This window comes from Limnobacter sp. UBA3528, from assembly GCF_002377005.1.
GTDB lineage: Bacteria > Pseudomonadota > Gammaproteobacteria > Burkholderiales > Burkholderiaceae_B > Limnobacter.
The window spans coordinates 55625-110727 of sequence record NZ_DFOZ01000030.1 but is presented as its reverse complement, the minus strand read 5'-3'; the positions used below and the strand labels follow the sequence as shown (position 1 = coordinate 110727).

At 53.2% G+C, this 55103-nt stretch carries 48 protein-coding genes and 2 pseudogenes (1 of these 50 cut by a window edge); 23 read left to right on the top strand and 27 right to left on the bottom strand.

All coding sequences use genetic code 11. From position 1 onward, the window contains the following. Together B4N58_RS08670 and B4N58_RS08665 are read right to left on the bottom strand one after the other, a co-directional pair. Nucleotides 1–1910 (bottom strand): Mu transposase C-terminal domain-containing protein (locus B4N58_RS08670; RefSeq protein ID WP_291748218.1); only part of this gene is annotated, 1910 nt, incomplete at its 3' end. 1 nt (nt 1911) lies between these two features. Then, nucleotides 1912–2577, bottom strand: coding sequence for a TnsA endonuclease N-terminal domain-containing protein (locus tag B4N58_RS08665; RefSeq protein WP_291748215.1), 666 nt, complete (start codon nt 2575–2577; stop codon nt 1912–1914). Between the two features lie 102 nt (nt 2578–2679). Here B4N58_RS08665 and B4N58_RS08660 point away from each other — a divergent pair. Together B4N58_RS08660 and B4N58_RS08655 are read left to right on the top strand one after the other, a co-directional pair. Then, nucleotides 2680–3024: pseudogene (locus tag B4N58_RS08660) on the top strand (ATP-binding protein); the annotation flags it as partial. Next, on the top strand, nt 3019–3402 hold the full coding sequence (locus B4N58_RS08655; RefSeq protein ID WP_291748227.1) for a hypothetical protein: 384 nt from the start codon (nt 3019–3021) through the stop codon (nt 3400–3402). The pseudogene B4N58_RS08660 and the gene B4N58_RS08655, both read left to right, overlap by 6 nt. Nucleotide 3403: 1 nt before the next feature. Here B4N58_RS08655 and B4N58_RS08650 read toward each other — a convergent pair whose 3' ends face one another. The 3 genes from B4N58_RS08650 to B4N58_RS08640 are packed head-to-tail and all read right to left on the bottom strand — an operon-like array spanning nt 3404 to nt 6635. Continuing rightward, nucleotides 3404–4780, bottom strand: coding sequence for a heterodisulfide reductase-related iron-sulfur binding cluster (locus tag B4N58_RS08650; RefSeq protein WP_291748213.1), 1377 nt, complete (start codon nt 4778–4780; stop codon nt 3404–3406). Between the two features lie 2 nt (nt 4781–4782). Then, on the bottom strand, nt 4783–6093 hold the full coding sequence (locus B4N58_RS08645; RefSeq protein WP_008248265.1) for an MFS transporter: 1311 nt from the start codon (nt 6091–6093) through the stop codon (nt 4783–4785). Next, entirely contained in the window at nt 6093–6635 is a 543-nt protein-coding gene (locus B4N58_RS08640) for a hypothetical protein (protein ID WP_291748208.1), read from the bottom strand. Before B4N58_RS08640 ends, B4N58_RS08645 begins: the two co-directional genes overlap by 1 nt. A gap of 99 nt (nt 6636–6734) precedes the next feature. Here B4N58_RS08640 and B4N58_RS08635 point away from each other — a divergent pair, with 99 nt between their 5' ends. Further along, complete coding sequence (locus tag B4N58_RS08635) at nt 6735–7058, top strand: DUF1840 domain-containing protein (protein ID WP_291748206.1); 324 nt, start codon at nt 6735–6737, stop codon at nt 7056–7058. 28 nt (nt 7059–7086) lie between these two features. Here the strand turns inward: B4N58_RS08635 and B4N58_RS08630 are convergent, their stop codons facing one another. Beyond that, a complete protein-coding gene (locus B4N58_RS08630) occupies nt 7087–7608 on the bottom strand; it encodes a DUF962 domain-containing protein (RefSeq protein ID WP_291748204.1) in 522 nt (173 codons plus the stop codon). 142 nt (nt 7609–7750) lie between these two features. On the opposite strand from B4N58_RS08630, the gene B4N58_RS08625 reads away from it, so the two are divergent. Together B4N58_RS08625 and B4N58_RS08620 are read left to right on the top strand one after the other, a co-directional pair. After that, entirely contained in the window at nt 7751–8461 is a 711-nt protein-coding gene (locus B4N58_RS08625) for a Crp/Fnr family transcriptional regulator (RefSeq protein WP_291748202.1), read from the top strand. Nucleotides 8462–8549: 88 nt separating this feature from the next. Continuing rightward, nucleotides 8550–10334 (top strand): DUF4394 domain-containing protein, encoded by a 1785-nt coding sequence (locus tag B4N58_RS08620; protein WP_291748199.1) that lies wholly within the window; start codon nt 8550–8552, stop codon nt 10332–10334. A gap of 65 nt (nt 10335–10399) precedes the next feature. On the opposite strand, the gene B4N58_RS08615 is transcribed toward B4N58_RS08620, so the two are convergent. The 4 genes from B4N58_RS08615 to B4N58_RS08600 all read right to left on the bottom strand — a co-directional run bounded on the left by B4N58_RS08615 (nt 10400) and on the right by B4N58_RS08600 (nt 13408). Further along, nucleotides 10400–11119: an anti-sigma factor gene (locus tag B4N58_RS08615; protein ID WP_291748196.1), complete on the bottom strand. Its 720-nt coding sequence runs from the start codon at nt 11117–11119 to the stop codon at nt 10400–10402. After that, nucleotides 11116–11664: a sigma-70 family RNA polymerase sigma factor gene (locus tag B4N58_RS08610; protein WP_008248275.1), complete on the bottom strand. Its 549-nt coding sequence runs from the start codon at nt 11662–11664 to the stop codon at nt 11116–11118. The genes B4N58_RS08615 and B4N58_RS08610 overlap by 4 nt, the downstream gene beginning before the upstream one ends. 91 nt (nt 11665–11755) lie before the next feature. Beyond that, nucleotides 11756–12259 carry a Dps family protein gene (locus B4N58_RS08605; RefSeq protein ID WP_008248276.1) on the bottom strand — a complete coding sequence of 168 codons (504 nt, stop codon included), beginning with the start codon at nt 12257–12259 and terminating at the stop codon, nt 11756–11758. Between the two features lie 15 nt (nt 12260–12274). Continuing rightward, the gene (locus tag B4N58_RS08600) at nt 12275–13408 is read right to left on the bottom strand and encodes an SMP-30/gluconolactonase/LRE family protein (RefSeq protein ID WP_291748189.1); all 1134 of its coding nucleotides are present in this window, start codon (nt 13406–13408) and stop codon (nt 12275–12277) included. An 84-nt stretch (nt 13409–13492) separates the two neighbouring features. Between B4N58_RS08600 and B4N58_RS08595 the strand changes: the two genes are divergently transcribed. From B4N58_RS08595 to B4N58_RS08585, 3 genes are read left to right on the top strand one after another with little or no spacing between them, the layout of a single operon-like run. Continuing rightward, on the top strand, nt 13493–14722 hold the full coding sequence (locus tag B4N58_RS08595) for an acyl-CoA dehydrogenase family protein (RefSeq protein ID WP_008248278.1): 1230 nt from the start codon (nt 13493–13495) through the stop codon (nt 14720–14722). Continuing rightward, complete coding sequence (locus B4N58_RS08590; RefSeq protein ID WP_291748185.1) at nt 14722–15798, top strand: phosphotransferase family protein; 1077 nt, start codon at nt 14722–14724, stop codon at nt 15796–15798. The genes B4N58_RS08595 and B4N58_RS08590 overlap by 1 nt, the downstream gene beginning before the upstream one ends. Nucleotides 15799–15804: 6 nt before the next feature. Beyond that, nucleotides 15805–16569, top strand: a complete 765-nt coding sequence (locus B4N58_RS08585) for a histidine phosphatase family protein (protein ID WP_008248282.1) — start codon at nt 15805–15807, stop codon at nt 16567–16569. An 11-nt stretch (nt 16570–16580) separates the two neighbouring features. On the opposite strand, the gene B4N58_RS08580 is transcribed toward B4N58_RS08585, so the two are convergent. The 7 genes from B4N58_RS08580 to B4N58_RS08550 all read right to left on the bottom strand — a co-directional run bounded on the left by B4N58_RS08580 (nt 16581) and on the right by B4N58_RS08550 (nt 23826). After that, on the bottom strand, nt 16581–16952 hold the full coding sequence (locus tag B4N58_RS08580; RefSeq protein ID WP_008248283.1) for a copper-binding protein: 372 nt from the start codon (nt 16950–16952) through the stop codon (nt 16581–16583). Nucleotides 16953–16974: 22 nt separating this feature from the next. Next, on the bottom strand, nt 16975–18402 hold the full coding sequence (locus B4N58_RS08575; protein ID WP_291748178.1) for a multicopper oxidase family protein: 1428 nt from the start codon (nt 18400–18402) through the stop codon (nt 16975–16977). A gap of 17 nt (nt 18403–18419) precedes the next feature. Next, nucleotides 18420–19844, bottom strand: a complete 1425-nt coding sequence (locus B4N58_RS08570; RefSeq protein ID WP_291748175.1) for a TolC family protein — start codon at nt 19842–19844, stop codon at nt 18420–18422. Next, nucleotides 19841–20125, bottom strand: coding sequence for a hypothetical protein (locus tag B4N58_RS08565; protein ID WP_008248286.1), 285 nt, complete (start codon nt 20123–20125; stop codon nt 19841–19843). Before B4N58_RS08565 ends, B4N58_RS08570 begins: the two co-directional genes overlap by 4 nt. 63 nt (nt 20126–20188) lie before the next feature. After that, the gene (locus B4N58_RS08560) at nt 20189–20575 is read right to left on the bottom strand and encodes a hypothetical protein (RefSeq protein WP_291748171.1); all 387 of its coding nucleotides are present in this window, start codon (nt 20573–20575) and stop codon (nt 20189–20191) included. A 92-nt stretch (nt 20576–20667) separates the two neighbouring features. After that, the gene (locus tag B4N58_RS08555) at nt 20668–22848 is read right to left on the bottom strand and encodes an acetyl-CoA hydrolase/transferase C-terminal domain-containing protein (protein ID WP_291748167.1); all 2181 of its coding nucleotides are present in this window, start codon (nt 22846–22848) and stop codon (nt 20668–20670) included. 15 nt (nt 22849–22863) lie between these two features. Further along, the gene (locus B4N58_RS08550) at nt 22864–23826 is read right to left on the bottom strand and encodes a metal-dependent hydrolase (protein WP_291748164.1); all 963 of its coding nucleotides are present in this window, start codon (nt 23824–23826) and stop codon (nt 22864–22866) included. 127 nt (nt 23827–23953) lie between these two features. On the opposite strand from B4N58_RS08550, the gene B4N58_RS08545 reads away from it, so the two are divergent. Together B4N58_RS08545 and B4N58_RS08540 are read left to right on the top strand one after the other, a co-directional pair. Further along, a complete protein-coding gene (locus tag B4N58_RS08545; protein WP_291748223.1) occupies nt 23954–24385 on the top strand; it encodes a putative toxin-antitoxin system toxin component, PIN family in 432 nt (143 codons plus the stop codon). Beyond that, complete coding sequence (locus B4N58_RS08540) at nt 24386–24655, top strand: toxin-antitoxin system HicB family antitoxin (RefSeq protein ID WP_291748161.1); 270 nt, start codon at nt 24386–24388, stop codon at nt 24653–24655. Between the two features lie 59 nt (nt 24656–24714). Here B4N58_RS08540 and B4N58_RS08535 read toward each other — a convergent pair whose 3' ends face one another. From B4N58_RS08535 to B4N58_RS08520, 4 genes are all read right to left on the bottom strand, one after another. Continuing rightward, a complete protein-coding gene (locus tag B4N58_RS08535) occupies nt 24715–25050 on the bottom strand; it encodes a YegP family protein (RefSeq protein ID WP_008248293.1) in 336 nt (111 codons plus the stop codon). 145 nt (nt 25051–25195) lie between these two features. Further along, entirely contained in the window at nt 25196–26641 is a 1446-nt protein-coding gene (locus tag B4N58_RS08530) for an efflux transporter outer membrane subunit (protein WP_291748157.1), read from the bottom strand. Then, nucleotides 26634–29798, bottom strand: a complete 3165-nt coding sequence (locus B4N58_RS08525) for an efflux RND transporter permease subunit (RefSeq protein ID WP_291748154.1) — start codon at nt 29796–29798, stop codon at nt 26634–26636. The genes B4N58_RS08530 and B4N58_RS08525 overlap by 8 nt, the downstream gene beginning before the upstream one ends. A 10-nt stretch (nt 29799–29808) precedes the next feature. Continuing rightward, on the bottom strand, nt 29809–31071 hold the full coding sequence (locus B4N58_RS08520; protein ID WP_008248296.1) for an efflux RND transporter periplasmic adaptor subunit: 1263 nt from the start codon (nt 31069–31071) through the stop codon (nt 29809–29811). A gap of 121 nt (nt 31072–31192) precedes the next feature. On the opposite strand from B4N58_RS08520, the gene B4N58_RS08515 reads away from it, so the two are divergent. Further along, on the top strand, nt 31193–31813 hold the full coding sequence (locus tag B4N58_RS08515; protein ID WP_008248298.1) for a TetR family transcriptional regulator: 621 nt from the start codon (nt 31193–31195) through the stop codon (nt 31811–31813). Nucleotides 31814–31823: 10 nt separating this feature from the next. On the opposite strand, the gene B4N58_RS08510 is transcribed toward B4N58_RS08515, so the two are convergent. Further along, nucleotides 31824–32513 carry an SDR family NAD(P)-dependent oxidoreductase gene (locus B4N58_RS08510; protein WP_291748147.1) on the bottom strand — a complete coding sequence of 230 codons (690 nt, stop codon included), beginning with the start codon at nt 32511–32513 and terminating at the stop codon, nt 31824–31826. A 172-nt stretch (nt 32514–32685) separates the two neighbouring features. Here B4N58_RS08510 and B4N58_RS08505 point away from each other — a divergent pair, with 172 nt between their 5' ends. The 8 genes from B4N58_RS08505 (at nt 32686) to B4N58_RS08470 (ending at nt 43627) form a co-directional block, all read left to right on the top strand. Beyond that, the gene (locus tag B4N58_RS08505; protein WP_291748145.1) at nt 32686–33315 is read left to right on the top strand and encodes a hypothetical protein; all 630 of its coding nucleotides are present in this window, start codon (nt 32686–32688) and stop codon (nt 33313–33315) included. Between the two features lie 106 nt (nt 33316–33421). Then, the gene (locus tag B4N58_RS08500; RefSeq protein WP_040512328.1) at nt 33422–34330 is read left to right on the top strand and encodes an SDR family oxidoreductase; all 909 of its coding nucleotides are present in this window, start codon (nt 33422–33424) and stop codon (nt 34328–34330) included. A 101-nt stretch (nt 34331–34431) separates the two neighbouring features. Continuing rightward, on the top strand, nt 34432–36060 hold the full coding sequence (locus B4N58_RS08495; protein ID WP_008248305.1) for an acyl-CoA carboxylase subunit beta: 1629 nt from the start codon (nt 34432–34434) through the stop codon (nt 36058–36060). Between the two features lie 33 nt (nt 36061–36093). Beyond that, a complete protein-coding gene (locus tag B4N58_RS08490; protein WP_291748140.1) occupies nt 36094–37257 on the top strand; it encodes an acyl-CoA dehydrogenase family protein in 1164 nt (387 codons plus the stop codon). Further along, complete coding sequence (locus tag B4N58_RS08485; RefSeq protein ID WP_291748138.1) at nt 37250–39238, top strand: acetyl/propionyl/methylcrotonyl-CoA carboxylase subunit alpha; 1989 nt, start codon at nt 37250–37252, stop codon at nt 39236–39238. Before B4N58_RS08490 ends, B4N58_RS08485 begins: the two co-directional genes overlap by 8 nt. 41 nt (nt 39239–39279) lie before the next feature. After that, complete coding sequence (locus B4N58_RS08480) at nt 39280–40410, top strand: acyl-CoA dehydrogenase family protein (protein WP_291748135.1); 1131 nt, start codon at nt 39280–39282, stop codon at nt 40408–40410. A gap of 252 nt (nt 40411–40662) precedes the next feature. Next, the gene (locus tag B4N58_RS08475; protein WP_291748132.1) at nt 40663–42348 is read left to right on the top strand and encodes a hypothetical protein; all 1686 of its coding nucleotides are present in this window, start codon (nt 40663–40665) and stop codon (nt 42346–42348) included. 565 nt (nt 42349–42913) lie between these two features. Next, nucleotides 42914–43627 (top strand): hypothetical protein, encoded by a 714-nt coding sequence (locus tag B4N58_RS08470; protein WP_291748129.1) that lies wholly within the window; start codon nt 42914–42916, stop codon nt 43625–43627. Here the strand turns inward: B4N58_RS08470 and B4N58_RS08465 are convergent. From B4N58_RS08465 to B4N58_RS08450, 4 genes and pseudogenes are all read right to left on the bottom strand, one after another. Next, nucleotides 43541–43951, bottom strand: coding sequence for an FHIPEP family type III secretion protein (locus B4N58_RS08465; RefSeq protein WP_291748126.1), 411 nt, complete (start codon nt 43949–43951; stop codon nt 43541–43543). The two genes, B4N58_RS08470 and B4N58_RS08465, sit on opposite strands and share 87 nt — an antisense overlap. Nucleotides 43952–43970: 19 nt before the next feature. Then, nucleotides 43971–44768: pseudogene (locus B4N58_RS08460) on the bottom strand (FHIPEP family type III secretion protein); the annotation flags it as partial. A gap of 157 nt (nt 44769–44925) precedes the next feature. Continuing rightward, entirely contained in the window at nt 44926–48720 is a 3795-nt protein-coding gene (metH, locus tag B4N58_RS08455) for a methionine synthase (protein ID WP_291748119.1), read from the bottom strand. Between the two features lie 95 nt (nt 48721–48815). Beyond that, complete coding sequence (locus B4N58_RS08450) at nt 48816–49340, bottom strand: YgjV family protein (protein WP_291748117.1); 525 nt, start codon at nt 49338–49340, stop codon at nt 48816–48818. A gap of 197 nt (nt 49341–49537) precedes the next feature. On the opposite strand from B4N58_RS08450, the gene B4N58_RS08445 reads away from it, so the two are divergent. From B4N58_RS08445 to B4N58_RS08430, 4 genes are all read left to right on the top strand, one after another. Then, nucleotides 49538–52609, top strand: a complete 3072-nt coding sequence (locus tag B4N58_RS08445; RefSeq protein WP_291748114.1) for an ATP-binding protein — start codon at nt 49538–49540, stop codon at nt 52607–52609. Between the two features lie 80 nt (nt 52610–52689). Continuing rightward, nucleotides 52690–53442: a TerC family protein gene (locus B4N58_RS08440; RefSeq protein WP_291748111.1), complete on the top strand. Its 753-nt coding sequence runs from the start codon at nt 52690–52692 to the stop codon at nt 53440–53442. Nucleotides 53443–53692: 250 nt separating this feature from the next. Continuing rightward, nucleotides 53693–54142, top strand: a complete 450-nt coding sequence (locus B4N58_RS08435; RefSeq protein WP_291748109.1) for a histidine phosphatase family protein — start codon at nt 53693–53695, stop codon at nt 54140–54142. Between the two features lie 146 nt (nt 54143–54288). Continuing rightward, the gene (locus B4N58_RS08430) at nt 54289–54855 is read left to right on the top strand and encodes a fasciclin domain-containing protein (protein WP_008248366.1); all 567 of its coding nucleotides are present in this window, start codon (nt 54289–54291) and stop codon (nt 54853–54855) included. A 103-nt stretch (nt 54856–54958) separates the two neighbouring features. Here B4N58_RS08430 and B4N58_RS08425 read toward each other — a convergent pair whose 3' ends face one another. Further along, nucleotides 54959–55103, bottom strand: partial view of a DMT family transporter gene (locus tag B4N58_RS08425; protein ID WP_291748105.1) — the end only. It continues 731 nt past the right edge of the window; 145 of the gene's 876 nt are visible here — the last part of the coding sequence; its start codon lies beyond the right edge, outside the window; its stop codon occupies nt 54959–54961.

The window sequence follows — 55103 nt, the reverse complement described above, 5'->3', positions numbered from 1 at the left end:
AAGACTTTAATGGTGTTACTGACAGGGTCATCGTCACTGGCAACAGAACTCGACTCGATCATGGGGAAACTTGTCGGTTTTAAAGCTGAGGTGTCGTTGGCACTTCCTGAACCTGGCCTGGCACCGTTCACAGAGGGGTTTCTTGTCGCTTGACGGCGAGCAGCTTTAGTCTTGTGTTTCGCTTCTTCAATTCGAGAACGCATTCGCCCCAGTGCCTCAAAAATCATGGCTTCGTCGACATCTTCCTTCCCTTGAGTTTTAAGTAATTGCTGAACTTCTTTTAGCTCCCATGCGCTCATCGCCGGTTGGCCAACATTTCGATAAGGGATGACAACATACCTGTTGTCAGCAGGATCGAAAAAATAGATCTTGCTAATGTCCCGTGGGTCTCGGCGGACAACAAAGGTTTTCTTCTCACGCTTGTTCTCTGGATCAACTGAGTTGATGTAGGGATCTAGAATGTGATCGTAATAACTGAGGCAATCGATTTTGATCCCATACTGTTGAACAGTCCGTTCAAAAAATGGCATGAAATCCAACCGTACTCTAAGCGGATCCTCAGGAATTGGCATGATCCCGGTTCCTGTCAGATGCTCGTCCCCCATCACACCCAATTCCCATTTTCGTCGGGGCGACATTCCCAGTTGCGAGTGAACGCGCTGGTGATAAACGTTGACTATGAAATCCACTAGATAACGCTCAAATTCCTTAAGTGTCATCGCTGCATGTTTTTCAGAGTTGTAACCTTTGCGTTTCGTCGGGTTTGAGAAAGTTGCACCGGGCAGTTTGCGAATCTCATTGGCCATCGTGCCCATCAGGCGCTCAATGTGACCGCCGTAATGCGGCAGCAGTACAGGCCTCCACTGCAGATCGATGTTGTATTCAACACAAGCCCTATCAAGAACCACTCCGCGAAACTCTTTTGCATTGTCCGTGTGAACAACACTCATAACACCCCAAACACTCCAGTCACCCTCGATTCCAAGCTCGGCGAGGTACTCGCGTTTAGGACAAATTGCGTGAGCAATACACATACCTACAGATGCGGCACTGGGTTTTTCGTAGGTGATGTAAAGACCCGCAACCGTTCTAGTACATACGTCAATGGCCAAAGTCATCCAGGGTCTACCTATCGGTTTTCGATGAACTTCATCCACTAAAATGATGTCAGCTTCCGTGTGATCGATTTGTACCACCGCGAGTGGATAATCGGCGCCAGGGAATTGCCCAAGAATAGGGGCGTATTTGTTACGAGCTGCCTCCTGAAATCCCCTCCGTCGCATCGTAGCTGCAGGGTCAAGTAGATTGAGCCTGTGCCGCACAGTGTTTGAGTGAGGGGCAGCAATTTTCGCTAAGCGACATCGTCTATTGACCTCTTCAATCACATCCTGGGGCTTGTGACGCTGCTTGCTCAGATAAATATCTTCAATCACGCTCTCGACGATTTTTTCTTGCTCCTGAGCCAACAACTTACTTCCATACTTTCGGCCTCGTTTTGATGGAACCAGAGCAGATACATGTCCAGCCTCTTGATAGTTCTTCAGCCAACGGTACAATGTTGCTACATGAACTCCACTGCTATCAGCAATTTTTTCAGCATCGGTTCTGGAGCGAATAGGGTTCTCGAGCAGTGGCTTGATCACCAAAAATCTGCGCTGAGCTTCGGCCCATTCCTCCTCGCTGTAGAGTGTTAGGTCGATATGACCTACAACACTTGTGTCCTTTAAACCATCATCATTTGCTACGAGCTTAATCCCATCGATGCGAAGACGCTCGCTCTCGAGTGTTCGTAAGTTCAGCGCTAAAACACTTTCCACGGAGATCAGATGAGTGATTTTGAATTGTTCCTCTTTGTAAGCCACCAATTGACCAACTTCCACCTTGAAGAATGCTTTTGATATCCCTGGCATATCAAGCTCCGGCCAACCAAATGGTGCTGTTCATAGTCAATTTTTCATTCAGAAATACACCAATCTGTCCACAAGCCACTAGCCTCCATAGTTCTGGAATAGCTTTCAATCTGGTATCTTGGTACAAATACGATGCAGCCAACAGGGCTTGTGGCGTGGTTGGTCCTAGAGCTTTAAGAGTGTAGAGAAGCTGATCACCAATTAACGTTTGAGGATCAAGGGCTCTGTAGCGTCTAAGAAACTGGGCATTCTTCAAGTAAGGGGTTCTGATCTCGCGCTCGGTCACAATTTTGAATTTCCAACCTCTCGAACGGCAATATCGAACTGCAGCCTTGAATCGCGGGCGGTAGTTTTTCCAATTAGCTCGCAATTCGTCAATCGGCTTTACCTCATACACGATTGTTTTTACATGGCCGTGAGGCGTTGACCACTCAGCCAAAACGTCTGGCGTGTAACGCCTTTTAACCCCCTCAAGATCGTAGTACAGGGAGAAAGGTTGTTCACGGATGCTTTTAACCGCAGGGTGAAAGTCCAGCACTGCAATCCAATCCCTTTCTAAAGAAGACTCAAAATTCGCGCTTTCTCCACCTGTCGAAACACGGCCAGTCAGACACCTTCGACTAGTTTTGAGCGGTCGGACAGGGCGCTTAGAATCCAGTTGCGTCATTAATTATGATTTCCTATCCAGTCGCATTTAAAAGTGTAATTTGGTCGCATTATTTAACCAATATAATGCGTTTAAACTCTTGATTTTACAAGACACACAGTCGCATTATTAAATGGAATTAACAGCGGAAACCCACCCTCACCAGGTGAAATTACACTGGCCCATCAAGGCATTTTGTTCACCGATGAAGTGTTGGAATTCGATCGACGTTGCCTGGAGTCGTTGCGTGAACCGCTTGAAACCGGGCGTGTGAATATTTCCAGATCGGGCCATCAAGCCAGTTTTCCCGCTAGGTTTTTGTGGGTATGTGCCCACAACCCATGCCCCTGCGGCTGGTTGGGCCACCCTGCAAAAGAATGTCGATGTACGCCAGACCAAGTGAGAAAATATCAAAACAAACTGTCTGGTCCGTTGGCCGACCGGCTGGATATTTCAGTTGAAGTGCAAGCCATTGACCACGGCACCTTGCTAACGGGGGAAACGCAACACTCTGAGTTCGGCAGCAGCGCTGGGCTGCGCAGGCAAGTTGAACAGGCCCGAACCATTCAACTTGAACGCCAGGGCTGCCTGAATGGTGAAATGAGCGCGGGCCAAATCAACAAATATTGCAAACCTGCCAGCGGCGCTGAAAAACTGTTGTTGGCCTATGCACAAAAAAACCATCTTTCAGCGCGTGCACTGCACCGAATTTGCAGGGTTGCACGCACCTTGGCTGATCTCGACACTGCAGACCGCATTGACAAGAAGCACATTGCCACAGCGATTCAATACAGAAAGGCGCTAAGTGGCGAGGCGGGCAACCACTCGCCTGTGCTTACCAGCTAAATCACAACCCGTAAGCCATTCGCAGCAAGCTCAGTGGATGCACCAGTTCCGGTTTTTTATCGGGGGTTTGTGAAAGGCCAAGGCTTTCAATACCCCAGGCAATTTGCCTCCCCGTCAATTGACAGTCTGTCGACAAATAATCGGGGGCCTGGTCGGCCATTTGCCGCACTACCTGCCGCCCTATTTTCATGGCCATAGGAAAGTGCTCACGCCGACTACCCCAGTCACCACCAAAGCCAGGGCTGCCCTTGACAACGTTTACCTCAGTGTCTGGTATTAAGGCCAACAAAGCCTCGGTGTGCCTGGCAATACCCAAATGAGCACCGCCCAAGAAAGGTTCGTGATAGTTCACTTTGCCCAAAGAATGGACGAAATCAGTTTTCAAGGCATCTTCGCCGTGCAGGGCAATCAGGTATTCCGTAGGCGCCCAAAACGCTTCCTTCACTTGCTGAATTTCGGCATTGGCCGGGAAAAGAGCAGGCAAGTTGTGAGTAAATATTCGCGCACAGCGTGGGCTTGGGGACACCAGTGCATACCCCTGCTGGGCCAAGGCCAACAAGCGAGGAATGTTGATTCGCGCCAATTCAGCAAAACCGGAAAGATCGCCCATGTTCAGTTTGGCTTGACCGCAACATGCCTCAAGATTAACCACCACGGACTCAATGTCATTGTGTTGCAGCACCTGAATCAAATCCTGACCAATTTCAGGTTCGTGCAAATTCACGTAGCAGCTGGCCAATATGGCCACCTGTCGGGGCACTCTGACATGGTCTGCCACCACAGGGGGCTGCGCTGGGCTGGCCAACATCAAACTGCTTTCCCGAGCAAGAAAGGTTCGAGTCGCCAGTTTGGGTAACCAGGCTTGTGCATCAACACCCGTGCCGCGTTCAATCCACTTGCGCACGGCACTGCTACCCGCGGCGGTGTTGACCAGCGCGGCAACCACCGGAATACCTGCCAAATGGGAGAACGGATTGTGCCGCTCAAACGCAGCACCGAAATTAGTACCGCCCTTGGCAAATTTCACGGCTTTGGCCCGCAACATGATGGCTGGAAAGTTGATTTGCTGTGGATGGGGTTCGCTATATGGGCAGTGGCCCACATGGCATTGGTCGCACAGGTGACAGTGATTGGCCAAATCAAGATAGTGCGATTTTGGTACGCTGCCAAGCTCTGAGTCTTCAGACTCATCAATCAGGTCGAACAAAGCGGGAAATGTGCTGCACTGGGACAAACAACGCCGGCAGGTGGCGCACACGTCGAACACTCGCTCCATGCTGGTCAGGCATTGCTGCTCATCGAGGTAATCAGGGCTGGTCCAAGCGGTTCCAAGCTCCGGTGCTTCGTGACTACTGCCATCCTCAAGAGCCTGAGCCATGCTCACCCCCGATGTTGTTGTTCTGCCCCAAACGGAATTAGGTGACTTACTTTGCGTCCAGGTCGAGCATACCAAATCCAACTGAACAATTGCAGAGTCCACAAAATGGCCAGCGAAAGCCGCATGGCGTCGGTACTCTCCAACCCCAATGCCACAAAGGTATCAATGCCTATGCCAATGCCCCATTGAATACTGAAGGCACCAATAAAAATCAGAAGGTTCAAGGCCGTACTGGACCGACCCGTGAGTTTTTTGGGAAAAGGCTTGTTGCAGGTGGCGTAGGTCATGATGCCGGAGGAAATCAGGAAAGCATGGATCAACCAACCCCACAGGCTTGATTGCGCGCCCTGAACAATTTGAACGGCAAACACCAACAAAGACAGGCCCATGCCGATCATCATGATTTGATCTTCATCGCCCCCCGCCTTGGACACCCTGCGAGTCAGGAAACCGAGGGCCAGATAGCCCAACATCAGCACCGCAGAAATCCAGAACATGTTTTGCGCCGCCTGGGCATTGCTGACCCCAATCACATTGGTGAACCAAGGGCCTACCCACAAACCATGGAATGCCATGAACCCCCCTTGCGTGATCATCGCCAAGGGGGCAACACGCCAAAAATGAGGGTGCGCATAAATGGCCCGGTAACCTTGGGCCATGTCGGCCACTGACTGGGTTTTTTGGGGTTTGAACAACGCTGGCAAAGCAAACCACAAAGCAAAACCAGCCAGTACACACAGCACCGCGGCCACACCAAACACACCTCGCCACCCTAGGGCAGGCAGCGCCGCCTCCACGGGCGTGGTCACGGTGAGCGCTCCCAACGACCCGGCCACCAGCATCCACGACGACAAGCTAGCCTGCATGTGCGGCCTGAAATACAGCGAGTAGGCCTTTACAGCCGCCATCAAGCATGCCGACACACCCACACCAATCAGGGCGCGGCCCAGCCACAACACCAAATAAGAATCAGCAACGGCAAACAACAAGGCACCCAGCGCTGCAAAACCGATCAATACCGCCTCAACACGCCTGGGGCCGTAACGATCCAGCATGACGCCAACAGGCAATTGCATGATGGCAAAGGACAGAAAATAGGCCGAGGCCAAAAAGCCCAGCTGCCCGGCAGTCAGTCCGAGTTCTTGAACCAAAGGCTGGGCAATGACTGCATTGATGGCCCTGAATGCATAGGACATGATGTACGCAGCCGCAAAGATCACAAACATGCGCATGGCAAGGCTGCCGTTGACATACATGTGTTCTACCCCATCGGGCCCAATTTCACGCGATACATTTTGGGGCTTGTATTGCATTACTGCCCCAGCAGGGAAAAGCCACCAAACCAGGAGGTGGCTGAATCGGGATTGGCTGCTTCACCAGTGCCCATCATCAACACCTCATAAAGTACGCCTTGGTGCTCGAAAAAACGGGCCTGCGCAAAAGCGGCTTCACCGGAAGACAACTTGCCTGTGATCGACAGTTCATGCACGGTTTTACCCAACCATTGAACAGGCTTTACTTCTGCTTGACCAGCGGCAATATTGTTGGCAATCGCCTGGGCCAAAGCATCCCGCAAGGCGGGGCCCTGTAAAGCAAGGTCGCCCTGCAAAGGCACGGTGCCCACTGCAAAATATAAACCTTCAATTTGAGCTGCCTGCAAAGTCAGCGGCACTTGAAGCCCGATCAAATCCATGGTTCGGGTGGCCTGCGCCGGCTTGTCAGGAAATGTAGCCATGTAGCCAATATCGGTGTTGGGTACCACCCGCCAGTTGAACTGGGGCGAACACGCGACCAAGGCGCATAATGCGAGCAGGGAAACGAAAATTGCACGGCTTTGAGCAAAGGCTGTTTTCATGAGGCGCTTTGAGGCGAAAATTAGGCAGGTGCTCCATTGTAGGGGCTCTTGATACAGATCAATAGCAGTGATAACCAGAGTGTGAACAGAATGGGTATTGTGAAATTCAAATCAAAAGCAGCCGGCGACATTGTGATGTTCAAATCCAATGCAGACCAACTGTTTCGAATCATGGGTATTGAACCCAGCGAGCGGGGTGTGATTGAGCCTCGCGACTTGGCCCATGCGCATGCACAACTGGTGGCCGCGGTAAATGCCGAACGCATGGCTCGCGCCGAGAACCCGATTGATGAGGATGAGCTAAGCGCAGAAGAAAAAATTGCCCTGAAAAACCATGTGGGACTTGAACAAAGGGCTTACCCTTTGTTGAAGATGCTGGAAGAAGCGGCGAAAAAAGAAGTGGATGTGCATTGGGGGTTCTGATGAACCCCCTTCACTGGCTGGCGTGTAATTAGGCGTTTGCTGTTTCGCGGCGGCGCACCGGGCCTGCAATTGCTTCCACTTGTGCTTGCGTTTTCTTGCCCAAGCCAATTAAAAAACCCAGTTCAGCCACCACAAACAGTGGGCCTATCGCCAAGCCAATCAGGTCATCAACAAAAGCAGGCTTGCGGCCTTCGTAGTAATGGCCCACAAACTGGATAATCCAGCCCACCACAAAAATACCCACGCCAGCACCCAGCCAGGCTGCTGTGCTCAAGGTTGCAAAATGCCCGGCAGTCAGCAGTAGTACGCCGTGAATGACAAACATGGCCAGGCCATAGGTGAGGCTCAGCTTGAGATAAAACAGGCTGGACAGCAAAAAAACCAACAAGGCGGGTGTAACCGCGATACCGGCCACATCCACCGACACGCGCGACAACAGAATTAACACCGACAACACAATAATGGGAACGCCCACAAAGTGGGTGGCAATGTTGCGTGGGTCACGGTGATACGTGGCATAGGTTGCCAGTTGGTCGACCAACGTTCTCATGGCTTGTTCTCCTTGAAGCGGCAAATGTTCTAAATGTTTGATTTTGAGCTTGTATGGTTACAAATCAAGGCTGAAAGGTCTGTCAATTGCCTGACATTTGATGCTAATTTAGTAGAACAGGTGGAGACATAACAAAAAAACAATGCAGACACACAACATTCAACAAATATTGAACCGCGGAAAATGGTTTGCCAATTTGCCCGGCAACCTGCAACAGGCTTTGTTAAAGCATGGCGTTTTGCGTCAGTTCCAGAACGGGCAGCGCCTTTTCTCCAGAGGCGATTGTGCCGACGGTTTGTATGCTGTACTCAGCGGGTCGGTACAAATTGTGGGGGCCAGCAAACATGGCGCAGAGGACAAGCATGTAATCCTGACCCTGATTGACCCACCGGACTGGTTTGGAGAAATTTGCCTGTTTGACCGTCAACCCAGAACCCACGACGCGCTGGCTGATGGACCTGCCACCGTGTTTCACGTGCGGCAAGCGCTGCTGGATCAACTGATTTCAGAGAACCCCAATTACTGGCGTGAATTTGGCTTGCTGTTAACCCAGAAGGTTCGCCTTATTTTTGGAGCCATTGAAGACGCGGCCCTGTTACCCACCCCCACCCGCCTTGCCCGCCGTTTGCTGCAAATGGCTGAGGGCTACGGCATACGATCGGACAGCAGCACCGTAAGCGCGCGCACCCTGCATGTGTCGCAAGAAAAGCTCTCAGCCATGCTGTCAATTTCGCGGCAAACAGTGAACCAAATGCTGAAGGAGCTGGAGCATGAAGGCCTGTTGTTGTTGGGACGAGGAAATATTGAAATTCTGGATCTTGATGGCTTGAAGCAAAAAGGCCAAATCAACTAGCTGCATCCAAAACACGCCACGCTGTGTTCCCTCTGTGTCGACTTGTGGTTTGACACCTGTTTTAGGCATTAACGACAGAGGGATTCAAATGAAATTCAAGAAAAAATTTGTGGCACTGGCTTTGTCCAGTTTGGTGTTGGGTGGTTGTTTTTCAGACGATGACACCCCAGCGATGAGCGCAGGTGATGTGTTCCTGCTGACCGATGCAAACCAGTTGGCTTCTCTAAACCGGGATAATCCAACACAGTTAAGAACCAGCACCCAATTGAACGGTTTCATGACCAACGGCGAAGTCGCAATTGGTATGGATTTCCGCCCTTTTAATGGCAACCTGTATGTAGTGACCAAAGATGCAAGTGATGTAGGGCGTGTTTACACTGCCAACACCACCACTGGCGCGCTCACTTTTATTGCCACCTTGGTGGCCGACCCCGCAGATGACTCACCCGGAAACGCCGCTTATGCCACTTTGCTAGGCGACAATTTTGGCGTGGATTTTAACCCGGCAGCTGACGCGCTGCGTGTAGTTAGCGATGCAGGCCAGAACCTGCGTATCTTCCTCGACAACGATCGCCGTGCTACCAAAACAGCAGGACAAACAATCACCGACCTGGAAATCAACGGTGGCCCAGCCAACGCAGAGACAACAGGCGCGGCTTACACCAACTCGTTTGATGGCACCAGCGGCACCCGACTTTTTGACATCGACACTATCAACAATCGCTTGGTACTACAAAGCGCAAACCCGGGCACGTTGACAGATATTGCTCCATTGGGAGTAACAGCAACAGCTGTCAATGGTTTTGACATCGACCCTGAAACCAATGTGGGCTATGCGCTACTCACAGTGGGGAGCAGCAAAGGCTTGTACACAGTGCGTATTCCTGACCCAGCCGAAACATTTCCTCTCACAACCAATGCAGCAGCATTGCTGGGCAACGTCAACATCAGCGGTAACGTGATTGGTCTTGCTGTTGAATTGAACGAAAACCCAACGGTTGTTGGCTTGAACGGCACACTGACTGCGCCAACCCTGTTCAGCTTCTCGTTGCGCACTCCGAACACGATTAGCAGCCCAGTCGCAGTGACAGGGTTGGCCATGGGCGATCAGCTGTTGGGCATTGATGTGCGCCCGGCAACAGGAGAACTATACGGCTTCGTGCGCAATGGCACGAGCGGCAAGCTGTACACCATCAACCCCGATACTGGCGCAGCCACGCTGGAATCCAGCTTGAGCAATGCCAATACGGCCGGTGGCGCTTTGGTATTTGACGCAGGCAAAAATTACAGCATCGACTTCAACCCAGCAGCAGACCGCCTGCGAGTTGTTAGCTCAGGCATTGGTGACGGCGAAAACTACCGTATCAACGTAGACACGGGTGCCACTATTGTGGAACGTGACCGGTTGGCTGCACCCGGCGGCGATGCGGCTGGTGGTGACTTGCAAGCTGATGCCGCTGCACCAACGCCAGCTGCTGCAGACTTCAGCGTGACTCAAATTGCCTACACCCGCAATTTCTCATCGACCATCCGTCCGAGTCCAGCCACAAAAATGTTCGACATTGATTCCACCAATTCGACTTTGCTGCAACAACTGCCCCCCAACACGGGCTTGTTGAGGCAAATCGGTGCGATCGGTGGCACCTTGGACAACTTCGCCGGCTTTGATGTAGTGGGCGGTGACGATGGCGCGCGAGTGATTGCTGGGCGCGTTGGTTTGACCGGCCCATACAGCCTGTTTGACATTAACCTGGGAACTGGTGCAGCGACCGCTGCTGGGGCACTGATCGGCACAGGCGCCACCAACCAAATTGGTGGCGCCACCGGCCCAGCCGACCTTCGCGATTTGGCGATTATCTACAACCAACAGTAATCAAGTTGTAGAAGCAAAAAGCCCCGGTCTGTTAGACCGGGGCTTTTTTATTCACACCATCGAATTCACTTCAACGCCACCGCGGTACCAATGAACATGATTTCACCGGAAGGGCGGTTGCCCAAAGGCGATCCGCCTGCTGGTTCGAGCGTGACTTCGAACAACTGCTGCTCAACCAGTTTGGGGAGCATGTCGGCGGGCAGTTCCAGCGGCTTGCCCAATTCCATCAAACCCAATGAGGTTGGGCCAGCATCGGTGGGTGCTTTGGTCCACAGCTGCAAGCTTTTGCCCATGTTGGCGGGGTTGCCTTCAATGGGCAAACCACCAATTTGATACACGCGAATGGTGTCGTTCGGGCGCGCTTCCACCAGCCATTCGGTGGTTTTATCGGGGCTTTTCATCACTGCGACGTAGCGGGGCCCATCATTGAGTTGTTGACTGGTACCAAACAACTGCACGCCCAGCACTACCACTGCAGCGCTGGCTGCTACAGCCCACCCTTTCCACAACCAAGCAAAAGGCGCGGCCACTGCTGAAGCAGTTTTTTCGCCAGCCATGGCAATAGAACGGTCCACTTTGGCCCACACCTTGGCACTCACAGGTTCTTGCTCAAACTTCCTGGACATGGCGGCGAAGTGTTCAGTCCAGCTGCTCACTTCTTTGGCCAACTCGGGATCCTGGTTCAAGCGTCGCTCGAAATCCTGTCGCTCAGCGTCTGTCATTACGCCGAGCACGTACTCGCCAGCCTCAACAATCTTGGCTTCTGTCTGCGTCGTCTCTGTCATGACAAACACTCCTTCAATTTCAACAATCCCCGGCGTATCCAGCTTTTGACACTGCCGAGGGGCGAATTCAATCGTTCTGCAATTTGCTCATGGGTGTACCCATCTACAAAGGCCAATACAATGGCGTTGCGTTTGGTTTCGTCCAGTTTTCCCAAACACGCGCTGAGCTTTTCGGCTTCTTGGGCCAACTCTTGATTGTCGTTGGTCGACAATTCCGGCACGTCGTGCTCTTCGGAAGACACTTCCATCAAGCGCTTGCGCACTGTATTTAACGCTTGGTTGCGCACCACCGTGTACACCCAACCGCGCGCAGATCCCAAGGCGGGAGAGTATAACCGAGATCGATTCCAAACCTTGACCATGGCATCGTGCAGAACCTCTTCGGCCAGTTCACGCCGTTTCACGATTCGATAGGCCACCGAAAATAACCAGCGGCTGTCACGCGCATAAATGGCCTGCAATGCAAACTTTTCACCACGCGCACAGGCCAAAAGTGCCGCCTCGTAGTCAAAGTCGCTTGGGTCAGTAGAATATTTGTCGGTCACGTTAACACTACTCGCTGCAAGGTGAAACAGATGCAAAAGGGAGGGCAAAAACAAGGTGGCCCCCCGCTTGGGTTAAAACAAACAAGCTGAATTAATCCTCCAGCAAGGCACGCAACATCCAGGCAGTTTTCTCGTGAATGTCCATGCGCTGTGTCAGCAAATCAGCAGAGGGCTGGTCATCGCCGTCTTCAATGATAGGAAAAATTTCGCGAGCGGTGCGTGCAATCGCCTCGTGACCTTTGGCAAGAATTTCCACCATTTCCATGGCCTTGGGTGGCTTGGCAGGCGCATCTTTCAAAGTGCTTAACTTCGAGAATTCGGCATAGGAGCCTGGTGCATGAAAACCAAGCGCCCGGATACGTTCGGCAATCGGGTCCACTGCATTCCACATTTCGGTGTACTGCCCCATGAACATGGTGTGCAGGGTATTGAACATTTTACCGGTCACATTCCAGTGGAAGTTGTGCGTGGTCAGGTACAAGGTGTAGGTTTCGGCCAGCAGGCGGCTTAGGGCCTGGGCAATCGCGGCACGCTTGGCATCGGGGATACCGATGTTAATGGAGGGCATGTCAGGTTTCTTTGCTGCTTTGGCCATTTTCTCTCTCCTGTTCTATTCGATGGGTGACTGACCCAGTGGATTGGAAATAGTTGCAACCCCGTTGATATGTACTGATCCGAAATACAGTTTGCCATCAAAGGGCGTCACCTGCGTCACGTAATAATAGTAAGCACCAGCCTTCTCAGCTTGCAGGTTGGCAATCACGGTGCCTTGCGGGTTAATTGCCAGCGCCATGGCCTTGGGTTTGATCGGGAATTGAACGTAGTTCAATAATTTTGCCATCGCTTTGCGAACAGCAGGTTTGTCGGCGAGCGAATCCAGCAGCGGGTCACGTAAACTGGGTACAGCAACCCAATAGTTTCCATCGGCGTCCGTGCGAATATTGTCCGGGAAACCGGGCAGGCCATCGATCAATACATCGCTGGTTCCAGCCTTTTCGCCTTGTAACCAATAGCGCAGAATGCGGTATTCGCCGGTTTCGTTGACCAGCACATAATCGCCTGCTTTTGAAATTGTGACGCCGTTGGCAAACTGCAAGCCACTCAGTAACGTTTTGGTTTCACCTGTTTGAAAATCATATTGAAGCAATCGTCCGTTGGGGCCATGTTCAAGAACATCGAGCACGTAGCTGTTCAAGTCAAACTTGCTGGAAGCGTCCGAGAAATAGGCAAAACGACCATCTGCACTCACAGCCACATCGTCTACAAACTTGAATGGCACGCCTTCGGACTCAGTCGACAGTACCGTGACTTCGCCTTGCATGGTGACTTTCAACAAACCTTTGATTGCATCGGCAACCACCAAATAACCTTCGGGATGAAACACCAAACCCAGGGGGCGGCCTTTGGTGTTGCCAATCAGGTCAAAAGGAGTTGTTTGGGGGCTTTCAGGCACCTGCAGTTTGGCCGGGTCGAAACGCACAATTTCACCGGTGTTCATACCTGTGTATAGCAATCCGTCTGGACCAGGTGCAATGGACTCTGGCTGCAGCAGGTTGTAGGTACCAAACACTTGTGCATCTTGCAGCAAACTGTTGCTGGCATAGGGGCCTGAACTCAGGCTGGGCATGGGCGCTGGCTTCCAAGCCACTGGCTCCACAGGCGTAGAACCAAACACCACGACACCACCAATAACGACCACCGGCAGCAATACCACTGCAATCAAAACTTTGCCCAAAGCACGCATGTTGTTGACACCTTGAAATTTCCGTTAGCATGGATGATATCGGAGGAAACAAGCCGAACACCAAGAAACACCAGGAGACACGTTGTGAATTTTGAGCCCAGCGCCAAGGCGCAAGACTTTGTAAAGCGCGTCCGCGCCTTCATGAAAAACGAAATTGCCCCGCTAGAGGCCGCTTACTGGGACAAAATTGAGGCCCAGTGCAATGGTCGCGAGTGGGTCAACTGGCGCATTCCCCCTGAAATGGAGGCCCTGAAAAGCAAGGCGCGCGAGGCAGGCCTGTGGAATATGTTTTTGCCCGACGACAAACTGGGTGCGGGCCTGAGCACCATGGAGTATGCGCTGGTGGCTGAAGAAACAGGCCGCAGTCTGATGGCACCTGAAGTGTTCAACTGCAATGCGCCCGACACCGGCAACATGGAAGTGCTGTGGAAATACGGCAATGCCGAGCAGAAAAAAGAATGGCTGGAGCCCCTGCTGGCTGGTGAAATCCGGTCTGTGTTTTGCATGACTGAACCCGATGTGGCCAGCAGCGACGCCACCAATATGCAAGCCACCGCCACCCTGGAAGGCGACGAAGTGGTGATCAACGGCACCAAGTGGTGGAGCAGTGGTATTGGCGACCCGCGTGCAAAAATAGCCATTGTGATGGCGCGCACAGAAAATCCTGACCTGGACCGCCATCACCAACACACCATGGTGCTGGTGCCTTTGAATACGCCGGGCGTTTCCATCAAACGCATGTTGCCGGTGTTCGGGACTTACGATGAACCCCACGGCCACGGCGAGGTGGAATTCAACAATGTGCGCGTGCCCCAAGGCAACGTGATTGCTGGCTTGGGCAAAGGTTTCGAAATTGCACAAGGCAGACTGGGCCCTGGCCGCATTCACCATTGCATGCGTTGCATTGGCGCCGCCGAGGAATCGCTGGACCTGATGATCAAGCGTGGTATCTCACGCGTGGCCTTTGGCAAACCATTGATTAATTTGGGCGGCAACCGCGAACGTGTGGCCGAGGCTCGCCTGGCAATCGACCAGGCACGCCTGTTGACCCTGTACGCAGCCTGGAAACTGGACCAGGTCGGTGCGCTACAGGCCATGACCGAGATTGCAGCCATTAAAGTGGTGGCGCCCAATGTGCTGGAACAGGTGGTCGACATGGCCATTCAAATGCACGGCGGCGCAGGTGTTAGCCGCGACACACCGCTTTCCGGCTTTTACATTCAAGCACGTAGCCTGCGCCTGGCCGATGGCCCCGATGAAGTTCACAAAGGCGTGATTGCCCGCATTGAAATGATGAAGCGGGGTTTCAAATAATGACTGGTTCAGCGAAATCGGTATTGGATGTAGGCACTGCAGTTCGACCAGGCGAAGAATTAAACACCGACGTGGTGACCGGCTGGCTGCGTACGCAGGGTTTGACGCTAAGCGACAAACCGGAGTTGACTCAGTATTCGGGTGGGGCCTCGAACTGGACCTATCGGCTGAAGTACCCGGAGGCTGATTTGATACTGCGCCGCCCACCCAAAGGCACCAAGGCCAAAGGTGCGCACGACATGGGCCGCGAGTTTCGCATTCAAAGCCTGCTGAAGCCGGTGTACCCCTATGTGCCAAACATGGTGGGGCACTGTGCGGATGAGTCGCTGATTGGCAGCGAGTTTTATGTGATGCACCGAATCGAAGGCATTATTCCGCGCAAGCACATGCCCCGCGGTGTACAGCTGGACCGGGAACAGGCCCGGCAACTAAGCATCAACTTTCTGGATCGATTAATTGAGCTACACCAGATCGATATTCACGACAGCGGCTTGAATGCCCTGAGCAAAGGCAGCGGCTACACTCGCCGCCAGCTGGATGGCTGGAATCAACGCTACGAAAAAGCCCGCACCTGGAATGTGAGTTCATTCAACAAGGTACGCCGCTGGCTTGATTTGAACTGCCCCGAAGATGTGAAACTGTGCATGATTCACAATGACTGGCGGCTTGACAATGTGGTACTGAACCCGGAAAAGCCCACTGAAATTATCGGCACGCTGGACTGGGAATTGGCCACCGTGGGCGACCCACTGATGGACCTGGGCAGTGTGATTACTTATTGGGTACAAGGCGACGACAACTTCTTGATGAAGATGCTGCAACGGCAACCTTCCAACCTTCCCGGCATGATGACGCGCCAGGAAATGGTGGACTACTACATGCAGAAAACCGGCATACACACCAACAACTGGACCTTCTACGAGGTATTTGGCTTGTTCCGGATCGCCGTGATCGCCCAACAAATTTATTACCGCTACCACCACAAGCAAACCCGCAACCCGGCATTCAAAAACTTCTGGATCATGGTGAATTATTTTGATTGGCGTTGCAAATCGCTGATCAGAAAACTGGGCTGAACACGCATGGGAACCATCTATTTAATCCGCCACGGGCAAGCCAGCTTTGACAGTGCTGATTACGACAATTTGTCGGATCTTGGACAACTACAAGCAGCACAGCTAGGCGCCTGGTTCAAGGCCCGGAAAATTCGATTGCATGGCTTTTTTAGTGGCAGCATGAACAGGCATTTGCAAACCGCCCAGGCTTTTGCAAGCACCTACGGTGTGTTTCAAGAACCGGTGCAGCATGCGGGTTTGAATGAGTACGACCACGAGGCCATATTGCAGGCGTTGATTGGTCAGTACGACGACCCCGATGCCTTCGAGCAACAAGTAATGCAGAACGCAGACCCCCGCAAAGCATTTCAACAGATTTTTGAAAAAGCGATTGCGCGCTGGGTGAGCGGTGAACACGATTCTGATTACCCCGAAAGTTGGCGAACTTTCAAAACCCGGGTGATGAGTGGATTGGGTGCAGTAACAGCGCAAGCCATGCAACTGAAACAAGGCACGGGCTCAGCCAATGTGGCGGTATTCACTTCCGGCGGGCCGATTACTGCGGTTACGCAAAACCTGTTGCAACTGCCCGATGCAAATGCGTTTAACCTGAACTGGATGATCACCAATTGCAGTGTCAGCAAACTGTTGTTTGGTCAACGGGGAATCAGCCTGGCCAGCTTCAATGAGCAGGCCCATTTCGAAGGTGAAATTGCAGGCGTGTTGGCAGATCAAGCCAATGGGTTGGAGGCATTTGCTGCCAAACCCAATGGCCTGATTTCCTATCGGTAAACCTTGGTCGGTTACTGCGCTTTCTTGATCTCGGTTACGGTGTAGTTCGAACCTTCCTGCTTCACGTTGAACTTCACCTTGTCACCTTCTTTCAAGCCTTCCAGCATGGCTTTGTCAGCCACACCAAACACCATGGTCATGGGTGGCATTTCAACGCTTTTGATTTCACCGTGCTTTACAGTGATCTTGCCGGTGTTCTTGTTGATTTTGCGAATTTCGCCATCGGCCATTTCAGATTGAGCTGCGGCTTTCGCCTTGGCCTTTGCCTCGGCTTCCATGCGTTGTTGATTTTCAATCACATGCACCGTGTGGTCGGCTGCGTAGGCTGCACCTGCGCTCAAAATAGCCACAGCAATTGCACTCAGTTTCAATGTATTTTTCATGGTTTTACTCCTTTAAAAACAATCAATGGCCAGCGTGGCCTGTGGGTTTACGCACCTGCAATTCAATGTGCGGCTGATTCTTCTGTGCCAACTTCATGCTGGGCTGCCCGGCACTGCTGCTGCGTTTGGGCTTGGCCAATTCACCCGTAAACTCATACGCAATCGTGCCTTCGGGGTGCTTGTACCAGCCAGGGTCTGAATAATCACCTGGCTTTTGATCTTTTCGCACCTTCAACATGCTGAACATGCCGCCCATTTCCACCGAACCAAAAGGACCTTCACCGGTCATCATGGGAATGGTGTTATCCGGCAGAGGCATTTGCATCTCAGCCATGTCGGCCATGCCGCGCTCACCCATCGCCATGTAGTCTGGAATCAGATTGGTGATTTTCTTGGTCATGCCGCGGTGATCCACGCCGATCATGGTGGGTACATCGTGCCCCATCGCATTCATGGTGTGGTGGCTTTTGTGGCAATGGAATGCCCAGTCACCTTCCTCGTTGGCAATGAATTCCATTTGCCGCATTTGGCCCACCGCAACATCTACGGTCACTTCAGGCCAGCGCGAATTCTTCGGAGTCGGGCCGCCGTCGGTGCCAGTCACCTCAAACTCATGACCATGAATATGAATGGGGTGATTGGTCATCGTGAGGTTGCCCACACGAATTCGCACGCGGTCATTTTTGCGCGCCACGAGTGGTGAAATACCCGGAAACAGGCGACTGTTCCAGGTCCACAGGTTGAAGTCGAGCATGGTCATGATTTTCGGTGTGTAAGCACCGGGATCAATGTCATAGGCGTTCAGCAAGAAGCAGTAATCGCGGTCCACTTCGCTGATCAACGGATTCTTGTTCTTGGGGTGTGTGACCCAGAAGCCCATCATCCCCATGGCCATTTGCACCATTTCATCTGCATGCGGGTGGTACATAAAGGTTCCGGGCCTGCGTGCTTCAAATTCATACACAAAGGTTTTCCCGGCCGGAATGCCGGGCTGGTTCAGCCCTGTAACCCCATCCATACCATTGGGCAATCGCTGGCCGTGCCAGTGAATACTGGTGTGTTCGGGCAGTTTGTTGGTTACGAATATCCGCACGCGGTCGCCCTCCACCACCTCAATGGTTGGGCCTGGGCTTTGCCCGTTGTAGCCCCACAGGTGGGCCGTCATGCCTGGGGCCATTTCCCGCAACACAGGCTCAGCCACCAAATGGAATTCCTTCACACCATTGTTCATGCGCCAGGGCAATGTCCAGCCATTCAAGGTGACCACCGGGTTGTAGGGCCGCCCGCGGTTGGGCACCAAAGGGGGCATGGTGTCGGGCGAGGTTTGCAAAATGGGTTCAGGCAAAGCGCTCATGGCCACTTTGCTGACGCTGGCCGCAGCCACCGCGCCGCCTGTCAGTGCAGCGGCCTTAAAAAACTCTCGCCTTGAAAATTCACGTCTGGAAGTCATGTTTAGAATCCTTTGATTTAATGGCCACCGCCAGCGTCGCCGCCAGCACTTGCCGCCGCGCCACTGACCGACACCATCATGGGTTTGCCCACCACGGTGGCTTGTAAAGCGGCATCGGCCCGCCAGAAATCGGCCTGGGCATTGATGGCTTGCACCACAACGTTCACTTGGTCGCGGCTGTCTGCCAACAGCTCGAACACCCCGATAAACATGCCGTTGTAACGCAGTACGTTTTCATCGGCGATGGTTTGGCGCAGTGGGATAATTTCATCGCGATAGTGACGTGCAATGTCATAGGTGGTGCGGTAAGCGGAATAGCTTTCCCGCAGTGTGGATTGCGCGCTGCGCAAGGTGGCCTCAAGCCGATTGGCGGCAGCCAGGGTATTGGCGTTCATGGCATCACGCTTCATGCCACCCCAATCAAAAATTGGCAGGGCCAATTCAAGCTCATACCCTTTTTTGTTGTTGCGCTCGCCAGTGTCGTTTTCAAAAACCGTGTCGTAGCGAATACCGGCCTCAATGTCCAGAAAACTGGCCACATTGCCCAAGCCTTGCGCTTTTGCACTGGCATCAAAGCCCTGTTTGGCCATGCGCACATCCAATCGGTTTTCACCTTGTTTGGCCACCTCCGAAGGGGCTTTCGGGGCCAGGGGCAAATCGGGCAAACGATCGGGCAACTTCAGTTGTGCAGCCTGCTCGGTAGTCAAACCCAACATACGCACCAGTGCCTCACGCGTAGCCGTGGCTTTGTGCCGGGTGGCCGCAAGGTTAAGCGCTGCATCTGCATAAAAGCTTTGCTGGCGCGCGCGCTGCAAACGGGTGAAGTTACCCACTTCCTGCATGCGGCGGGCCAATTCAGCGCTGGTCTGTGCGCTTTCAAACACTTGTTGGGCATAGGTGTAAGCCTGTTGTGCCGCAACCGCATCCACCCAGGCTTGACGAACCTGGGTCACTTGGTCCACTACACTGCTGGTCAACTGTAGCTGCGCCCGGTCAAGTTGCGTGCGGGCAATGCCTTGCCGGGCTGGCAAGCTGAGTAAATCGAGCAGGCCAAAACTCAGCAAACGCCCCAATTCCAGCTCATCTTTGATCCGCAAACGCTCAAACGCAAACACCGGATTGTGAATTCGGCCACTTTGCGCGGCTTGCGCAGCCTGGGCCCAATTCTCGGCCAACACGGTTTGAAACTGCGGGCTGTGGGTCAGCATCAACTCCACCGCCGCAGGCTGGCTCAAAGGCTCTTTCAATATTTCGCTGGCCTTAGAAGCCATGGCCTGGCGTTGTTCATCGGTCTGAACAAGGCTCAAATTACCGTTGGTGAAACCATTCAATTCCTGATTGGTTTGGTCCACCGATTCATTAATATTCACCGACGCACAACCCGCCAACACCAGCACGGCCAATGAAATAGCTGTTTTTTTCAATAAATGGGGCGTGTTCATTGGGCACCCCCGTGTTTGTGAACATGGGGTTGGGTAGCCTGTTTGGATTCTGCCGGTTCATCCTTGGTCTTGTCCTCGTAAGGCTCGCGTGCGTACACGCGCCAACCACCGATTTCATCAACCAGTTGATTCGCCTTGGGCCAGTTTTGTATTTCAGAATCAGAATAGGCTTGATAGCCTTCAAATGCCGATTGGTATTCAAGTTCTTGCACAGCCTGTTCGGCATTCGCGGGCAAAGCGAATGCCAGCAACAAGGGTGCGAATAAGAAATAGGACTTCATAGATCCTCGCAATCATTCAATACACATGGCATGCAGGCGCGTTCAGCCTGACATGCCCACGAATTAAATGGCGAGGGTTTTGGGCGGTCGGTCTATTCGCCGAGTATCGGCGGAGTAAGGCAGTTGTGGCTCAGAAACAGGGTGCGTTGCATCCTGCTGAATGGCACTGAAGCTGGCCTGTGCCACGGGCAACAGCACCACTGCACAGGTGGGTGCGCAGTTACAGCAACCGTGCAGCGACTTCATCAGTTTTTTGGAAGAATCAGGATCGGCTTGCCCATCCATTTTATGCATGCTGTGATCCATGCTGTCGTGGCTCCTCGCGCCATGGTCCATGGAGCTGTGGTCGATCGCTTGACCAGCACTGGTCGAATTACCATTCAAATGACAGGCAAACATGCTGGCCTGCGCCATGCCTTGGAAAGGCAACGCAAGCAACATCAGCCACATAAAAGGGTTCGAACCATTTTTGTCATAACCGGCAACATACCACTCTGGTTGAGACAGGGCAAGCTAGGGAAAGTTGCAACCCTGGCGAGGATTTACCCCAAGACTTTCAATCGCTTCAATTGTTCGACCAACAACATGCGCACCACTTTGTCTTGTAATTTTTGCGGATGGGTCAACTTCATTCTTTCAAGGTAAGGCAGGGCCGACTCGGGCGATGGATCAGCCAGGCAGGTTTTCAAAAGCAACTTCCATTTGGGTGTTGTTGCGGCTTGGGCTTTTACCCCTTTCAGCGCTTGGGCCAACACCCATTCCTGTTCGGTAAAATCGCAACCCAATGGAAAAGGAGGTAGTACATTCTCTTTAACCAATGCCCCCAAGCGGCGAGCCAGGTTCTCGGGCGTATTACCCAGAAAATCTTCGGGAATTTGATAGTTTTCCTCAATTTTTTTGGCAGCCTTGGCCTGCTTGAGCAAGTCGCCTTGAAACCGCGAATCGGCAATATTGATCAAGGCTTTGGCCACCTCAGAATCGGATTTTGCACGCAAATCGGCAATGCCATATTCAGTGACCACAATGTCGCGAAGATGTCGGGGTATCGTGCAATGCCCGTAGCTGAACACAATATTGCTGCTGGCCTCGCCGTTCTGTTCATTCTCACGCACAGCCCGAATCATCAAAACACTTCGCCCAGTGGGCAATTTGTGCGCCATGGACACAAAGTTATATTGCCCACCTACGCCGGAAATAACCCGCCCATCCGCCAAACCATCCGACACCACCGCACCGCTGAGGGTGGCCATAATGCCGGTGTTTACAAACCGCGCGTGTTCACGCTGGGCACTGTACAAAGGGCGGTTCAAATCCAGCTGATTGACGTGCTCTACACCCAACATATGGATTGAATTGCGTTCGGCAAGCGGCATGTTTTTAAGGGCGTTGTACATTGCCGATGGCCCCAGAAAAAAGCCTGCGTGCAGCACGGTACCATTCACAAGTGAAGCACCCAGACCACTGCTCGCCAAGGCTGTGCGTGTGGCCTTGTCGGCCAGGTTGGCCAACACACGCTGCCCATTGGGCAACACGAGGTGAATACCATCGAGCAAAACGCGCTCGACCAACAGGCCATGCCGCTTGAGCACCTCAAAATCGCGGGGCGTAATTTCACGCACACCCAATTCAAACAAATCGTCCAGAATCGATGCGCTGAGCTGATCGGGATTGCACTTGCCCAAATTGATCAAGCGCTGCAACGCCCAGTGCTCATACACCTTGCGCTTTAACACACCCTTTTGCATCAAATGCAAAAAGCCGTCCACAAACATTTCCGTGGCGCCATACAAGCCGGTTTTAAAGGGTTCTTTGCCACCAATCCGCTCTACAAGCGCACCACTTTCCTCCGGCCAATTCATCGCCCCCAATACCCGGCAGTAATTCGCGTTGTCGGTGTGCCGCAGGCCAAGCGCATGCACCACGGCATCACCCAATGCACCAATGCCCACCTGCAATGTGCCGCCATCTTTAATCAGCGCGCTGGCATAAAAGCCCAAAGCGTAATCGGCAATGTCCACGGGCAACTTGGGCGTCGAGAACAGCGTGGTCGTGTAACGCGGGTGGTCAACCACCAGGTCAAATTCTTCGCTCGGCACCACAGCACTGTGCGCCATGTAGGGCAAGTTCTGGTTCACCAAACCCACCAACAGGTGCGGCCTTTCTCCTTCTCGCAACAAACGCACCAGTTCAAGCGATGTGTCCGGGTTGCAACTCAGGGAATATTCAAGAGCCTCACCGTCGTCAGGTTTGCATACGGCTTGCATGGCCAGGTTACAACCTTGTTCATAGATATCTCGAGCCGCGGTGGTGTAGTTGGTGCTGACATAATTTTGCTGGGCATTCGCGTTGTCCATGCGGCTGCCTGGTTTGAAGAAAAACTCGTGCAGTTTGACATTGACAGGCAATTTGCCCTGCGTGGCATCGACCGCATAGAGCAGGTCGGGGCAGTCGCCCCACACGCGCTCTACAAAAGGTTTCAGAAAAGCGGCCTCAATTTCCGAGCTTGCCACTGGTCTTTCCAGAGACAGCGCAGTGAGTATTGTCAAATGAATGGATGAATCCGCTTTAGCGCGCAGGTACAGGGCGTTGATCAGCTCGGGGGGTTTGCCCAAGCCCAGTGGCAAGCCCACCTTGATGTGATTGCCCAGGCGCTCAAGAATTTGGTCCACACACTGCTCAACATTGTCCAGAATCAGGGGTTTTGTTGTGCGGTGTGTGGGCATGAATTCTCGCAAAAGTTAAGCAGGCACCTTCATATTCGCTGCAATCGCGCCGGCGGCCATGGCAGCCGGGGACTGACTCAAATAGGCCTGTGCCAATTCCGTCGAACCTTCTTTGGAAGGATCGTACCATGGGCTGAAATAAGGCAACTGCTGCATCACCAGCCAAAGCGGGTTGGGCAATAACTGCTTGCGCGACGCCTTGAACCATTCAACCCACATCCACGGCTTGTAAACCGCGGGTTTTCTCTTGGCAAAACGGGGATCTTGCCCGGCAATATTGGCCGCACCGTCCACCCACAAGCCAATAATCATGGGCACTACAACGGCCGCCAGGTAATAGCGCGACAAATAATCGCCACCCAAATGCTTGTACAAATCAAATGCCACACTGCGGTGCTCCACTTCTTCAGCACCGTGCCAGCGAATCAGGTCCAGCAACACCTGGTCCGAATTCAGCTCGTCCCATTTTTTATTTTCAAGCACATACATGCCCAATACGCAGGTCATATGTTCAATGGTGGCCACCAAGCCCAGGCGCGCCAGCAACCAACGGCGCTCCAACCACGCAGGTACTTTTTTGCCGAAAGGTGTGTCTTCAAGCACCACATCAAACAACCATTTCATCAACAGCTGATTGCGCTCGGTCTTGATGCCGCGCGCTGCCAGGTATTCCTCGGTGGCCGAGCTGTGCCCACGCGCATGCATGGCCTCCTGCTTGATAAAACCACGCACATCTTCTTTCAGCTTTTCATCGGTGATCCAGGGCAAGGCCTTGTTATAAAGACGGCAAAACCAGAATTCGCCAGCAGGCAAAATCAGGTTGATCTCGTTGATGAAATAACTGGCGTAGGGCTCATTCGGAATCCAGTCAATCGGCGTTTCCGACCAATCAAATTTCACATTGCGTTGTTTCAAAGGCACGTCAGTATTTGACGCAGGACGGGCGGCTTTTCTTCGCGCAGCTGTAGTGGCGGTCATGGTGGGTCTCCGACGGCTTTGTTTAGGATGACATTCTTTGATGTCATGATTTGATCATAACCGGGAAGTTACAGAACCGATAGTGGATTTGCTCTAGGGAAATGAAAGATGTACTGTGGTGGCAAAAATGCTACCATTAATCATGATTGTTGTAATTGATACCAACGTGTTTATTTCAGCCTGCCTTGGCAACGGCGACAGCACTCGCGTGATCGAGGCGGTGCTTCTTGAAAAGATTCATCCATTAATCGGCACCGCTTTGATTAATGAGTATGAGGCTGTGCTGTCCAGACCGGTTCTATTCAAATCAAGTCGCCTGAATGACACCGAAAGAAGCAAGCTTCTGGATTTGTTTTTCTCAAAATGTAATCTTCAAAAAATTTATTTCAATTGGCGCCCCAATCTTCGCGATGAGGCAGACAATCATCTAATTGAACTGGCGATTGCCGGCAATGCAGAGGTGATCGTGACCCAAAATATCAAAGACTTCAAAGGCACTGAGTTATTCTTTGATGGCTTAAGAATTCTGACCCCAAACCAGCTTTTAAAGGAGGTTTGAATGGCGGCTTTAACTGTGCGTCTGTCCGATGAAAAACACGCTCGCCTAAAAGCACTGGCCAAGGCGCGTGGCATTCCGCTCAATGCGCTAATTGATGAAATGACCACTCAAATGCTGGCTGAATTTGACGCTGAAACCCGTTTTCAAGTCAGAGCCATGCGTGGCATGCAAACCCCGGTGGAAGAGGGCCTCCATTTACTGGCGAAGGCGCGTGGCGATAAAACTCTCCACGACTCAACGGTGGAATACAAACTCAACCCAAAAAAATAAGCAGTGCGACAAACCATGCGGCTAAAACGCCGCATGGTTTGTAATTGCGCAAGTAAATCTTAAGCGGTCGAATCTTTCACAGTGGTCGACTTGCCATTGGTTTTCACCGACTCAATGCCGTTGTCACATGCAGCCTCGCTGGCGTACATTTGGCTGGAGCCAATAATTTGGTGATTGGCGGCTTTCAAGTTGAAATGGTGTTTGCCATTGGCAGCCACTTTTTTCTCGTAGCGTGCAGCGTCACCGCAATTTTTCTGAACTGACTCAATTCCGTTTTCAGCGGCTGCTTTTGTTTTGTAAAGCTCGCTGGTCAAAATGGTTTCATGATTGCCTGCTTTCAGCACAAATCGAAACTGACCATCGCTGCTTTTGCTTAATTCAAAATAACCTGCCATCTCCAACTCCTTTGCTTTAGTGTTTGGTAAATGCTTTGGGTTAACCCATTTTGGTTATATCACAGGCCGGTGAAAGTTCAATGCATCAAGCAAAAACGGCGACCAGTTGCCCGGTCGCCGTTTCAAGTGCTGAAGCGCGAATCGCTTACTCTTTCAAGGCCACCTGCTCAGCATTAAAGCCACCGCCCAAGGCACGAATCATGGCCAGGGTTGCACCCTGTTGACTTTGCCAGGCTGCAGCCCAACTCAGTTGTGCATTCAGCAAATTGCGTTGTGCATCCAGCAGTTCAAGCTGATTGGCCACGCCATTGTCCACGCGCAATTGGGCAAGGCGAACCACCTGAGTCAGGGTTTGAACCTGCTCCTGACGCGCTTGCAAACGCTCACGTGCTTCACGCTGTGCAACAATTGCATCGTAAATTTCCTGGAATGCCGTGCGAACACTCGCCTCGTACTGCAGCACCGCTTGATTGCGGCGGGCAATGGCTGCATCTCGTTCATTCGTCAAACGACCTGCCTGAAAAATCGGCTGTGTAATCTGAGACTGAAAGCTCCAGATTTTCGCGGGCCCAGTGAACAAATCACTCAAGTCAGCACTTTCACGACCACCAAAAGCACTCAGGCCAATGGTTGGGAAAAAGGCTTTGCGGGCCGCTTCCAGATTGGCTTCACCTGCCAGCAATTGCTGTTCTGCCGCTGCCAGATCGGGGCGGCGCAGCAGCAATTCAGAAGGTGTGTTCTCAGGCAAGATGAATATGCTGGTCAAGTTCAAGTTGTCCACACCCAAGGGTGGCAATGCCGGGGTGTTGCCACCCACAATCACGGCCAAAGCATTCTCAGCCCTGGACAATTGCTCACGCGTGTCGGGCAGTTGTGCACGCACGGCCAGCAGCTCGGCTTCGGTTTGGCGCAACTGCAGTTCATTGCTCAAACCCACGTCGTAACGCTGCTTGGCCAACTTGTAAGCTGCATCGCGACTTTCCAGTGTTTGCTCCAGCACTTTCACCTGCAGGCGCAATACACGCACCTGAGTGTGCAAAGAAGCGGCTGTTGCAGCCACGCTCAAACGCGCGCCACGCACGTTGTAGCCCTGCTGCATGAAACTTGCACGCGCTGCGTCTTCCAGCGCACCAATTCGGCCCCACAGGTCCAGCTCCCAACTGGCGCCCAAGCCGATCTGATTGCTTTCATACACATTCTGGCCACCAAACACAGGCACGTTACCCGCCTGTGAGGGGCGATTGCGCCCGCTGGTGAACTGACCAAAAATGGAAGGCCATTGCTGCGACTTCGCAATACCCAGCACAGCACCCGCTTCATTCAGGCGCTCATTGGCCAGGCGAACATCCGTGTTGTTCTTCAAGGCCTGTTCAACCACGGCGACCAGACTGGAATCGCCCAACAGCGACCACCACGCCTCGTTTTGAATGTCCTTCATGCCCACGCCTTTGACGTTTTCAGGCACGGCAACTTCAACGGGTTGCTCTGGCTTGGCGGTGAACCTGTCCAGCAAGGGGATGCTGGATGCACAGCCCGTCAACGCCAAGGTTAAACCCAAGGCGATTGCAGTTTTTGGAAGGGCTTTAAACATGCTCGCCCCCTTTGTTTGTTGTAGTTTGATTGGATGAATCATTTGCTTCCTCTTCATCACCATGTTGTCGTCCACCTTTTTCACCGCGATCAATCAAACGGTAAAACAGGGGCACAAAGAAAATGGCCAGCAATGTGGCGGCTGTCATGCCACCCATTACCCCGGTACCCACAGCGGCGCGTGCACCTGCACCAGCACCGCTTGAGAATGCCAATGGAACAACGCCCAGAATAAACGCAAACGAAGTCATCAAAATGGGGCGGAACCGCAAACGGGCTGCTTCCAGTGATGCCTCCAGGGCGCTCATGCCTTCTTCACGCTTCAACACCGCAAATTCCACGATCAAAATCGCATTTTTCGCAGCCAGACCAAGCAGCGTGACCAAGCCGATCTGGAAATACACGTCATTGGTCATGTCGCGCATCCACACCGCCAGCAATGCACCGAACAAGCCGAACGGCATGGCCAGCAACACAGAGAACGGCAGAGTCCACTTTTCATACTGTGCAGCCAGAATCAGGAACACCATCAAGGCACCCAAGACCAGCGCAAAGCTGGATGATCCTTCAGAACGCTTTTCCTGAAACGATGCGCCGGAAAAGTCGTAGCTGAAATCGTCGGGCAACACTTCAGCGGCAATGTCCTCAATTGCTTGAATGGCCTCGCCTGAACTAATGCCGGGTGCACCACTGCCCAGCAACTTGACTGCTGGTAGATTGTTAAAACGCTCCAAAGTTTCCGGACCCTGGGAAAACTCTACCTTGGCAAAGGCTGAAATTGGAATCATCTCGCCTTTGTTGGAACGCACGTACATGTTGCCGATGTCAGTCGGGCTTTTGCGATATTGCGCATCCGCCGACATCAACACCTGCCAGGTGCGACCAAACTTGTTGAAGTCGTTCACGTAGTAAGTGCCCATGCTGGCGGCCAGCGTGTCAAATACCTCGTTCACATTCACGCCCATTGCGCGCGCACGTTCGCGGTCTACGTCGACATACAACTGCGGAGTACCAGGGCGCCACAGGGTTTGAACACCTGCCAGTCGCGGATCGGCATTGGCTTTGGCCATGAAGGCGTTCATCACTTTGGCCAATTCGGCTGGCCCACCCTCGCCACGGTTTTGAATGTAAAACTCAAAGCCACCAGCATTGCCCAAACCGAAAATTGGGGGCGGTGCAAAGGCCAATACCAAACCTTCCTGGATGCCCGCCGTGCGGCCGAACAGCTCACCGACCAAGTCTGTGGTCACGGCCTCGCGGTCGTCCCAATGGCGTTGGGTGACAAACATGGTCGCAGCATTGTTCTTGAAGCTGCCACCCAAAAAGTCGAAGCCTGTAAATGCCACTGAATACTCGTTGGCCGGGTTGGCTGCCACCGCATCCACCACTTCAGCAACCACCTTGTCCGTGCGCTGCAATGTGGCGCCATCCGGCAAAAACACCGCAGCAATAAAGTAGCCTTGGTCCTCATCTGGCACCAATGAGCCTGGAGTGGCCCTGAACAAACCAGCGGTCACAACCAGCATCACCAAAAACAGGCCGATACCGATGGCCGGGCGCATGCTGATGAATTTCACACCACCCACGTACTTGCTGGTTACACGCGCAAACCAGTTGTTGAATGCGGTGAAAAACTTGCCCGGTTTTTTGTGTTCGTGCTTAAGCAGCAATACGCACAGTGCTGGCGTCAGGGTCAAGGCCACAATGCCTGACACAATCACCGCGATCGCGATGGTAATCGCAAACTGCCGGTACAACTCACCAGTCAAACCACCGAGAAAACCAATCGGAATAAACACGGCCGACAACACCAGCACAATCGCAATCACCGGGCCGGTCACTTCCTGCATGGCCTTGATCGCAGCCTTGCGGGCGCTCAAGCCTTCCTCGTGCATGATTCGTTCAACGTTTTCCAGCACCACAATGGCGTCGTCCACCACAATACCAATGGCCAGCACCATGCCGAACAAAGTCAAGGTGTTGATGGAATACCCCAGCAGGTACAAGCCAGCGAAAGCGCCCAACAGGGACACCGGCACAGCCACGATTGGAATCAGCGTGGCGCGCCAGTTCTGCAAAAACACGTACACAACAATGAACACAAGGATCATCGCTTCGATCAGCGTTTTTACCACTTCGCGAATCGACACTTCCACAAAACGTGTGGTGTCGTACGGCACTGCATAGTCAAGCCCTTCCGGAAAGTCTGCAGCAATTTCATCCACTGTGTTCTTCACGGTTTGAGCCACATCCAGTGCGTTCGCACCGGGCTGCAGAAACACGCCCACCAGGGTGGCTGGTTTGCCATTGATTCGACCTGTGAAGTCGTAATCCTTGGAACCCAGTTCCACTCGGGCCACGTCTTTCAAGCGAAGTGAAGATCCGTCCGGATTCACACGAATCAAAATGTTTTCAAATTCCTCTGGCTCACTCAAACGCCCTTGAGCTGTGACGGTGTAGACCAGCTCCTGTCCGTTGTTGTTGGGCGCCTGGCCCACCTTGCCTGCCGCAAACTGCGCGTTTTGCTCGTTCAGTGCAGCGGCAATGTCACCCGCGGTCAACTTCAACTGGGCCATGCGATCGGGTTTAATCCAGATTCGCATGGCATAGTCTTTTGCACCAAAAATCTGGACGTTGGTTGTACCCGGAATACGCTTGATGCGGTCCAGCACGTTCAAGGTCACGTAGTTCGAGGTGTAGAAGTCGTCAAACCGGCCATCTTCAGAGTAAAACGCCAACACCTGCAAGAATGACGATGAACCCTTGTTCACAGTCACACCTTGCCTGCGCACTTCCTGCGGCAAGATGTTTTCCACCTGCTTCACGCGGTTGTTCACGTTAAGGGCGGCCTGGTCAGGGTCGGTGCCAATCTCGAACGTCACCATGATTTCAACCACGCCACTGCTGGCCGAAGTCGAACTCATGTACATCATGTCTTCCACACCATTGATAGCGTTTTCAATGGGTGCAGCCACGGTGCTGGCAATCACTTCCGCCGAAGCACCGGGGTACACTGCGCGAACCTGAACGACAGGCGGTGCAATTTCAGGGTACTGGGCAATTGGCAAACCACGCATGGCAGCCAAACCCGCCAGCATGATGAAAATCGACAACACGGCCGCAAACACAGGCCGGTCGATAAAAAATTTCGAAAACATGTGTGACCCCTTATTGCTTCTGCTCAGTGGCTGCAGGTGCTGCGGCCTCGGCTGCTGCAGGCTGCGCATCGGCACCTGCAATCACGGGTTGTACGGGTGTTCCGGGCGGGGCTTTCATGAAACCATCGGTCATCACTTTGTCACCAGCAACCAGTCCATCGGTCACGACCCACTGATCACCTTTCCACTGGGCAACCTGAACGGGGCGCGGCGCCACTGTATTCTCCGGGCTGACTGTCATTACGACCTTGCCGCCTTCCGGGTTCTCAAGCACGGCACGTTGTGGCAACAACACGGCATTTTTTTGCACCGCACCGCTAACACGCACACGCACAAATTGCCCTGGGCTTAACACTTCCTTGTCGTTGGCCAACACAGCACGCGCATCCACCGTGCCGGTGGCCGGGTTCACACGTACGTCCTGGAATCCCAACTTGGCTTTCAAACCCATGGGCTTGCCATCGGCACCCAGCACCTCAACCACCAAATCACCATTGCTCAAGGAAACCGCACCACTTGCAATGCCTTTGCGCAATTGCTCATGGTCTTTTTCAGGAATGCCAAAGTTCACATACACCTGGTCAATCTGGGTAACCGTGGTCAACAATTCAGAAGGACCGGATACAAAACTGCCCTCAGAGTAAAGCGAGCGGCTTGCAAAGCCATTGACTGGCGATTCCACCCGTGCATACTCCAGATTCAGGCGAGCTGTGCGAACCGCAGCGCTGGCTACCTGCAGGTCAGCTTTGGCCACCTCAAATGCCGATTGCGCGTTGTCCAATTCAGACTGTGACACCGCTTTACTATCAGCCAATGGCATTACCCGTTTGTAATCACGTTCAGCTTGAGCGGCGCGAACCCTGGCAGCATTTTCATCAGCCAAGGCACGGGCCAAAGCGGTTTGGTAGGGTGCGTTGTCCAGGCTGTACAAAGATTGGCCTTTCTTCACTCGGCCACCTTCTTCAAACTGGCGGCGCTCGATAATACCGGCCACACGGGCTCGAATTTCAACCTCGCGCAGGCCGGCGATTTGAGCTGGATATTCGTAGGTCAGTTCCAGCGGTTCGGTTTTCACCTCAACCACCGGAACAGGTGCAGCCTGGCCGGCACCGGGACCACCGGGGGCCTGGGCATCGGCGCCCTGGCCACAGCCCAGCAACAAGGCGCTGGACAAAACAGTCACCAGCAGCGCGGGCAGAAGGGTGGCTCCTGCAAATGCGCGGCTGTAGGGGGAAGCTTGGGTTTGCTTTGATTTCAATGAGTTGCTGTGCATGATATGTGCCCTGTTATATCCTTGTGGGAATTTTTCGGGTTGATTTAATGACCGAGAAGTCAGATAATACATACATACATGAGTGTATGTAAATAATTTTTTCAATTTGGCGTAGACGATTGTGGTAAGAAAAACGAAGGAAGAAGCGCAGGAAACCCGCAACCTAATTCTCGATACGGCCGAAGCCGTGTTCTCGGAAAAAGGGGTATCGAGGACCACGCTGAACGACATTGCCAAAGCCGCAGATTTAACGCGGGGGGCCATTTATTGGCATTTCAAGAACAAAGCCGACCTGTTTGACGCCATGTTACAACGCGTAATATTACCGATGGATGAATTCATCGCCACGCCCGACCTGCACCCAGAACAACAACCACTGGCCTACCTGCGTACCCGCTCAATGCATGTGGTGCGCACCTTGGCAGAAGACCCCCGCACACAGCGGGTTTTTGACATCGTGATGCACAAAGCGGAAATGGTCGACGACATGTTGCCTATTCGCGACCGCCATTTGGAAGCGATTCAAGGCTGCATTCAAACCATTGAAACAGACTTTCAGGCCGCTATCGACAAAGGCGAATTGCCAGCAAATACCAACGCCCGCCAGGCAGCGATTGGTTTGCATGCCTTGATTGACGGGCTTTTCGCCAACTTTGTACTTAGCCCGAATCTGTTTGATTTGATGGAACAGGCTGAATTCACGATCGACAATTACCTCAATGGCATGGCCAGTAGGAAGTAACAGATCTTGTTTACACCCTGCCTGTGACCGGAATGCCGGCTCCATTGATATCTCGGGCGGCATCTGAGAGCAAAAATGCAATAACCCCTGCCAAAGAGTCAGGGCTGACCCAATCAGCAGGATCAGCGTCGGGCATGGCTTCGCGATTGGCGGGCGTGTCCAGAATACTGGGCAAAACTGCATTGGCGCGAATGCCCAAATGTTTGTTCTCCGCAGCAAGCGCCTCTGTCAAACGCAGCACTGCCGATTTGGCTGCTGCATAAGCGCCCATGCCATCAGCTGCTTTGCTGGCTGCGGCAGCACCAATGTTGACAATCAAACCACCTTGCTGATCTTGAAACTGGGGCAGTATGGCCTGGCACATGTTCACCGAGGTCTGCACATTCATGGCGTACTGCGTATTCCAGGTATCAAGACTGCTTTCGGCCTGACGTTCCCACACAAAACCGCCTGCAATATTCACGACCGCATCAATTTGGCCGAAATATTCCCAGGCCTGATTAACCACCTCCTGAGCATGCTCAGGCAAGGTCAGGTCGACATTGCCAATAGACACCGCATCGCTTTCACCTTCCCAATCGGGCTGATGCAAGTCAATCAACAAAAGCCGGTAACCCAAACTGCCCAAATGGGTGGCCACGGCTTGCCCCAAATTGCCTGCTGCACCCGTAATAATCGCGACTGGATTGCTGTTGCTCATGAAAATCGACTCCCGCGTTGAATGATTGATTGCCTGCATTTTGACACGGACGCTGCCCTTTCACGCCCCCACCCCCTTTGAATACCCCCTTTAAGGGCAACGCATTGGTGCAATGCTGAACCCACCCAAACCTGCCGTTCACAAGACATCACCGGAATTCTTGGAGCATGTCATGTGGAACGGTCTATTTTTTGGTTTGGTCAGTCTGTTTACACCGCAGGCCAGCCTGCCCGACACTGCCGCCATGAAGGTGGAAATCGAGCAATTCGCCCAGGTTTATAGCATCGACACGCAGCGTATTCATGTACGCGAGAGCACCATGAACAATCCTTCGCCGTTTTTGACAAACAGCGGCATCAAAGCCTGCGTGCTGCACGTTAACCAACATGCCGATGCCAAGCGAGTGTGGTCCCACTTCCTCGACTCAGGCCATGAAGGTGCCGAACCCGCATTTCTTGCCTTTACCTCGGCCCATGAATTGACGCACTGCCTGATGTCCGAAAAGGGAAAACGAGTGACTGCCAAGCAGGCCTTGCAAGAACACCTGGGAATTCAATTCAAAAACAACGTGCACTTCGAAGAAACACTGGCCGACCTGGTTGGCCTGGCCTATGTGCAAAAAGTGATGCCTGAGTACTTTGAGGTGGTCTACCGTCGCGTGAAATCCATTCGAACCGACTTCTCAAACCGCGATCCAGAGCACGACAGTTCACGCGCCTTGAACACACACACCATTGCCTTCGCAGATCAAATGTTCAGCAAATCCGACACGATCCGCTTGGCTGATGCCGGGAGCCGGTAAAAAAACACCCTTGAATTGGATCCTGTGAAAGCACGATCTCAAAAAGCATGGTTAAATTCAAACGATCGTTTGAATAATCAAATTGCACAATTCACAGGTGACCCTTTTGAACAGCTTCCAATCCGTGTTTCGCCCCAATCTTTTTGCAGGTCAAACCGTACTGGTCACCGGTGGTGGTTCAGGCATTGGCCGCTGTACCGCGCATGAACTGGCCAGCCTGGGCGCTGATCTGGCTTTGGTCGGTCGAAAAATGGAAAAGCTTGAAGCTGTGAAAGCGGAAATCGAGCAAACCTGCACAGTCAAAATTTCTTTGCACAGCTGCGACATTCGTGAAGAAGAGCGCGTGAAGGAAACTGTGGCCGATGTGTTGGCAATACACGGCAAAATCAATCACCTCATCAACAATGCAGGTGGGCAATTCCCCTCACCTTTGAACATGATCAGCGGCAAAGGCTTCGAGACCGTGGTGCGCAATAACCTCACCGGTGGGTTTCTCATGGCCCGTGAAGTGTTTAACCAATACATGATGTTGCACCTGGGTGAATCTGACATGTCCATCACCAACATCATCGCAGACATGTGGAACGGCATGCCTGGCATGGGCCACTCAGGTGCCGCGCGGGCCGGCATGTTGAACTTCTCGGAAACAGCATCCAATGAATGGGCGCCCGTGCGCGTGAATGCAGTTGCCCCCGGCTTCATTGCATCAAGCGGTATGGACACCTACCCCGAACCCATGAAGCAAACCATCATGCAGCTGGACAAAACCATCCCACTGCAACGGCTGGGGCTGGAAGCCGAAGTGTCAGGCGCATTGGTATTCTTGTGCAGCCCTGCAGCCTCATTCATCTCGGGTTCGTGTGTTCGGATCGACGGTGCAGCACCCAATGCACGGCGTATTTGGCAAGTGGGCACCGGCAAAGCCAACCCGGCTTTCAACAGCTTTCACTTGGGTGGCGTGCCCGAAGTGATCCAGCGCCGCGACGCCGCGCGCGCAGCGGCCAGCAAGAAATAAGCAAACATTTAAGGCTTGACACACCCAAGCCTCACCCTCAAAATCAAACAAACGTTTGATTTTTTACCAACCCATTTGCTTACCGGTAAAGCCACGCACCAATGCCTATTTTAGAGAGTCTCGTTTCCGCAAATTCCGCTGAGTTTGAACTCAACAAAGCCAATATGGAAGCGGCCTTGCATGAATTGCGATCGCTGGAGCAGCGCACCCGTGATGCCTCGGCCAAGGCCGCGCCATCGTTTGCAAAGCGCGGTCAGTTATTGCCTCGCGACCGGGTCGCACTGCTGCTTGACTCTGGCTCCCCGTTTCTGGAACTCAGCACACTGGCCGGTTACATGCAAGACGGCCAAAAAGCCGACAAAAGCATTCCCGGCGGCGGCATTATTGCCGGGCTGGGTTATGTGGCAAACACCTTGTGCATGGTAGTCGCCAGCGATTCAGGCATTGAGGCCGGCGCGCTTCAGGCCATGGGCATTGAGAAAATGCAACGTGCGCAAGACATTGCCTTGGAAAACAAACTTCCCTTCATCAACCTGGGTGAATCGGCAGGCGCAAACCTGCTGAAGTACAAAGTCGAACACTTCATTCTGGGCGGCGGTAACTTTTATCGTTTGGCCAAACTCAGCGCAGCTGGCCTGCCTGTGGTCAATGTACTGCACGGCTCATCCACAGCCGGTGGCGCCTACATTCCGGGCTTAAGCGATGTCGTCATTATGGTGCGCGAACGCGCGCGCGCATTTCTGGCAGGCCCTCCTCTTCTGAAAGCTGCCACGGGCGAAATTGCCACCGACGAAGAACTGGGTGGTGCGGACATGCATTGCTCAGTCTCAGGCTTGGGCGACTACATCGCCGACGACGACCGACACGCCATCGCACTGGCCCGCGAAGTGATGGCAAAAATCGACTGGAACAACAGCAATCGCAATGTGATACCTACGCTGAATGCCCAAGCGCCAGCACCGCGCTACCCAGCCGAAGAACTGCTGGGTATTATGCCCGCCGATATCAAAACGCCAGTGGACATGCGTGAAGTAATCGCCCGCATCGTCGACAATTCCGACTTCCTCGAATTCAAAGCCAACTACGGCCCAGCCACGCTGTGCGGATATGCCAAGCTGATGGGTGTTTCAATCGGCATCATCAGCAATTTGGGGCCTATCGACACCGCAGGTGCCACCAAAGCCACACACTTTATTCAAAGTTGCTGCCAAACCAAAACGCCGATCATTTACCTGCAGAACACCACAGGTTACATGGTGGGCAAGGAAGCCGAGCAGGGCGGCATCATCAAGCACGGCTCGAAAATGATTCAGGCCGTAAGCAACGCCACCGTGCCACAAATCACCCTGCTATGCGGCGCAAGTTTTGGCGCTGGCAACTATGGCATGTGCGGCCGGGCATTTGGCCCCCGCTTTGTATTTGCCTGGCCCAACAGCAAAACTGCCGTGATGGGCGCAGAACAGGCTGCCGGCACCATGGCCACAGTGATGCAGGCCAGCGCAGCCCGCAAAGGCATGGAAGTGCCCGAGTTCATGCTGGAAAACATGAAAAAACAAATCATCGACACGTTTGAGTCCCAAACCAGCGCATTCCACACCAGTGGTTTGTTGCTCGACGACGGCGTGATCGACCCAAGAGACACCCGGCAGGTATTGGCGCTAGCGCTAATTGCCTGCCTGCAACAAGAGCGCAGTGTGCAACCCATGCAATTTGGCGTGGCTCGCCCCTAACGCGTGACGAGTGAATAACGAGGAGGAAGTGCAGTGAGACTAAGCCAGGAACACAAAGAACTACAACGCACCATCGAACGCTTTGTGGAGAATGAAATTAATCCACATGTGGCCACCTGGGAAAAGGAACAGATGTTTCCCGCCCATGAGTTGTTCAAAAAGATGGGTAATCTTGGCTTGCTAGGCCTGACCAAACCAGAAGAGTTTGGCGGCATGGGTTTGGACTACAGCTATTCCGTCGTAGCGGCGCAGGCTTTGGGAAAAATCCATTGTGGAGGCGTGCCCATGGCAATCGGCGTTCAGACCGACATGGCCACACCCGCTTTGGCGCGGTTCGGCAGCGACGAACTGCGTCGTGAATTTCTGGCTCCAGCCGTTGCGGGCGACATGGTCGCCTGTATTGGTGTTTCAGAACCTGGTGCAGGATCTGATGTAGCCGGCGTAAAAACCACCGCCAAAAAAGATGGTGGCGATTACATCATCAACGGCAGCAAAATGTGGATTACCAACAGTTTGCAAGCCGACTGGATTTGCCTGTTGGCCAACACCAGCGAAGGCAAGCCCCATCAGAACAAATCACTGATCATCGTACCGATGAAAACACCGGGCATTACGATTGAGAAGAAGATTCACAAAATCGGCATGTGGGCATCCGACACTGGTCTTATTCACTTTGACAATGTGCGTGTACCCCAGCGCAACTTGATTGGTATGGAAGGCGCAGGCTTCATGTACCAAATGATCCAGTTTCAGGAAGAGCGCCTTTGGGGTGCCGCCAACAGCATCGAAGGCATGATGCATGTGCTGAACGAAACCATCAACTACACCCGCCAACGCAACTTGTTCGGCAGCACCGTGCTCGATCAGCAAGTGGTGCATTTCACATTGGCTGAACTGAAAACTGAAATTGAAGCGCTGCGTGCCTTGGTGTGGCAGGCCACCGAAGAATACGTAGCGGGTGGTGAAGTCACCGAGCTGGCCAGCATGTGCAAACTGAAAAGTGGTCGCTTGGTGCGCGAAGTCGCTGACAAGTGTCTGCAGTTCTGGGGCGGCATGGGTTTTACCTGGGAAAACCCGGCTTCGCAGCTGTATCGCGATGGTCGACTGATTTCGATTGGTGGCGGTGCAGACGAAGTCATGTTGGGCATCATCTGCAAGTTCATGGGTATTTTGCCGGGCAAGAAAAAGAATGCCTAGGATCAAAAAACTGCTCATTGCCAATCGTAATGAAATCGCACGCAGAATATTGCGTGCAGCCAAACCCATGGGCATCGCCACAGTCGCTGTCTATTCCGAGGCCGACGAAAAAGCCATGCACGTGCAAGAAGCTGACGAGGCCTATTGCATTGGCCCGGCGCCCTCGCTTGAATCGTATTTGCGCATCGACAAACTGATAGAGACAGCGCTGAAAGCCGGGGCAGATGCCATTCACCCTGGCTACGGTTTTGTATCGGAAAGCCCGGCTTTTGCGCAGGCCTGTGCGCAAGCAGGAATCACACTGGTGGGCCCCACACCGCAAGCCATTGCCGACATGGCCGACAAAGCCTGTGCAAAAGAAATTGCCCAGCAGGCTGGCTTGCCGTGTATTCCAGGCTTCAGCGAGCCCAACGCAAGCGTAAGCGACCTGATGGCTGCAGCGCAGCGCATTGGCTACCCGGTCATGATCAAGGCACTGGCAGGTGGCGGTGGTCGCGGTATGCGTTTGGTGATGAATGAATCCGAATTCGCATCGCAACTGCACTCCGCACAGCTGGAGGCGAAAAATGCCTTCAACGACGATCGGGTCATGCTTGAGAAAGCAATCATCAATCCGCGTCACATTGAAATTCAGGTGCTGGCAGATACCCACGGCCACGCCGTTCACTTGGGTGAGCGTGATTGCTCCGTGCAACGCCGGCATCAGAAAATTGTTGAAGAAGCGCCCAGCCCTGCAGTGAGTGCAGAACTGCGCGCACGCATGGGTGAAGCCGCATTAAAACTGGTGCGTGCCACCAGTTATGTTGGCGCCGGTACAGTCGAGTTTTTGCTCGACGCAAACGGCGATTTTTATTTCATTGAAATGAACACGCGCCTGCAGGTAGAGCATGGTGTGACCGAAGCCATTACTGGAATTGATCTGGTGCAATGGCAACTGCGCATTGCATCGGGCGAACACCTGACACTTCAACAAGACAACATCACATTCTTTGGCCACGCGATTCAAGGCCGCCTGTGTGCTGAAGACCCAGCCCGCGATTTCATGCCGCAAACAGGGCCAGTGCTCGCCTGGAGGCCCGACGAAAACAGCCGCTGCGACCATGCCCTGCAAGAGGGCGGCGAAGTCAGCCCCTGGTACGACAGCTTGCTGGCCAAGGTCATTGTGCATGGCGAGAACCGCCTGGCTGCCTGCGAAAAGCTGGCCGACTCGCTGAAACGAACCGTACTCATCGGCTTTGAACACAACGCACTTTATTTGCAACGCATCGCCAGCCACCCTGTTTTTCAGGGCGGCGATTTTGGCACCGGTTTTTTGGCCCAACACGCCGATGAATTACTCAAACCCCAACACTTCATGGCCGAATGTGCAGTGGCGGCCGTATTCCTGGCGTATGCCCAGCAGCAAAACCACGCCGCCTGGCCAACACCTTTGACAGGTTTTTCAAGCACACGCGCGTTGCCACGGCCCTTGAAACTCAAGGTGCAGGGCAAGTCCCTGAATTTGAAAGTCAGCAGCAACAACAATAGTTATGAGGTCGATGGGCTTGGTGATGAAGCAGTAGTGCTCGAACACTGGCAGTGCATGACGACGCAGCAAGGCAGTGTCACCATTCAATCCATGGTGAACGACCAGTCCGCGCAATACACAGTCACTCAATCCAACAGCGGTGTGTGGGTTCAACAGGGGCTCAACCCGCAAGCTCTGCATGTGGATGATGAAACCCTGCTAGGCGCCTCAGCCTTGGCAGAAGGTGTGTTTCAAGCTGTGGTCAGCAGCCCCATGAACGGCAAAGTAACCCAAGTACTGGTTCAGCCCGGCCAACAGGTTGAGGCAGGCACTGTGTTGGTGTGCCTGGAGGCCATGAAAATGGAACACCGCATCAGCGCCAAAACAGCAGCGATTGTGGAACAGGTGCACATCAAGGTGGGTGACCAGATGAAGCAGAAGCAAGCCATGGTTCAGCTAAGCCCGATTCATTAATCACAAACAATAAACAAACGCGGTTGGAGGAGACACCATCCATGGAAGATTTTTTCCGCTCGGTGGAGCGATTTGTCAACGAGCAGATCAAACCCCACATCAACGACTGGGACGAAGCCGGGGAATTTCCGCGTGAACTCTACAAGCAGGCCGGCGATATGGGCCTGCTGGGTTTGGGATATCCTGAAGAAGTTGGCGGCTTTGAATGCACGCTGGCCGAGCGACTGCGCCTGTCCAATCTCGTGTGCTCCGCCGGCAGCGGCGGATTACTCGCGGGTTTGTTCAGCCACAACATCGGTCTGCCACCCTTGCTCAATCACGGCGGTGAAGAACTGGTGCAAATGATCGCACCCGCGGTTCTGAAAGGCGAGGCCATCAGCGCACTGGCGATCACTGAACCTTCTGGTGGATCCGACGTTGCCAACCTGAAAACCAAAGCCGACCTGTTTCAAAAAGACGGCGTACCCCACTACCGCATCAACGGTGAAAAGGTGTTCATCACCAGCGGTGTTCGTGCCGATTGGCTGACCGTGGCAGTGCGCACCGGCGAACCCGGTGCCCGCGGCATCTCGGTGCTTATGGTGCCTGGCAATGCCAAAGGCCTGACACGCAGCCCGCTTAAAAAAACCGGTTGGTGGATGAGCGACACCGCCAGCATTTATTTCGACAATGTGGAAGTCCCGGCAAGTTACCTGGTCGGCAAGGAAGGCAAAGGTTTTCGCATCATCATGGAAAACTTCAACACCGAACGCCTCATGCTGGCAGGCGCCTGCGTCGGCTTTTCACGCGTGTGCCTGAACGAAGCACTGGACTGGGCCCAAAACCGCCAAACCTTCGGCAAGCGCCTGATCGAGCATCAGGTGATCGCCCACAAACTGGCCGACATGCGCATGAAGATTCGGGCCACCGAGGCCTGGTTCGACGAAACCATTGCACGTATCGACCAAGGCGACATCAATGAAGAACTGGTGGCCGACATTTGCCTGCTGAAAAACCAGTCCACCCAAACATTGCAACACTGTGCCAATGAAGCGGTTCAAATTCTGGGGGGCATGGGTTTTATGCGGGGAAGCTCAACCGAACGCATCTACCGCGAGGTCAAAGTAATGTGCATTGGTGGCGGAGCAGAAGAAATCATGAAAGAACTGGCCATACGGCAACTGGCATGGTGATGCAAATTACCCCCCGAAAGAGTTACACTAATTGGCTGAATTAGAAAAATTAGATTCGATCGGCGTTCCCCCGAGAGGTCTTTACATGCGACAAGTCAGGATTTGTAAGTACAACACCTACAAATAATGTTAAACATTGTTAATTATTAGGAAATATTCACATCCATTTCCTGATTGCGGCCAGTAAAACTCTCACAAGGCGAAATTTTTGCCGAACTTTTAAATAAACACACCATTGTCGGAGAATGCACTGTGGCTAATATCACTGGAATTATCAAAAGCGTGTTGGGAGAGGTTTCTGTAACCCGTCCCGACGGTGAACAAGTCCTTCTGAAAGAAGGCGACATTATTTCTGCTGGTGACACCGTCACCACCAGTGCCGAAGGCTCTGCCTACATCGAATTCCCCGGCGCGGATGGTCAACAGGCCACCGAAGGTATTCTGCAATCCAATGCTGTAGCCACATTGAAAGAAGGCGAAAACGGCGCTGAATTTGAAGTGGCCGAAGGCGAATTCGAATTGCTGACCGAAGGCGAAACCGTTGCAGTGACGGGTGCAGGCGGCATGTTTGGTTTGTTCGGTGCAGGCTTGGCAGCTGGTGGCTTGGCCGGTCCATTGGCCGCTGCCGCTGGTGCAGCATTTGTACTGGGCAGCGATGACAGCGACGGCGGATCAGGCGGTGGTTCTTCAGGTGGCGGTTCAGGCGAAGCAGCCGCAGGTGCACTTGAGCCAGTCACCGATGCCGCCGGCCCAGCCTCCCCTGCACTTGAAGAAACCCTCGATGCCCTGTCACCTGTAACCACGGTGGTTGATGCCCCCGTGGGTGCCCTTGCACCTGTGACTGAAGCACTTGACCCAGTTCTGGAAGAAACAGCGCCAATCACGGATGCATTGGAACCAGCACTGACACCAGTCAACGACACCTTGAGCGATGCACTGACCGGTTTGGCACCAGTAACCGACTCTCTGGATCAAAACGTAACTCCAATTACAGAAGCCGTTGAAGAAGCTCTGTCACCGGTGGTTGACGTATTGGCTGGCAATGAAGACGGTTTGGTAACAGCAGCGGCCGACACATTGCCAGTTAACCTGCGCGTGGTTGCCGAGCAACTGGGTGGTGGTCTGAGCATGGTTTCTCCACAGCTTGCAGATGGCGTGGCTCAAGTGGTTGGTCAACTCGACCCCGTGCTTGCCCCCCTGAATGACGGCTTGACTCAAGGTTTTGATGCAGCAGCCCCATTGTTTGATGGCCTGGCCACGGCAACCGACGCACTACCGATGGTTTCTCAGCCCCTGGCTGATGGCCTGAACCAGGCTTTCGACGCACTCACCCCAGTTACCGATCCTTTGATCGCAGCTTTGTCAGGTGGCTTGCCACTGCCAGGCGGTGACGGTGGCGGTGCAGCCGGCCCCACAGGCACACCTTTGGATGCGGTATTGGGCCCTGTGACTGACGCCCTGGGTGGCGCTGGCGGCGGCGGTTTGCCAAGCTTCCCAGAAACAGGCACACCACTCGACCAAGTTACAGCCCTGCTCGACCCAGCCATTCTGACGGACGCCTTAGCAGGTGCGGGTGGTGGTGGCGGCTTGCCTGGTTTGCCCAGCACTGGCACACCGCTGGACATGGTCACTGAATTGCTCGACCCAGCCATTCTGACCGACGCCTTGGCAGGTGCGGGTGGTGGTGGCGGCTTGCCCGGCATCCCAGAAACCGGCACACCGCTGGACATGGTTACTTCCCTACTGGACCCAAGTGTTCTGACCGACCTGGCAGCAGGCGGTGGTGCAGGTGGTGGCTTGCCAAGCTTCCCATCCACAGGCACGCCTCTGGATTCATTGACAAGCTTGCTGGACCCCTCCAGCCTGCCAATCTCCTCTGGCGCAAGCCCTCTGGATGCATTGACCAGTGCGCTGCCTACAGACAGCCTGCCCATCTAAGCTTTGTAGTATTGCCTGGGGCTCCGACCCCCAGGCAAAGTGAAAAGGCACCCTTCGGGGTGCCTTTTTGCATTTTTACACCACTTAGATAAGTTGAACTTTCCTTGGGGATTAACCACGCAAAAAGACAATCAGGACATTCATCATGCCAGCTTCAATAGGCTCAAATCAGCTTCAATCAAACAGCCAACGACCAAGTACCCAGCCAATAGAAAATACGACGGACTCCAAAACACAGGCGCTCGGTCGAAAATCGGCCATGGTCATGGCCACCACGGGGCTTGCCATTGCCGCCTTGGGAGCAGGGATATGTTTTACACCTGCTGCACCCACAGGCCCATTAATAATTGCGCTTGGCCTCGCATTAATGATCGCCGGAAGCATAGTGTACAAATCGCCTGCCTCTGCCGTTGCCAACACCAACCCATTCAATGGGCTAAACAACAATACATTCGTTCCGCCTTCCCACTACTACGACAACTGCGAACACTCATCCCCGGACAACAACCACAATAACTGCTAGCTCCGCAACAAATGGAACTTTGCCCCTTGGGCGGAAACCTAGATGGGCAGGTATGCAAGCCTGATTGACAACGGCGCAAGTAAGCCACTGACAGAAACCTTGGCCGAATACATGATCGCGGCGCTTGAGCAAACCCGAGATGTCATCGGCAGTTACCTGGTCGGCCTCGAGGGCGCGGAACGCGCCAAGGTTGAAAAGGTCAAGCAACAAATTGAAGACTATCTCGAGCAATTGCGAAAAGCCAAAGCGATGAGTGGATTGGCCAAGTTTTTCAAAGCACTCGGTGCATTGGGTGTGGCATTGGCAATGATCACAGCAATCTTGATTCCAACGCCAATGACCATCGCGATTCTTGTGGTGACCTTGGTCATGTTTCTAGAGCCCTTGATCAGCGAAGCAGCTGGCTCTGAGTCCTTCATTGAAAAAGGGATGGGTGCAATGTTGGAAGCGTTAAGCGACGCTTTGGGACCGATCGGCGCCATTGTGGTCGGCACCTTGTTGATGATCGCGATTGTTGTAGTTTGTACAGCCTTGATGGCGGGTGGCCTGTCAGCCATGTCGTCAAGCGCTTCAGCGGGCGTACAAGCAGCCAGGGAGTTTGCATCGTCCCTTCCAGCCTACATCGCAAAAATGTTGACTGGCTCACTCACCGAGGCCCAAACAATAGCGCTAACCCGCTTTCTTGAATATGCGCAGTCCGCAACCTGTCGCCGGAATAACCATGGGGTCTCGCTCGCGTTGCCCCCATTCAATTAATGAATTCAAAATTGAACGCATGTTTTTGATTGAAACTGATTCGCCAAGCAAGCGTTGCAACACCTCCACCACTTTGGTAACGGGCAGCACGCGCTCAAGCTCCTTGAGTTGCTCCGTGTACTTGTCACCCAGAGTGGTCATATGTCGTTGATACTCATTCAAGGTGAATAGCTGGTCGACCTTCTGGACCAACAACGCTTCGATTTGTGTCACCAATCTTGTTTCGAATGTCAGGTATTCCAGCTTGTGCTGATCGAGAAGTGTTTTCTGAAGGGGGTCGCACAGCATGTCGTATTTGCCGGTAACAACATCTTTCTCAAGCACGAATTCAATACCGGGCAGCTTCGCCTTTGGTAACGCGCGTTACAATCAAACCAGCCGCGATGGAAACCATCAACGATGGAATGATCGCGACTAGTCCGTCGCCTACTGACAAAATGGTGTATACCGACCCCGCCTCAGAAAAGGACATTCCCTTCTGCATCATGCCGACCGTTAAACCACCAAGCAAGTTAACCACCGTGATAACAAGCCCGGCAATTGCATCGTTTTTTACAAACTTGATCGCACCGTCCATTGCACCAAATAATTGCGACTCTTTTTCAAGGTCGGAACGGCGTTGTTTCGCAACGGCTTGAGTAATTAACCCGGCACGGAGATCGCTGTCGATGGACATTTGCTTTCCAGGCATGCCGTCGAGTGAGAAACGCGCGGCCACTTCAGCTACACGCTCGGAACCCTTGGTAATCACCAGAAAATTAACAACCGAAATAATGAGGAAAATCGTTAAACCAACGGCCACATTGCCGCCCACGACGAACTCACCGAAGGTTTGAACAATATGTCCGGCATCACCCTCTAGTAAAATTTGTCGTGTCGTGGATATGGTGAGAGACAACCGAAATAAGGTTGTCATCAAAAGAAGCGCAGGAAATGAAGAAAATGCCAGCGGGGTTTCAATGAGTACGGCGCTGATTACAAGCACGACCGACACAGAAATATTGATGGCCAGGAGTACATCGAGAATGCCCGGACCCATGGGGATCACCATCATGACGATCATGAGGATGATAAGAGATGCACCAACCACCTCGGACCGTGCAGAAGCCAGCCTTGCAAACCTGTTTAACACTTCGATCATCGCGAGTCCTCAGCCAACAAACCTTGAATTCGGTTTTCTAGTGCTTACTAGGTGGCGTTGAAACTCAACAAAGTTCGTCTTTTCTGGACAAAAATTGCGATGAATCGATTTCGACTACACAGCGCCGGGTGGGGCGACGCTGTGGATGCGCGACATGTCAGGTCAGGTTGGTGCTCAGTGCCCTTCTCAAATCCTCTTCACTGCGACCCGAATAGTCGAGCAAGGCCTTGAACTGGTCTTGCCCAACTGGGCCAACATTGAAGTAATCACTTTCAGGGTTGGCAAAGTAGAAACCTGACACACTGGCAGCCGGGTTCATGGCCAGGCTTTCGGTCAGGGTCATGCCGATTTCTTCACACTGCATCACCTCAAACATGTTTCGCTTGATGGTGTGTTCCGGACAGGCGGGGTAACCCGGTGCCGGGCGAATGCCTTGATACTTCTCGGCAATCAGTTCCTCGTTGCTTAAAGTTTCGTCGGCCACATAGCCCCACAGGTCTTTGCGAACCCGTTGGTGCAAGCATTCAGCAAAGGCCTCTGCCATACGGTCGGCGATCGCTTTGAACATGATGCTGCTGTAGTCGTCGTGTGCGGCCTGGAATTCCTTCTCTTTCTTTTCTACACCCAAACCTGCGGTGACCGCGAACATGCCGATGTAGTCCGCACCCGCGCCTTTGGGTGCGATGAAATCGGCCAGTGATTTGTTGGCGATGCCTTCACGTTTTTCACCCTGTTGGCGCAAAGGGCTGTAGGTGAACAGCACTTGGCTGCGGCTTTCGTCGGCATACACTTCGATGTGATCGTCACTCACCGTGTTGGCGGGGTAGAAGGCCACCGCCGCATTGGCTTGCAGCCAACGGCCTTCAATACACTTTTTCAGCATGGCTTGACCGTCTTCGAATACTTTGCGGGCGGCTTCACCCACAAGCTCGTCTTCCAGCACGCGAGGGTAACCGCCGTGCAGGTCCCAGGTTTGGAAAAACGGGGTCCAGTCGATGTACTGGGCGATATCGGCCAAATCGTAATTCTTGAAGTAGCGCTTGCCAATGAACTTTGGCTTGGGCGGCGTGTAATTTGCCCAGTCAATTTTCTGTTTGTTGGCGCGCGCAGCTTCAATGCTGATCAGCGGTTGTGCTTTTTTGTTGGCATGCTGTTCGCGTACGCGTTCGTATTCGGTTTTCAGATCAGCCTTAAAAGTGTCGGCTGATTCATCAGACAACAAATTGGAAGCAACGCCCACGGAGCGGCTTGCATCTGAAACATACACAGTGGGGCCATCGTAATGCGGCGCAATTTTCACGGCAGTGTGCACGCGGCTGGTGGTGGCACCACCAATCAGCAGCGGAATACCACGGTCGCGGAAATAGGGATCGCGTTGCATCTCGCTGGCGACATAAGCCATTTCTTCAAGTGAAGGCGTAATGAGGCCTGACAAGCCGATGATGTCGGCGTTGATTTCTTTGGCTTTGGCGAGAATTTGCTCGGCGGGCACCATCACACCCATGTTCTCAACTTCAAAGTTGTTGCACTGAAGAACAACGGTCACGATGTTTTTACCAATGTCGTGCACATCGCCTTTCACAGTGGCAATCAGAATTTTGCCTTTGGCTTTGGCATCGCCACCGGCGGCCACCAGTTGCTTTTTCTCTTCCTCGATGTAAGGAATAAGGTGCGCCACCGCCTGCTTCATGACACGGGCGCTTTTCACCACTTGCGGCAGAAACATTTTGCCAGCACCAAACAGGTCGCCGACCACATTCATGCCGTCCATCAGCGGGCCTTCAATTACGTTGATGGGGCGACCACCATTGGCTGCAATTTCAGCGCGGCATTCTTCGGTGTCTTCAACAATGAAGTTGGTGATGCCGTGTACCAGCGCATGGGCCAGGCGCTTTTGCACCGGTTGGTTGCGCCACTCCAGGTTTTCTTCCAGCTTCTTGCCACCCGCTTTCAAGGTGCCTGCGAATTCAATCATTCGCTCGGTGGCTGATTTGCCAAAGTCGGGATCGTTGGCTGGCAAATTGGGCTGACGATTCAGCACAATGTCTTCCACGCGGGCTTTCAGTTCAGGTTCCAGTTCATCGTAAACACCCATCATGCCGGCGTTCACAATGCCCATGGTCATGCCGTTTTTAATGGCGTGATACAGGAACACGGTGTGAATGGCTTCGCGAGCAGGTTCGTTGCCGCGGAAACTGAAGGACACGTTGGACACACCGCCTGAAATCTTGGCGTGTGGCAGGTTTTTCTTGATCCAGCCGGTGGCCTCGATAAAGTCGTTGCCGTAGTTGTCGTGCTCTTCAATGCCGGTGGCGATTGCGAAAATGTTCGGGTCGAAGATGATGTCTTCGGCCGGGAAGCCGACTTCGTTTACCAGAATGTTGTAAGCGCGTTCGCAAATTTCGATTTTGCGGGCGTAGGTGTCGGCCTGACCTTTTTCATCAAAGGCCATAACGATAACCGCAGCACCATAGCGCTTGCACAACTTGGCCTGGCGTTTGAATTCCTCAACGCCTTCTTTCATGGAAATGGAGTTGACCACGGCCTTGCCCTGCACGCACTTCAAGCCAGCTTCGATGACGTCCCATTTGGAGGAGTCGATCATCACCGGCACGCGTGAAATATCGGGTTCGGACGCCATGAGGTTCAGGAACTTCACCATGGCGGCTTTGGAGTCGAGCATGGCTTCGTCCATGTTCACGTCCACAATTTGCGCGCCGTTTTCGACCTGTTGACGGGCCACGCTAAGCGCCTCGTCGTACTGCTCATTCAAAATCATGCGGGCAAATGCTTTTGAACCAGTCACGTTGGTGCGCTCGCCCACGTTGATGAACAAGCTGTTGTCATCGATGTTCAGCGGTTCCAGACCCGACAAGCGGCACTTGGGTTCCACGGCGGGAATGGTGCGGGGCTTCTGGTTTTCCAGCGCCTTGGCAATGGCTGCAATGTGATCGGGCGTGGTGCCGCAGCATCCACCGGCCACATTCAAGAAACCCGCTGCTGCGAATTCCTTCACAAGGCTGGAGGTGATTTCCGGTGTTTCGTCGAAACCCGTGTCGCTCATTGGGTTGGGCAAACCAGCGTTGGGGTACACGCAAATGGGCACGTCGCAAATTTTGCTGAGTTCAGCCACGTAGGGGCGCATCAGCGAAGCACCAAGCGCGCAGTTCAAGCCAATGGTGATGGGTTTGGCATGGCGCACGGAGTTCCAGAAGGCTTCAACGGTTTGGCCTGACAACACGCGGCCAGAGGCATCGGTAACCGTGCCGGAGATCATGATGGGCAATTTGTTGCCGGAGTCTTCGAAATACTGATCGATCGCGAACAGCGCGGCCTTGGCGTTCAGCGTGTCGAAAATGGTTTCGACCAGCAGCAGGTCGACGCCGCCTTCCACCAAACCCTTGGTTTGCTGGTAATAGGTGGCGACCAGTTCATCAAAGGTGATGTTGCGTGCACCGGGGTCGTTCACGTCGGGGCTGATGGACGCGGTTTTGGGCGTGGGGCCCAAAGCGCCTGCAGCAAACCGGGGTTTGTCGGGTGTGGAGTACTTGATGCACGCTTCCTTGCACAGGCGGGCCGCTTCACGGTTCATCTCGTCGACGAGGTGTTCCATGTCGTAATCGGCCTGCGCCACGGTGGTGGCACCGAAAGTATTGGTTTCAAGAATGTCAGCGCCAGCGGCCAGGTACTGCTCATGAATTTCGGTCATGATGGCAGGCTGGGTCAGCACCAACAATTCGTTGTTGCCCTTGATGTCGCGGTGAAAATCAGCGAAACGCTCGCCCCGGTACTGGGCTTCCGTGAGTTTGTATTGCTGAATCATGGTGCCGGTTGCACCGTCCAGAATCAGGATGCGTTTTTGAAGGAGTTCACGGAGTTGGGCTTCGACTGCGGCGCCGTTGACAACAAGGCTGTTGTGCTCGGCAGGCGAAGAAGCGGGGCGCGTGTTCATCGCGGGGCCTCTATATGATGCAAGGGTTTGAAAACAGGCTGCATTTTAGCAGGGAAATGGCGTAAAGCGTTGCGAATTGGATACTTGGCTGTTGCTCAAGGCACCACAGTAGCCCCGCGCAAACGATACAAACCATACAGGTTTGCCACGTTGATCACGATCATGGTCAGGCACAGCTCCCAGGAATCGAAAAGGTAGCCATGCACGGCCCACAGGGCATTGGTGGCCAAGGTGGCTTTGCGCATGCCCACATTGCCCATCATGAACAAGGCCCAGGTACCCAGCAAGGTGGCAAACAAGGGCAAGGAACTGGCCAGCCAACCTTGCCAGGTGAACACGGCAATGGCGATGGCCAGACCACTGAACCCCAGCACCAGTACCAGGCGCAAACGCTGCCCCATGACATTGGAATAAATGGTGACGGCTTGGCGTACCCCAGTCAGCAACATGATCAAAAAGCCGGTGTGTACGCCCAACAAGTAGTACTGAAGGCCCCAAGCCATGGACGACAGCGCAAACAAGAGCTTGGTTCCGCGTTCTGAAATGACACAGAACCCCGCAATGCTCAAACCAAAAGCCACAATACCCACTGCCCGGGTTAACAAATCCGTTGAGTCCAATTCCGATGATTCCAGTCACGATGAAACATTGAGGGCAATACTACCTTTGAATTGTTAATTACCGAGTCATCAGCACAATCCAGCTGAAATTGATTCAATCCCTTGATAAACCAGACTAATCGGGCTCGTTTAACGATTGAGCCGTGTCGCTGCCTGAGTTACAGTGAGCCATCCACCATTTCCACACATTCCCCTTCATGCTTAATTTCAATATTCGCTCAAGCTTTACCACCCGCTTGATCGTGGGTAGTTTGATTGCGCTGTTTTTGCTCTCCATTCCGGTGGCCATTACTGCGCACTGGATATTGCGCAACAACACCATCAATCAGGCCGGGGTGAATGCGATGGCACAAACCGAGCAAATTGCACAATCGGTGGACCGCCATTTGAAAGAGCACCTGCGAGACCTGGTCTACACCAGCCGTATTGAGCAGTCATTTGGAAATTACACGGCTGAAGAACAAACCAAGCTATTGCAGATTATGCGAGAGCATACGCCAGGCTATCTGTGGATTGGTGTGGCGGCCCCGGACGGCACTGTGCTGGCAGCACTGGATAACTTGTTGGTCGGAAAAAGCGTGGCTGCGCGCCCGTGGTTCAAGCAGGGGCTAATTGCACCCGCAATTATGGATGTGCACGAGGCCGCGTTGCTGGCTGCCTTGCTACCAGCCCGCGCTGAGGAAAAATACCAGTTCATTGACTTCACCACCCCGCTGAAAAACCAGCAGGATGAAATTATTGGTGTGATCGGCATTCATCTGGATTGGAAGTATTTCATTGCTGAAATAGAAAAAGATGTGTTTAACACCATCAACCCATCAGCCCCCACGGTGATTTTGGCGAAGGACGGCAGCCTGAGAATGGGCAACCGGCTGGATTTGGCCGACTTTCAGGACAGCACTGCCTGGACAGCCATGGCGGGTTTTCAGAAAGCAGTCACGGGCGAAAGTAGCTGGTCGATTGAAACTTTGAGCGATGGCGAAAGCTACCTGGTGGCCTTTGCCCCCAACAACAGCGCTGAGACCGATAGTTTGGGCTGGATTTCAGCCACGGTCACACCGCTGGATACTGTGGCCTCACCGATTTCGAAAGCATTGATCGGTGCCATTGTGGCCTTGATCATCGGCACCGTGGCCACCCTTTTGCTGGTGCTGGCACTGGGCAGAAGCCTGTCTGCCAAGGCCAGCGCCTACCTGGAACTGGTGCGCAAAAACGATCCCAAAGCGCTCGAAGCGTCCATGAAAGAGCTCCCCACGGAATTACAGCCGATCTCCAGGGATATTCTGGATTTGACTCGTGGACTGACGGAAAAAAGCCAATCGCTTGAACATGCGCTGAAGTCGGCCAAAGAAAGCTATTGGGTGGTTGAAGCGCTGATTGTGCAGGCCCCCATTCCAATTGCGATGTTTGACACCGAAATGAACTACGTGGCGGCCTCTTCGCGCTGGGTGCAAACTTTTGCAAACGGTCACAAGGGCAGTCTGGTGGGCAAAAACCACTACGATGTGGTGCCCAACCTGCATGAACGCTGGCGCCAGGCACACAGGGCTGGTTTGGCGGGTGAGAGTATCTCCGCCACATCTGATCCCTGGACCAGCCAGGACGGACACACCATTTGGCTGGACTGGGCGATAGAGCCTTGGCTGAAGCCCGACGGGCACCGGGGCGGCATTATTTTAATGTGCAAGGATGTGACCGAGGAACGGCTAATCCGGGACAGCTTGGCCGAGAGTGAAGAACGATTCAAGCTGGCCATGGAAGGCTCACACGATGGCCTGTGGGACTGGGAAATTACGACCCAGAAGGTGTATTTTTCACCGAGCTGGAAACGCCTGTTGGGCTATGAAGACCATGAACTGAGCAATGACTTTGGCACCTGGGAGCGACTGACCGCGCCCGATGACCTTGAATTGGCCAAGAAAGCACTGGCCGACGCTTTGGACAATCCGGAAAAGGACTCCTACGAAGCAGAATTCTGCATGGCTCACAAGAACGGCCATTGGGTGCAAATTTTGGCCAAAGCGCTGATTGTGCGGGATGAACACGGCAAGCCGACCCGAGTGGTGGGTACTCACCTGGACCGCACCGTGCAGCTTGAACTTGAAAGCAGACTGCGTGAGACAGCCATTGCAGCCAAGGCCGAGAAAGACTCCAATGCAGAAAAAAGCCGTTTTTTGGCCACTATGAGCCATGAAATCCGCACGCCTTTGAACGGCATCATGGGTTTTGCGCGTTTGCTTGAAATGGACTTGCCAGCCGGCGAACTGAAGGAGCAGGCCGGTTATCTGGTGCAGTCCTCCGAAACCCTCTCGGCGATTCTCAATGACATTCTTGACTTCTCGAAACTGGAGTCGGGCATGGTCAAGCTTGTAGATTCGCCATTCTTGATGGAGCAATTGCTCAAGGGCAGCACAGAATTGCCCCGCCTGACCTGCGAATCCAAAGGTGTGAAGTTTGAGCTGAACAACAAACTGGGCGAGCACCAAATTTTCTCAGGCGACATGGGCCGCTTGCGTCAAATCCTTCAAAATCTGCTATCTAATGCGATCAAGTTCACTTCTCACGGCAAAGTGAGTCTAACTGTTAGCAACACTCAAATTAGCCCGAATGAAGACCTGATCACTTTTGAAGTGGGTGACACGGGCCTCGGTATTCCGAAAGAGAAACAATCACTGCTGTTCAAGCCGTTCTCGCAGGTACACACCGACCGGGAAAACAGGTTTGGCGGCACTGGGCTTGGCTTGTCAATCGTAAAAAGCCTGGTCAATGCGATGGGCGGAGAAATTCAGCTGGAGTCAGAGCCAGGCCAAGGCACACAGGTGATGTTCTCGGTCACCCTGAAACGCGAGCATCAGCTGGACAGTCAGAGCCAAGAGAGAATCTTGCCGGTTAGGCCCTTGCGCGTGCTGGTGGCCGACGACACACCACTGAATATCAAGCTGATCCAGACCTTCTTGCAAAAAGACGCGCATGTGGTTGAGGTGGCCAGGGACGGAAAAGAAGCCTTGAACAAGGCGATGATTGAACCTTATGACTTTATTTTGCTGGACATCGACATGCCCAAGCTATCGGGCTATGAAGTGGCTGAAAAAATTCGCGCCACAACTGGCCCCAATCAGCAATGCGAAATTGCCGCATTGACAGGCTATGCTTTCGACAGTGATATTGAGCGGGCCGTAGCCGCGGGCTTTAACTATCATTTTGCCAAACCGATCCAGTTCAATTTGTTGTTAAATCGCTTGGCAATAAGCAGTCAGAATACGAAATGATCACCCACCATGCGAAATGTGGTGCAAAATAGCGGGCTGTTGAATTTGACTAAAAAACGGGGTGTTTTATGGAATTACTAATGGATCCAAACGTTTGGATCGCTTTTGCGATTTTGACGGCTTTGGAAATCGTGCTGGGTATCGACAACATTGTGTTCATTACCGTGTTGGTGTCGAAATTGCCCGCAGACATTCGCGACCGCGTGCGTCAGTTCGGTTTGATGTTCGCAATGGCGACTCGTGTGGGTCTGCTGTTCTCCCTGTCCTGGATCATTGGTTTGACCGAACCCTTGTTTACCGTCATGGAAAAAGCAATCACCGGGCGAGACTTGGTGCTCTTCTTCGGGGGCCTGTTCCTGTTATGGAAGGCCTCGAAGGAAATTTACCTGGAAGTGGAAGCGCCACACCAGGTTGAAGAAGAGCTGGAGGCCGGTGCGGCCATTCAGAAAACCGGTGCCAAACTGTTTTGGTACTCCATCATCCAGATCGGTATTCTGGACATTGTGTTCAGCTTGGACTCCGTGATTACTGCGGTGGGTATGGCCGACGATATCGAGGTGATGATTGCTGCAGTGATGGTGGCCGTGGGCGTGATGATGCTGTTTGCCAAATCAATTGGCGAATTCGTTGAAGCACACACCTCTGTGAAAGTATTGGCGCTGGCCTTCCTGATGATGGTGGGTATGCTGCTGATCGCCGAGAGCTTCGGCCAACACGTGCCCAAGGCTTACCTGTACAGCGCAATGGGCTTCTCGCTGCTGGTTGAGTTGTTGAACCTGCGTTCGAAAGCCAAGCGTGAAAAACTGAAAGCGATGGCGCAGGCTGAAGCATAAGTAGCCGTACAAGCAGTCAATTCGGGCTACCCAGTGAATGGATAACCCAAACAAAAAAGCCAGTGTAAACTGGCTTTTTTGTTTTAAGGACTGAACAACCAGTCCACTTGGGTCAATCCCAGAGGGTGAATTCATGCAGCATCGAATTGCTCAATTTCTTGTTTTAATCCCACTCGTTCTGTTCTCAACCTCGGGGCATAGCCAAGCCGAGGTTTGGGACCTTTGGAAACAGCCTGGGGTTCATGCGATTATGCGCCACGCCAGTGCACCCGGTTTTGGTGACCCTGAAGGTTTTACCCTGGGCAACTGCAAAACCCAACGCAATTTAAGTGCAGCAGGGCGGGAAGAAGCCAGGGCACTGGGTAAAGCCATTCGAAGCCAGGGAGTCCAGTTGACCGCGATTTTCTCCAGCCAATGGTGCAGGTGCCTGGACACCGCGCAAGAGTTGAATCTGGGCAAGGTACAAGCACTTCCTGCCTTGAATTCGTTTTTCCAGGGGCGGGGCAGCAGCGCGGATCAAACCACCGCGTTGAAAGAACACCTTGCCACACTGCAACCTGGCGACAAAGTGCTGTATGTTACTCACCAAGTGAACACCACTGCCCTGACCGGTGTTTATCCTGACTCCGGTGAAGTGGTGCTGTTCCGGTCCAGCACCACAGGCGAAATAACGGTGATTGGCCGGCTACAAAGCCCTTGACTACGTCTTGCAAACCTTAACAAAACTTAACCCGTGGAGGCTGAACTTCGCGGGCACAACTGCCTCGAACAGTTAACGATTTCGGTTCAACAGCCGGGACGTTTGGAAAATCTTGTAGCTTGAAATTCCAACTGGAGGTAGTAAACATGTTGAAATCAAAACTCACGACAGCAAGCCTGATTGGTTCTATTGCAGTTTCAGCAGCCGCTTTTAGCCTGCCTGCCCATGCCGAAATCATGGTGGGTGGCGCGCCCATGCTGCCCAGCAAAGACATTGTCGACAACGCTGTCAATTCAAAAGACCACACCACCTTGGTAACTGCCGTGCAAGCAGCTGGTTTGGTCGATACCTTGAAAGGCAAAGGCCCATTCACTGTATTTGCACCCACCAATGACGCGTTTGCAGAACTGCCCAGCGGTACCGTGGATACTCTTCTGAAACCAGAAAATAAGTCGGCCCTGCAGGGTGTGCTGACCTACCACGTGGTGCCCGGCAAAATCACAGCGGCCGATTTGAGCAACAAGATTGTTCAGGCTGGCGGCATGGCCACCTTGAAAACAGCATCGGGTGCCTCGCTGGGCGCAAAACTGCAAGGCGACAAGGTGGTGCTGGTTGACGAAAAAGGCGGTACGGCCGAGGTAACCATTGCGAACGTCACCCAATCCAACGGCGTGATTCACGTGGTGGACAGCGTGTTGCTGCCCAACTCCTGATTCCAGTTTTCCCCTGACGGGCGCTCAGCAAGCCTGTCGTCATCTCCGACCTTAAAATTGCTGTTTTGGCGAGCCCATGCGGTTCGCCTTTTTTTGTGGTTTTTTAGCGGGCCCGGGTCACCAACACAATCCCCAAAACCACGGGAACAATGCCGATGAAATCGATCCAGTTCAAAGGCTCATCCAGCAGCCATGCGCCTGCCAGCAAACCCAACGGGGGTGTTAAGAAAAACCACACGCTGGCGGCA

What these genes read in the sequence shown, in the direction of transcription:
- B4N58_RS08625 (WP_291748202.1), top strand. Translation starts at nt 7,751, where the DNA reads ATGCAGACACACAACATTCAACAAATATTGAACCGCGGAAAATGGTTT.
- B4N58_RS08665 (WP_291748215.1), bottom strand. Translation starts at nt 2,577, where the DNA reads ATGACGCAACTGGATTCTAAGCGCCCTGTCCGACCGCTCAAAACTAGT.
- B4N58_RS08520 (WP_008248296.1), bottom strand. Translation starts at nt 31,071, where the DNA reads ATGCACAGCAACTCATTGAAATCAAAGCAAACCCAAGCTTCCCCCTAC.
- B4N58_RS08575 (WP_291748178.1), bottom strand. Translation starts at nt 18,402, where the DNA reads ATGACTTCCAGACGTGAATTTTCAAGGCGAGAGTTTTTTAAGGCCGCT.
- B4N58_RS08590 (WP_291748185.1), top strand. Translation starts at nt 14,722, where the DNA reads ATGACTGGTTCAGCGAAATCGGTATTGGATGTAGGCACTGCAGTTCGA.
- B4N58_RS08495 (WP_008248305.1), top strand. Translation starts at nt 34,432, where the DNA reads ATGCCTATTTTAGAGAGTCTCGTTTCCGCAAATTCCGCTGAGTTTGAA.
- B4N58_RS08430 (WP_008248366.1), top strand. Translation starts at nt 54,289, where the DNA reads ATGTTGAAATCAAAACTCACGACAGCAAGCCTGATTGGTTCTATTGCA.
- B4N58_RS08605 (WP_008248276.1), bottom strand. Translation starts at nt 12,259, where the DNA reads ATGGCCAAAGCAGCAAAGAAACCTGACATGCCCTCCATTAACATCGGT.
- B4N58_RS08525 (WP_291748154.1), bottom strand. Translation starts at nt 29,798, where the DNA reads ATGTTTTCGAAATTTTTTATCGACCGGCCTGTGTTTGCGGCCGTGTTG.
- B4N58_RS08640 (WP_291748208.1), bottom strand. Translation starts at nt 6,635, where the DNA reads ATGAAAACAGCCTTTGCTCAAAGCCGTGCAATTTTCGTTTCCCTGCTC.
- B4N58_RS08480 (WP_291748135.1), top strand. Translation starts at nt 39,280, where the DNA reads ATGGAAGATTTTTTCCGCTCGGTGGAGCGATTTGTCAACGAGCAGATC.
- B4N58_RS08445 (WP_291748114.1), top strand. Translation starts at nt 49,538, where the DNA reads ATGCTTAATTTCAATATTCGCTCAAGCTTTACCACCCGCTTGATCGTG.
- B4N58_RS08560 (WP_291748171.1), bottom strand. Translation starts at nt 20,575, where the DNA reads ATGTGGCTGATGTTGCTTGCGTTGCCTTTCCAAGGCATGGCGCAGGCC.
- B4N58_RS08485 (WP_291748138.1), top strand. Translation starts at nt 37,250, where the DNA reads ATGCCTAGGATCAAAAAACTGCTCATTGCCAATCGTAATGAAATCGCA.
- B4N58_RS08530 (WP_291748157.1), bottom strand. Translation starts at nt 26,641, where the DNA reads ATGTTTAAAGCCCTTCCAAAAACTGCAATCGCCTTGGGTTTAACCTTG.
- B4N58_RS08435 (WP_291748109.1), top strand. Translation starts at nt 53,693, where the DNA reads ATGCGCCACGCCAGTGCACCCGGTTTTGGTGACCCTGAAGGTTTTACC.
- B4N58_RS08550 (WP_291748164.1), bottom strand. Translation starts at nt 23,826, where the DNA reads ATGACCGCCACTACAGCTGCGCGAAGAAAAGCCGCCCGTCCTGCGTCA.
- B4N58_RS08580 (WP_008248283.1), bottom strand. Translation starts at nt 16,952, where the DNA reads ATGAAAAATACATTGAAACTGAGTGCAATTGCTGTGGCTATTTTGAGC.
- B4N58_RS08470 (WP_291748129.1), top strand. Translation starts at nt 42,914, where the DNA reads ATGGGCAGGTATGCAAGCCTGATTGACAACGGCGCAAGTAAGCCACTG.
- metH (WP_291748119.1), bottom strand. Translation starts at nt 48,720, where the DNA reads ATGAACACGCGCCCCGCTTCTTCGCCTGCCGAGCACAACAGCCTTGTT.
- B4N58_RS08600 (WP_291748189.1), bottom strand. Translation starts at nt 13,408, where the DNA reads ATGCGTGCTTTGGGCAAAGTTTTGATTGCAGTGGTATTGCTGCCGGTG.
- B4N58_RS08630 (WP_291748204.1), bottom strand. Translation starts at nt 7,608, where the DNA reads ATGAGAACGTTGGTCGACCAACTGGCAACCTATGCCACGTATCACCGT.
- B4N58_RS08650 (WP_291748213.1), bottom strand. Translation starts at nt 4,780, where the DNA reads ATGGCTCAGGCTCTTGAGGATGGCAGTAGTCACGAAGCACCGGAGCTT.
- B4N58_RS08570 (WP_291748175.1), bottom strand. Translation starts at nt 19,844, where the DNA reads ATGAACACGCCCCATTTATTGAAAAAAACAGCTATTTCATTGGCCGTG.
- B4N58_RS08535 (WP_008248293.1), bottom strand. Translation starts at nt 25,050, where the DNA reads ATGGCAGGTTATTTTGAATTAAGCAAAAGCAGCGATGGTCAGTTTCGA.
- B4N58_RS08585 (WP_008248282.1), top strand. Translation starts at nt 15,805, where the DNA reads ATGGGAACCATCTATTTAATCCGCCACGGGCAAGCCAGCTTTGACAGT.
- B4N58_RS08510 (WP_291748147.1), bottom strand. Translation starts at nt 32,513, where the DNA reads ATGAGCAACAGCAATCCAGTCGCGATTATTACGGGTGCAGCAGGCAAT.
- B4N58_RS08440 (WP_291748111.1), top strand. Translation starts at nt 52,690, where the DNA reads ATGGATCCAAACGTTTGGATCGCTTTTGCGATTTTGACGGCTTTGGAA.
- B4N58_RS08505 (WP_291748145.1), top strand. Translation starts at nt 32,686, where the DNA reads ATGTGGAACGGTCTATTTTTTGGTTTGGTCAGTCTGTTTACACCGCAG.
- B4N58_RS08545 (WP_291748223.1), top strand. Translation starts at nt 23,954, where the DNA reads ATGCTACCATTAATCATGATTGTTGTAATTGATACCAACGTGTTTATT.
- B4N58_RS08565 (WP_008248286.1), bottom strand. Translation starts at nt 20,125, where the DNA reads ATGAAGTCCTATTTCTTATTCGCACCCTTGTTGCTGGCATTCGCTTTG.
- B4N58_RS08645 (WP_008248265.1), bottom strand. Translation starts at nt 6,093, where the DNA reads ATGCAATACAAGCCCCAAAATGTATCGCGTGAAATTGGGCCCGATGGG.
- B4N58_RS08620 (WP_291748199.1), top strand. Translation starts at nt 8,550, where the DNA reads ATGAAATTCAAGAAAAAATTTGTGGCACTGGCTTTGTCCAGTTTGGTG.
- B4N58_RS08540 (WP_291748161.1), top strand. Translation starts at nt 24,386, where the DNA reads ATGGCGGCTTTAACTGTGCGTCTGTCCGATGAAAAACACGCTCGCCTA.
- B4N58_RS08555 (WP_291748167.1), bottom strand. Translation starts at nt 22,848, where the DNA reads ATGCCCACACACCGCACAACAAAACCCCTGATTCTGGACAATGTTGAG.
- B4N58_RS08615 (WP_291748196.1), bottom strand. Translation starts at nt 11,119, where the DNA reads ATGACAGAGACGACGCAGACAGAAGCCAAGATTGTTGAGGCTGGCGAG.